Here is a 53,201-nt window from a genome sequence, read left to right on the forward strand (position 1 = left end):
TGGTCATGCGGCACCTGCCCCAGTCGTGTCGCCAGATGCTGGTCCTGCAGGCGCGGGGGCCGGAGTGGTAGCAGATGCTGGCGTGGTCTTGATGACCCAGCTATTCGGGTCGTAGCCCAGGCGCTTGGCGTATTCGGTGAGCTGCGGGTTGTAGGTGGCAGCGAGGTCGGAGATAGCGCGGTCTGCCTTCTCGGGCGACATGTCGCTGGTGTTGATCTGGAACACCTTGGTTGCGTAGTCAGAGCGCAGATTTGTCAGGGTGCTGCGGTCGTCGGCAGCGGTCTGCCGGTCGGCCCTGCGGTCGTCGGCGTCCAGCTGCGCATTGAGGCGCGCCATGCTGGTGTCGGGCTGGAAGTTGGCCGCCTGCGATGCCGCGTTGAGCTGCGCAATGGACATCTGGTTCTCAGCCGCGAACTTGTCCCGCGCGGTCTGGTAGCCGTTCTGGATGGCGTCGCGCTCAAGTTGCAGCTGCTGCTGGCGGTCCAGCGTCTTGTAGTCGCGGTCCCACTGCTGCTGCGCGGCCCACTCGTTCGCCTGCACGTTGAAGTCGGCCATGTAGGCGTCGCGCACGAACTGGTTGTTGTCGCGCGAGAACGTGTTCGCCTGGCCGGCATTGAACTCGCCTGCGCGGGCGTAGGTGCTGGCGTCCTGCTGGGCAATGGGCATCGCCGCGTCGTACAGCGCCGACTCGCCGGCCGTGGCAGCCATGCTGCTGTTGAGCAGGCCCCTGGTGTTCGACTGCTGCATGGCGCGGGCGCGGGCCTGCTGCATCAGCGGGCTGTCGTCGGCAATGATCTGCTGCAGCTGGCTGCGCACCGTCTCGTTGGGCGACACCTCCCATTTCGTCATGCCCTGGAGCTGCGACAGGTTGATGCCGGTCTTGGGCGGTGCCTTCGAGTCGTAGTCCCACCCGCTGCCCGAGAATGTCCACTTGGCGGCTTCTTTCTGGAACCCATCCCACTGGTCGGTCCCGTACTTGGACGCATCCATGACCTGCTGGCCGGATCCGCCGTGCTGTCCGAAGATCTTGCCGACCTCGGCCGCTGTCAGTCCCAGCTCGCTGGCCTTGGCCCCGATCTGGTCGAAGCTCTTTCCCGTGGCCCAGCCGCGAGCTTCGTCGTACTGGGCTTGGGTGAAGCGGTCGGCCGGCGCTGCGGCAGGGGCGCTTGCCACCGGTGCTGCCGCAGTGGTGGGAGTGGAGGCCCAGTTGTAGGAGCTTTGATCGGGCGTGGTGCCCCATGCCTGGCTGGCCAGGTTGAACTGGTCGGCCGTGACACCATACTTTTCAGCCCCCACGCGCGCCAAGTCGGCATCGCTGGCGCCGTTGGCCTTCTCGCTGGCATAGGCTGCGTTGATCTGGTCTTGGGTGTATGCCATGGTCAGTAGCCTTTCGTGCGGTCGGTGGTGCCGCGCTGCTGCGCCTGCAGAGCGATGCGGCCTGGCAGCGCCAGCAGTGCCTGCAGCTCCTGGATGGAGGCCTGCGCGGCGCGGATCTCGGCGTCGGTGGAACGCACCGTGGTGCACACGGTGGTCAGCTCGGCGATGCGCTCGGCGGCATAGGCCTCCACGCCGCGCCACACGGCGGTGGCTGGGTTGATCTGCGTCTCCCAGGTCATACGCCCCTCCCGGTCTGGGCCGCGAACTCCATCTCGGCGTTGAGCATCTGGGCCTTGTTGTCGCGATCGGCTTGCTTGTCAGCCAGGATGGCCTGGGTTTTCTCGCGCTCGTAGCCGAAGCGGCGCATGGCCTCTTCCTGGGTGATGTTCAGCCGAGCCGCTGTGTCGGCGACCTCCAGCTGCATGCGCCGATCCATGATGTTGGCATTGGCCGCCATCTCCTCGCGGCGCAACGCCTGGTCTTCCTTGTGGATCTGCATGGTCTGGTCCAGCCTGGCCTTGTCGAGCTCCATGCGCATCGCCACGTCGGATTTCTGCGGTCCCTGCTGCTGCTCGGCCTGCTGCATCTTGGCAATCTCCTGCTCGGTGGGCAGCACGCGGTCGGGGTCGAGCTTGAAGGCGCGCGCAAACTCGCGCATCAACCGCATCTGGTTGCTCGGCGGCAGGCCCATGGCCGAGCTGGTCTGCATGAAGGCCTGCAGCCTCTGGGCCTGGCCTTCCAGCTCCACGAGCGCGGCGATGCCCATGGCCCGCACCCGGCTGTCGCCCTTGATCTCTTTCTTTTCGCTGTACTGCATGTTCCAGTCGAAGAAGCGAGTGATCAGCGGCGTGACGATGTCATCGTCCCAGTTGCGCACGGCGCGGCGCACCCAGAGGTTGGCAGCCGTGTAGGCGATGCTGGCCCCGGTGGCGCTCTGCATGTAGTTGGGCGCCTCGGTGCCTTGGAGGAATGCGGGCAGCGTGCCCACCTCCTCGATCAGCTGCTTGGACATCCCGAAGATCTCCTGCAGTTCCTTGAGGCGCGCATCGATGGCGATGAACTGGATGCCTTGGCGCGCATCCGCCCCCGGGCGCTTGTTGCGCCAGAACTTGCCCGGCGCCATGCGCCACGAGCCATCCACCGGCTCGNATCCACCACCACCTGGGGCAGCACGCACAGGCCCATGTTGTCGTGCATGGCGCGGAAGGAACTGTTGGCGCTCTCCTGGTTGTCCCGCACCTCGTAGGGCATGCCGAAGCCGAAGATGCTGGCCTCGTCCATCTGCCAGGTGAACACGCTGTAGGGGTGCTCATTGCTGTCCAGCGGGTTCAGCGCGGCTTTCAACACCTCGCCCTGGCTGCCGAACCAGACCACGCCGGTGTAGGTCTTGAGCGGGTCGTCCTCTACCGCGCAGCCGCAGTCGATCAGCTCCTGGGCCGTGATGGGGCCGTGGTACTCCCAGACCTCGTAGCGCCGATCCTTGGCGCCGCTGCTGCCGCTGATGGCGCGCAGGCGCTCGCGGTAGTTGTTGGTGGGGGTAGTGGGATCTGTCCCCAGCATGCGGCGCAGAGCATCGGCGTCCACGTCGGGCATGTCCTGCAGGTCGGCCGCTTCCTGCTTGGTCAGGTAGTGGCGCTCGAAGACGAACTCCGCCTCGCGGATGTGAGTGCTGCTCATGTCGGGGAAGAAGTTCCACAGGTCCACCCGGCTGGCCTGGGGCAGCGGCTTACGGGTCAGGCTCATGACATAGGCGCCATCGCCCTGCTGTGTCCAGCGCTTCGTGGTGCGGAACAGTGGCACGGGGCCCTTGAGCACGCCGGTGCCGTACAGCACCGCGTCATGGATCACGTCCCGGGCGTGGCGCGGGTAGCTGCACTCCGCGAGCTGGTCATCGATCTCGCGCTGCATGGCGTCGCAGGCCTTCTTGGCCTCGTCCATCAGGGTGCCGATGGCGGCCTTGATGGAACCGGCTGTCAGCATGGGCCCCTCGGGCGACTGCATGGGCGTCTCCGGCGGCAGCTGGTCGGCCAGGCCCAGAGCCTCGTCCAGGTCCGGCACCGGCGTGGGCTCGATCACATAGCTACGTTCGTCGCTAGGGAACAGCATGTCGAAGAGCCGCGCCTCCACCAGCCCGCACAGCCGGCGCGTCAGCGGCACGAAGATGCGGCTGCCGTACTCGCCCTCGTCGCCGAACATGCCCGGGTCGTACTGCCCGTTGAACTGGCGCACGTCCTTGTACCAGCGCTCCTCGATCACCTGGCGCTGCTGCACCTGCTCTTGCGCCAGTGTCAGCAGGCGACGGCCCAGGGCGCTGACCCGCACGGCACGGGCTTCGGCGTCGCGGCGGTCCTGGTCTTGCTGCTGGCGCTGTGCCTCCGGATCGACCTGCTGCTCGAGCAGCGCCACCACCTCGTCGGCCGTGATCTCGCCAGCCGCAACCAGGGCGGCAAGCTCTTCTTCAGACAGGCCGGCAAGGGTCGGAGGTTGGGCGGTGGCAGCGTTCATGCCGCGCATGGTCACGCGCGCGGCCCGAATCCCCCACCGGTGGCATTAATGCCGTTTGGTCAGTAGCCGCCGCGCCGGTTGGCCATGTTGGAGCCGCCGCCCAGGGTGGAGGCCTTGGGCTGGGTGATGGCGAAGCGCTTCATCATGTTCCCGTAGCGGCTGGCGCTGATCAGGTCGTCCTGCAGCTTGACGATGATCCCGTCCTTGCGGTGGTACATGCGCCACTCTTCAAGCCAGTCCACGCAGGTGGTGAAGACCTTCCATCGGCCGGTCATCATCCGGTCCAGCATGTCCGACACCCCCGCCTCCACCCCGTTGCCGCCCTCCCCTTCTTTCTGCCCTTCCACGGGGTCGTGGGTCGCGCGATCGCGCAGCATGCTCACGCCCAGCGCCCTGTACTGGCCCGCAAGCTGCTCGCCGCTGCCCTTGTCGTGCTGCAGGCCGTCGTGCGGCCAGGCCACCGGGATCCACTTACCCCGGGCCGCCAGCAGAGGGGCCTGCATGGCCACGCTGGTCTCTCGCACGCGGAACGTGTCGTACACGTAGACCGTGTCGGTGTCCCGGTCCCACGCCAGCCAGGCGGCCGCGGCCGGGTGGTCCCAGCCGAAGTCCAGGCCCACGATGCGCGGCCAGTGCGCCGGCAATGCGAACGGCGGGACGGTGATGCTGCTCTCTTCGACTGGAAACACTTTGCCGCTCCCCATGGATGGAACGCCCAGCGTGCGCGCTTCGCGTTCGTGTGCGGGATACCCCGCGATGATCTGAGCTTTGCGCTCAGGCGTGTAGTGGTCGACGTCGTGGATGGTCATGTTGACCATGCCGGCGTCCGGGTACTTGGCCAGCTCCAGCCAGAACCGCATGGCGATCGCGGTCATGCCCTTGAGCAGGGTGCAGGTCACGATGACGGGCCCGAACGCCGTATTGGTGCGGGTCAGGCCCTCCATGTAGATGTCCTCGGGCGGCTCCTCGTCGAACCACACGCCCTCCACGGTGTCGGCCTGCCACTTGCCGCGGCCCTGGTCGTAGGACTTCAAGCTGATGGTGCTGATCGACTGCACGCCGTTGGCGTCGGTGAAGCGGATCTTGGCCGTGTCGATGAACTCGTTCACGTGCCGGCTCCACGTGAGGTCGACGATGCAGTCCTTGGGGATGCTGCCCGTGCCCGGGTCGGTCTTGGGATCCCGGCCGAAGAGGTAGCGCTGCACGCCGCGCCTGGTCAGCTCCCCCGATTCGGACCCGGCCAGCCAGTTGTTGCCCCTGGTGAAACGCTTGCCCGCCCACCACGCCGGGTATCGGCCGGTCAAGTGCATGGCCACTTCGTTGGCAGCGCTCAGCGTCTTGCCCAGCTGGTTGCCGGCCGAGAGCATGCGCTCGCGCTTGTCCAGGCCCATAGCATGGAACAGCGCCTGCTTCGGATACGGGCAGTACAGCTCCAGCTGGTTCTCCATCACCACCCGGCGCAGTCGCAGCTCGAGCGCCGCCAGCTCCGCGTCGCTCAGCGATTCCAGGACGTCATGCACCGGCGGCCGACTCCCGCCGTCGGCGCAGCTCCTCAAGGGCCTGCAGCGCGCTGGCCGCCCGGGCTGGAGTGAACTCGGCAACCGCCAGGGCCAGAGGGTCGGTGCCAGGAGCCTTGTCCTTGGCGTCCATGCCGAAGGCCGTGCGCTCCATGTCGACCAGCTTCTGCAGGCTCTCGGCCAGCGTCTTCATGGTCTTGGCGCGCTCGGGCAGGGCGATCACCGCGTGGTACAGCTCGTTCAGCCGATCGCGGCCGGTCTTCTCGTCGGGCTTGCACATCAGCTCGCCCAAGTCACTCAGCAGCGCCAGAGTGTCTGGGTCGGTCTGCTGGGCCAGCTCGTCCAGCAAGGCATTCGTGAGCACGCGCGCCCGCAGGATGTCCTTGCGGTGCGCCAGCCTCACGTCGGCGATGGCCTGGGCGTTGGCCTCGACCACGACCTTTTCCGACGCGGCCTGGTTCGCGCGTACCTCACTGCGTACCGCATCCTTGCGTACCAGCTCCTCCGCCTTGGCCTGGATCTTCCCGGCCAGATCGCGCACCCACTCCTCGCCTGGCTTCTTGGCCCTCTTGCGGATAGCGCCCTCGGTGATACCGTGCTCCGATGCGATCTCGCGCAGGCTCTTCACCCCGGCACGGTAGTCCAGCTCGATGCGCTCCCAATCGGCTGGCGCCTTGCCCTTCGCCTTCTCTGTCACGTCCGTGCCCCCCGCACCATGGCTTCCATGTTGGCAATCACCCGCAGCCGGTCCATGTCGTGTGCGCACTCCCCCCGCAGCCAGTCCGCTGGGAACAACACGTTCACCGCGCTGACCGCCGCATAGGGCACGTGCTCCCGCGCCGCCTTGATCAGTGCCGTGGCTGCGCCCAGCGGGTGAAGGTCCCCACGCAGGTAGACCATGCCCGGGCCGGTCACGCCGGCGTGAAGGGTGGGCGCCCCAGGTGCCAGCAGCTCGATGAAATGCAGGTCTTCAGTCTCGTCGGTGTCGTAGTCCATGGTCTCTCCTATCGAATCAATGCCAGTTCGCGGCGCATGTCCACCTCGCGCACCACGATGGGCGCAGGCTTGGGCACGATGCGATAGCGCTTGGTGTAGCGGCGGCCCAGGCTGCCCACGGCAGGGCCCATGACGCTGCGCACGGGCAACTTGCACAGGGCCGAGCAGATCTGCGAGTTCTCGGTCTTGGGCACGCCAAGGGCGGCGCCGATCTCGTGCACGCTGTAGTCCCGCGTCTGGTTCTCGGTCAGCAGGCGCTCGATGCGGGCCTTGAGGCCGTTGCGCCGGGCGCTGGTGATGGTCTTCTTCACGTCGCTCATGCAGATGCGGCCCTTTCCATGCCCAGTAGATCCAGCACCACGGCGCCGGTGTCCACGTCGTACCAGTCCGAATCGGTCAGGTTGTTGATCAGGAAGCGCTCGAAGTCCGCCCGGGGCGTGCTGGCCATGATCCGCTGCAGCTTCTTGGGCGCGCCGCGCCATGTCGGCTCCACGCCCACCTGCCGGGCGGCCGCCAGGTTGTGGTGGCCGTCCACCAGTACGCGGTAGGGCTTGCCGCGCAGCGTCACCTCGATGACGTTGACCACGAACACCTGGAACGTCGCGGCCTTGCGCAGCACGATCGTGCGGTCCAGGTGGCGCTGGGATGAAACGAGGGGGGCGGACATGCTCAGTACCCTCCCCGCGCCAAGACGTGCCGGTGGTACGGCGCCCGGATGCGGTCGTTGAAGAGCTGGCGCGCCAGCGGATCGGTGTCCAGGTCCTTGCGCGAGCCCACCCTGCAGGTGGTCAGGATGAACTGGCGGGCACGGTCCTCGGTCATCTGCTCGGGCGCGCAGCCGCTGCGCATGGCCAGCCAGGCCTGGAAGCCTGCGTCGCGGCACCAGTGCACGGCGCGGAAGCACAGGTCGCCCAGCTTCTCACGCGGAGCCTTGCTCTCGCCCGGCGGCACCGGCTCCTCATCGTCGCCGACCTGCACCAGCACCGCCATGAACCGCTTGCCGTCCATGCCTTTGAAACGATCGAGGTCGGCCGAATCGGCCAGCGCGAAGGTGACCTGCACGCCCTGGGTGCTGCTCTCGGACCAGCGGCGCAGCTGCACCTCGCCGGCGAATGTGGGTTGGATGTCAGACATTGCGGGTCCTCCGGTATGGCCACGCCACCATGGCGGCGTCGCGCTCGTGCTGGTTGCACCGGCCCTTCCAGCCGGTGGTGATGGCGAAGCTCTCGGCGTCGCGCTTGGCGCCCTTCGCGGTGGGGCTGATGCCGTGGGCGGGGATGCCCAGCTCGGCACACAGGTCGGTGATCAGCCGGCACCAGGCGTCCACCTGGCCAAGGCTGCGCGCAGTGGCCAGCGCGGCACCGTAGGCCGCCTTCTGCCGGGCGTTCCAAGCGCGCGTCTCCAGGCGGCTGTCTTCGAACACGATGCGCGCCGGCATGCGGCCACGGATCAGGCGCTCGATCTGGTGCGGGCCGACCGTCTCCAGGTCGGACAGCTCGCCATCCACGAACGTGGCCACACCTGTGCTGGCGCCTGGGTCAATGCCGAGGATCAGGCTCATGCGCGCCCCCCAGCGATCAGGCCCGAGAACATGCCGCCGGCGGGGGGCACGGTCGGCACCTGGCCGCGGCGATATCGGCTCAGCGTGGCGGGGCTGACACCCAGCTCGGCGGCCAGCGCCAGCCCGGTCTTGTCGCTGGACATCACGTACGCCACCTGCAGCGGCGACAGCGCGGCGCGCCTGCGCCCCGTAGCCCGGCTGGCCAGGATCCGCTTCGTCTGGCCCCGGTAGCGCTTCGTCTCGCGCAGCCACTGGCCAAACTCCACCTCGCTGGTGCACTTCACGTGCGCGGGGTTGCAGCAGGTCCACTCGTCGCAGGAGCCATACACGCGCCAGCCCTCCGGCACGGCCTTGCCGTTGGCGGTGTGCCAGACCGCGCGCATGCCGCACTGCGTGACCAGGCGGCCGTCGTGGCGCGTGAAGTCCGGCGCATAGATGCAGGGTCGGCCGTCAGGGCGCAGCGCGCCCCGCCACAGCCAGTGCCCATCCTTGACGACACAGCGCCCCTTGATCTCTTCGAGCGTCTTCATGCGCCCCCTTCCTTTCGTGGGAATCGCAACTTGCCCACGGCGTTGCGCTCCAGGTAGCCGAGGCGGAGCAGACCATCGATGTGGAACTGCGCGCCGTTGGGCGATGCCCAGCCAAAATGCTTGGCTACCAGCGGAACGGGCGGCAGCTGGTCTTCGGTGGCGAAGAACTCGCGCATGTAAGCCAGCACCAGCAGCTGGGTGGCGGTTGGCACGGAACCGTGCGGGCGGCTCATGACTGACCTTTCGAGTGCAGACCCAAGGCCTCGCGCGCCACGCGCAGCGAGTTCGGCGTCACGCGCTCGCCGGACATGGCCCGGTTCACGATGACGTGCGCCCAGTCCTTGCCACCCCTGGTGCTGGTGCCCTGCAGGATGGGGCCCAGGCGCTGCAGCGCTTCGGCGACACGCTGTGGATCCGCGCGGGGCGCCTCCAGGCGCGGCACCGGTGGTGGCGGGGCCAGCCGGGCGATCGCGCGGAACTCCAGCACGGTCGGCGGCTTGATCGGCAGGTGGGCCAGGGCGTAGGCAATCGCCTCCGGATGCGCCTCGAAGCCGGACAGCTCGTGCGACCAGTCGGCGTGCACTTCGACCAGGTCGATGCCCTCCCAGCGCCCGAGGAAGTCCCGGCCGTAGGCCAGCGTCAGTTTGGAGAAGATCCTTTGGACCCATTCAATGGGCAGGCTCATGGCAGTACCTCGATGGCTGGTTGGGTGTGGGGCACCACGCGGGCGGTGGTGTCGACGGTGCGGAAGAAATCGGTGGCGTCTTGGTGGGCGGCGGCGGGCGCGCGGCGGGCGATGCTGGGGGCGGCCTCCTGCACACGTTCGCGCATGGATCGCTGGTAAGCGGTTTCGGCAGGCGCAGCCCCCGGGCCTGGCCCGCGCTCGTCGGGCCGCAGCCAGTCGGCTTGCAGCCCCTGTGAGCCGCGCATGCACCACACCTGCAGGAAGCGCTCGAGGGACAGGCCGGCCTTCGCGCATTCGCGGCGGGCTTCGTCCAGCACGGTCTGCGTGACGGGGGCGCGCTTCTTGGCCCTCAGGTCCGTCCAGTCATTCCAAGCCTGCTCGGCCACGTCATCGGGCCGGGGCGGCGGAGGGGCTGCGCGCTTGCGCGCCTTATCACCGATAGGTGATTTATCTTCTCTACTCTTCTCTTCTCTGGGCGTTCTCGTGCGTTCGGCTGCGTTCGCTGTGTGGTCAGTCGCGTTCGCGGGCGTTTGCTCGCGTTCTTTCTTGGCCTTTTGCTCCTCACGCCATGCTTTGGAACGCTCCGCAGACCCATCCTCCCGGGCCGGCTGGCGCTTTTCCCATGCGGACACGGCCGGGCCCTCCATCACGCGGCCCTGCATAGCCGCGAGGATGGCGTCCACCTGCAGCGTCTCCAGGTCGAGTGCGCTCGCGATGTCTTCCGGATTAAGGTTTTCCGTTCGCCCGCGTTCGGTTGCGTTCGATGCGTTGTCGAGCACGTGCAGAAATACCGAGATGACATCGCCGATGCGCTGCTGCGACAGGCGCGCGATGGTTCGCCACTTCGGATCGTTTTGCATGCCGCTCCAGAGGCGGTACCAGGGGGTAGTGGCCATTCGCGTTCAGCCCTCCCCCGCCGCCGGCGGCAAATCCGGAAGGTCTGGATTGCCGCGCACGACGCGAGTGGTCACAGTAGCGGCATGGAGTTCAAGCCGTGCCCAATCACCCAGTACTTTCTGCGCCACGCTCGCGCGGCTACCGCCCCGGACCTGCCAGTGCGCATCGATGACAGCCACGAGCCATTTCGGCGCGGAGAAGCGCAGCTCGGTGAAGTCGTTCTCGTCGTTGCGGGCCTTGGCGAACTGCAGCCCGCCTTCGGATTCATTGTTGTGCATGCCACCCCCGTGGAAATTGATCAGGAACCCGCCGGCCAGCAGCACAGCGGTGGCGCCCGCTCCATTGAGGAGACAGGGCGAGAAATGGAGAGCGGGCCCATTGGTGGCCCGGTGAGCGGTGCCGCCCGGGCCGTGATGGCCAGGCGCTGGCGCGGTGTTCGCGCGGCGGTCATGCCGGGGCGCGCCTCCGAGCGAGGACGGCCGCCAATACCAGCAAGCGAAGCGCAGTAGTGCTGGGTGTGCGTGTGGGTTCAGCCATGAGCTGCGGCCTCCAACTTTGCAAAGTCCATCACAGGCCGCCCGTCGAGATGTGGCCATGCAGCGTCCGGCAAACGCACCCAGCGTTCATCAGGCCGAAGTTCTTCAACCGTCACGACGCCACCCGTCGCACGCTCGATGGCTACGCAGTTCTCGAAGCTGGGCTTTCGGTCTGCGTAGCCGTGCTGCCACTGGCGGATCTGAGCATCGCTGCCAGCGCCGATGCGCGAGCGCAGCTCGGTGACGGACAGCGCGCCCTGGCTTGAGAGGTATTCGTGCAGGTTCATGCCTCAGAGAATATAGCATTTGCTACTGCATTTCAAGTAGCAAACGCTCTTGTAGCGCATGCTACTGTGCGCCGCATGGACGAAGACCTGATGGAATGGCGCCGAGGGCGCTTGGGGGCCCTTGCTGAAAAGCACGGCGGCAACGCTGCGCTGGGCCGGTTGTTGGGCTACAAGGACGGTGCCATGGTCGGCCAGATGCTCCGCGGGGAGCGGCCGATCACGGAAAAGACGGTCGCCAAGGCTGAAGAATTACCAGGCTCGGCCGATTGGTTTAGCCGTCCAGCTTCGACGGCTCTGGCGTCCACGGTAACCAGCCTCACGCCAGCGCCCAAGCCAGGCGAGAACGCTGTGCATGTCCCCCTGCTGGCCAACGCCGGCAGTATGGGAGACGGTCAGGACGAGATGCACGACGACGTGCTTATAGGATCCATCGCGCTATCGCCGGACTGGATCACGCGCAGGCTGCGAATCACACGCTTCCAGGACCTGCGGTTTATCCATGCATACGGCGACAGCATGTCCGACACCTTCGAAGATGGCGATATTTTGCTGGTCGACACCGGCGCGAAAGATCCCTCGGGGGCCGATGGTGTCTACGTCCTTGAAGCGGCCCACAGAGTCTTTATCAAGCGGGTTACTGAGCGCTTTGGGGGCAGCTTTGAGGTGACCAGCGACAACCAAAAAGTGAAGGCCGTGGACATCCTGGATGGCAATAGCCAGATCCAGGTTCGTGGCCGCGTAGTCTGGTGCTGGAACGGCAAAAAAATCTGATCGCTGCTGCGAAGTGATCAGGCTTCTGCTGTGCCTTGCGGTCCTCGGTCTCGGCTTCAGTGACGTCGAGGCCCGTATCCCCCGTGACCAGGCGCAGGTCCGGGCATTCCGCTCCGAACACCCCTGCCCCGCCACCGGCCGCGCGCGCGGCGCATGCCCGGGCTGGCAGGTGGACCACATCGTGCCGCTGTGCGCGGGCGGCGCGGACCATCCCAGCAACATGCAGTGGATCAGCCGCGAGGACCATGCGTGGAAGACCTTCATTGACACGCGCGAGTGCCGCAAAGCCCGCCGAGCGCTATCCAGCGTGATGCCATAGGCCTATCATGGAGCGGCCAGACACTCCAAGCTGGCACTCTCCCTTTTCAGCCCGCTTCGCGCGGGCTCTTTTACTGGCGCGGGATATCGGCGTCCAGCACCTCAAGGCTGAACCCGTGCTGCTGGACCACGCCACAAACTGCCCGCGCGGCGTCCTGGGCATCCCACCAGGCGGCCATGATCCGGCCGTCGACATCGAAGGTCTCCGGCGCGTCCTGCTCGTCCTCCATCTCGGCAAGGGCCTCTAGGCAGTCCTCCAGCCGCACTCCGACCTGCGTGAGCACCAATAGGGCCGCATTGATGGCCCGATCACGCAAATCCGGCGGCAGCGCCAGGGCGGGGGCATGGATAGCGAGGTAGAGCCTCATGCCGCTGGCCCGGCAGCGAACAATTCCACGGGCGCCAGGCGCAGGAGGCCCTGTGCCTGCTCCATCGTGCCGGCGAGCCAAGCGTCCACGTCCACGGCCTCGATAGGGATCACGCTGCGCTTGTCCTGCTCGGCTGGGCCCACCTTGGGGTCAGGCTTGTGCATCCTGTTCATGAGCGGGTGTGCATCGGCGTTGATGGTCAACATGGTGTAGCTCTCGTGCACCTCGCCAGTGGCCTTGTCGGTCCAGGTGTTCCACAGGCCGGCCAGGCCCCAGGGGTGGCCATCGGCCCGGGCGAAGCGCCACCACACGTTCTTGCTGCTCTCCCAGTTCGGCTCATCGAAGTTCGCGGCGGGGATGATGCAGCGCTGCCCGCGCGCCCATGGCAGCTTGTAGCTGGCCTTGTCCGCCAGTTCCTCGCTGCGGGCGTTGTTGGTCGGGTACTTCAACTTCGGTTCCTTGGCAAACCAGGGGATCAGGCCCCACTGGCCGACGACGAGCTCGCGGCTGTACCCGGCGTCGTCGCGCGCGCGGCGGATGAAGGGGCCCTGGCCGCGCGGGAATAGCACCTTGTCGAACAGCGCTGGCTGGTTGCGAGCGCCGATTGACCACTCGCGCTCGATGTCTCGCTCCTCGGGGGACACGTACCTGTTGCACATGGAATCGCTCCGATTGGTTGACCAAACCTGCAGGCCTTTCGCCACTCCTGAAAGGTGAGCGCCCATGGTAGACGCTGTGTGGCCGCAGCGCAGTAGAACGTCGGCCATGCAGCGAATGTTACCCGAAATCCATCAAAACACTGTAAATTTATACAGTACTATTTTTGGAGAAGGATCATGCATGCCGTTGACGCCATTTGCACCGTAACCCTTCGGGACTACCCTGAAGGCCTGCCCGCCCAGGCCCGCCATGCGGCCGAGGCCATCTACGTGAAAGAACTGGGGCGCACCCTCGGCGCCGTGAGCCGCATCGGTCCAGCACTCGACGCGGTGGTGGCGCTGGAATTCACCAATGCACCCATTTCCGATGAAGAACTTGCTCTGATCCGGCAATGGGACTATGCGGCGATGGCGGCCCGCCAGGCGGCCCTTCAGTACCTCGGCGAGGCACGGGGCTGCCACTTCGACGTGCAGCGCCTGCATTTCTGAATGCCTGCCATGTGGTGTACGGTGTACCGGTTGATGCAGAACAACAAGCTGCTCCCTGTCGACGCGGCCAAGGCGACGGCTATGCAGGGGTGGCTCATCTATCGGACGAAATCTGAGATAGGCGCGCCGTTTCAGCACGCGCTGCTGCTTCCTGAGCGGGAGGCCAAGGGCCCCGACCCGCTATTGTTGTTGCACCACGCCCACCTCACGCTATGCGACGGTGGCCTGCGCCTGCGTGGCTTTGAATGGGTGGCCACCGGCTCGGCTCCCCACCAGCAGTGGTGGGTGGTACCCACGCCGGGGCCTGCGCGGTGAGCACGCCCCACCCCACCCTATTGCGCGTGCCTCCACTGCCCAGTGCCCGCCCCCGCGGCCGCATGTGGTGGCCAGGCGAGCACCTGCTGCCGCTGCCGGTGGACGCCTATGCCCTGGAGCCCGGCGATCCCATCTGGCGCGTGCGCGAGCTGGGCAGCGGCCGCACGGTCTACTTGGGCCCGGGGCCGTTGCATCTGATGGCTTCGCTGGCGCCGTTCTGAGTCCTGGTCAAAATTTCCTTGGACCTCAGCCGCCACCCTGCGACGATGAATCTTCGGGGTCGGTCCAGGCGATCTTGTGAGCCACTGGGCCCAGGAGCACCGCCGACCGCTTGATGCTGTCCAGTTTCTGCGCTGCGTCGGCATCATCGACCGCGAAAAAGTTGATACCCCACCTGCTCCCAGCATGGGTGTATTCCCCGGCGTATTCGGTCTGGGCATTCCAGCCCGCAATCTGCGCGTTCAAGATGAAGGACCCCTATGCAATTTGAAATCTACCAAGTACCGAACAAGAACGCAGTGGGGCTGCTTGCCATGGTTAGTGGCGAATGGCGCTGGCGTCTGAAGTCGGCAAACCACGAAATCATTGCCAGTGGCGAGGGCTACAAAAATAAAGCCGATGCACTGCACTGCATAGACCTGATTAAGAGCACAACGGCAAAAACCCCGGTGAATGAAGTAGTCGCCTGATCCCTCTGCCAGCACAACAACCAAGCCACCTTCGGGTGGCTTTTTCATGCCCGCCCGGGATGGGCGTCGCTCGACTGTAGCAAAAATATTTCGATTGAGTAGCTTTTGCTATTGACCAACAAGGTAGCAATTGCTACAGTTCAACCCATCGCAGCACACAGCAGCGGTGGGCACCAAGGATCGACTCGGCCGCCCAGGCTCTTTAACAACCAACACACGGGCCGGCGCAAGTCGGTCAACAGGATGGGCGCCCGTTGAACTACCGGACCACGCCCGGCCTGCTGGAGCCCGAGCCATCGGGGAGATGCCAGCGAACCTGCCAAGGGGCAGCGTGATATCAAAGTGCATTCGCCGAGTGCACTTCGACATCACCAGGAGATCGAGATGCCCGATGGAATGAAGTTTGTCCGCCGCGGCCCAAGCAACTACCGCTGGGTCCACGAGCTGGAGATGCTGTACACCGACGCCGACTGCAGCGCCATGTCGGATGATGAGTTCGAACAATTCGTGATCGCTCAAGGCGACGCCTGACGCAGGCCCACCATGCTGAATCAAAACGACATTCAAGCATTCGCCCACAAGCTGCGCAGCCTGGGCATCCCCTGCGAGCACCTGCAGGTCTTCGGCGCGCTGCGCCTGAACGTGCATGTCACATGCCGCAGCCGGAACACTGCAGACAGGTGGACGCAGGTCCTGGCCACCATCGAGCCCGGCCGCACGATCACCTGCACGAAGACGCGCATCGAGCGCAAGCGGTTCAAGGCAGACGCCACCCAGCAGTCGCACATCGGCGGCTGGCTGATCGCGCTCTGAACAGTTTTCGGGGCGGCGACTGCGGTCGCTGCGCGTTGGTCGGGGTCAGCACCTCGTAAGGCACAGCACACACCAACGGCAGCGTTTCCAGGGCCTCATAGCGGCCCGCCGCCCCACCCCTTTCCAACCGCGCGCCCCTCTCCGTCCCTCCCTCCATTTCTTGGGCGCACCAGCGGTTTTTTCTTCGCCCGCCAGGGCACACACCGGAGCTTTCATGGAAATCAAAATCGCACTGGACCTGCCGTCCATCATCGCCTCGGCCGTGACTGCCGAGAAGCTGCAGCCGCTGGTGGACAAGGCTATCTCGGACACCATCAAGGAGGCGATCCGCGAGGCGACCGACTACAGCAGCGAGTTCCGCAAGGAAGTGAAGAAGCAACTCGCCAGCGCACTCCCTCATGGCTTGGCCATCGACGACATGGCCAAGTTCCAACAGGTGCTGAACCAGGCTCTCAGCGAGGCGGTGCATGGTGAGAACGCCGCCGCTATGCGAACGGCGCTGCAGAAGGCGGTCAAGTCCGTGCTGCCCGATGCGCCCGACGTCCTGAAGCTCTCCGAACTGATGGTGGCGGCCCGCGAGGGGTTCCACAAGGACGATGACCGCAGCGAGTTCTATGGGCACTTCGAGGAAAGCGAGTACGGCGGTGGTTGCATCTACCTGGACAGCGACCCATCCCCGGGCTACCTCAGCAGCAGGGCGAAGGCGCACTATGACGCCAGGCATCACATCAGCTTCAACAAGGAAGGCGTGGTGTACGCGCTCAAGCTGAACAACACGCAGCTCACGCCCGCCGCGCAGCCCACCGTGATCACCCGCTTCGAATCGATCCTGATGGCGATGTACGTGGGGCGCACGCGCTTGGACGTCGACCTGGACCCCGACGAGGTCAAAAGCGCAGCCGAAGCGCAGTACGACTGACCCACAGCCCCGAACCCTCCCAGCCCGCACCCCGCGGGCTTTTTTACGCCCTCTGGAGAACACCATGCAGAACGTGCACAGCACCATGCAGCGTGCCATCGCGCCGCACTCCCCGCCCCCGATCACGCCCACCGAGTTGCTGGAGCTGCGCGCCAAGGCCTGGGCCGAGGTGGAGCGGATCGAGGCCAGCGACGCCAACTGCCGCCGCGCGCTGCGCGCCCAGCAGCGCCAGCAGCACCACGAGTGGGTCGGAGCATCGCAATGAACGGCGTCCGTCCCAACCTCACCACGGCCGTGGCCATCGTCGCGCTGCTGGGCGCATTCTTCTTCGCCCAGGCCGACGACACCCAGGCACGCCAGGCCCATTACCAGCGCGAGAAGCGCGAACTGGCCGAAGCCCAGCACTCGCGAGACTGGGCGCTGCAGCAGTTCCAGAAGAACGCCTGCCGCCCCGGCGAAACCGCCATGTGGGTTGAGGACCAAGTGGCCGAGTGCCTGCGCGACATCACCACCACGGCGGCCCGGCCATGACCGAGCACGACCAGCCTGAACCCACCGCCCTGGAAGAGCTGCAGCAGATCCTCCTGATCGCAGGCCTGGGCTTCTTCATCTGCCTTACCACCGGCCTGCTGGCCGGGCTTTTTTACACGCCCACACCATGACCACCACCGAACTGGCCGACACGCCCACGCAGGCGCAAACCGTCGCCCCCGAGGCCCTGCCCGCCCCAACCACGATGGGAGCGATCGCCACCACCTCCCCCGCCGGCCTGATGCTGCATCTGCTGCGCGAGCACGGCAACCTGGACCAGTTCGAACGCATGATGGACATGCAGGAGCGCTGGGAGCGCCGCGAGGCAGAGAAGGCATTCAACGATGCCCTGACCGCCTTCAAGGCCCTGAACATCAAGATCCCGAAGCGCAAGCTGGTGGACTTCGAGACACGCGGCGGCGGGCGCACCCAGTACAAGCACGCCGAGCTGGACGACGTGACCGACCTGCTTGGCCCCGCGCTGTCGGCGCACGGCCTGTCCTGGTCCTGGCGTCCTAAGCAGGAGAACGGGATGATCACCATCACCTGCGTGCTGCGCCATCGCCTGGGGCACTGCGAAGAGGTGTCGCTGTCGAGCCCACCGGACGCCAGCGGCGGCAAGAACGCCATCCAGGCGGTGATCTCCACAACCACCTACCTGGAGCGCCACACGCTGAAGGCCATCACCGGCACCGCGGAGAGCGGCGAGGATGACGACGGCCAGGGCGCGCCGGACGGCACTGGGGCAGAGAGTCTGGCCACGGTGTGGTGCAACAAGGTGATCGCCACGAAGACCCGCGCCGAGCTCACCCAGGTGATGAAGGAAGGCCGCGTGGTGTTCAAGGATGCCAAGGACCGCGATGGATATGCGGCGTTCGCCCACGCCATCGAGACGCACGGCGCCGCGCTGCCGGCGGAAGGCTGACATGCGCGACGTGCTGTTCCGCTGCTCCAGCCTGGGCCACCTGATGACCGAACCCAAGACACGGGCCGAGGGCGACCTGTCGATCGGTGCGCGCACCTACTTGCGCAACCTGGTCAAACAGGAGATCTTCTCCGTCGATTTCGAGGCCGGTGGCCGTGAGATCGAGAAGGGCCTGCGCATGGAGGCCGAGGGCATCGCGCTCCTGAACAAGGTGCGCGGCTTGAACCTGGCCAAGAACACCGAGCGCCGCACGCTGGGGCTGCTGACCGGCGAGTGCGACCTGTTCAACCCACCGCGCCGCCGGGGGCACGACATCAAGGCCTCGTGGTCGATCCGCACCTTTCCTGGCTGGGTGGCCGACTGCATCAACCCGCTGTACGAGTGGCAGATGCGCGGCTACATGCGGCTGTGGGACGCCGACGCCTGGGAGGTGAACTACGTCCTCGTGGACACCCCCGACGACCTGATCCGCGACGAGCCGCTGGAGCTGCACGTCGTGGACCACATCCCACCGCACCTGCGGGTCACCACCTGGGAGCTGGAGCGCGACTACCAAAAGGAATCGCTGATCCAGCTGCGCCTGGAAGCGGCCCGCGCGCACTACGACGAGCTGGTGCACGAGTTCGCCGACCTGCACCGCAAGGACGTGATCGACGTCCAGGCGCGCACCGCCGCGCCGCCCCCAGCACCACGGCGCAATGCCGTGCAACTGCCCACCCTCTTTTCCTGAAAGCCATCCATGACCGACCAAACCAACGCAGTCGCGGCAGCGCCAACCGCTGGCGCCATCTTGTCCAAGCCCATGTCCATCAAGGACACCGTGCTGGCGCAGTTCAAGGAAGCCGAGGCCGGCCTGCTGGCCATGGCCGAGCGCTACCGGGATGTCGTGTACGACGTCACCACCACCAAGGGCATGGCCGAGGCCAAGGCCGCGCGCGCCGACCTGCGCGACAACGGCCGCCGCCTGCTCACGCGCACCGAAGCCAGTGTGAAGGCCGACGTGAACGAGCTCAAGCAGGTGATGGGCGCCGAGGTTGAGCGCCTGGTGGACATCGTGAAGCCCGTCGAGGATGCCATCGACGCCCAGATCAAGGTCGAGGAGAAGCGCAAGGCCGACGAGAAGGCAGAGCGCGATCGCGTGGAAGCCGAACGCGTGGCCGCGCACCGCGCCAACATCACCCAGCTGCGCGCCTACGCTGACCAAGCGGCAGGCCAGTCGCTGGAGTCCTTGGCCAGCGCCATCACCGCGCTGGAAGCGATGGAGTTCGGCCCCGAGTGGGAGGAGTTCGCCCCCGAGGCCGACACCGCCCGCAACACTACGGTGGCCAGGCTGCGCGAAATCGCGGAGAGCACGCGGCAGCGCCAGGAGAACGAGCGGCTGCAGCAGGAGCTGGCCGCTGCACGGGCAGCGCTGGGCGCTCAGGCGCCCGCGCCGGCACCTGCCGCCACGCCGGCACCACACCGCGCGGCCTATGCGCATGCCCCCACCCTGGCCGCCCAGCCGCAGCCCGCCGCCCAATTTGCTGCCATGGCGTTCGATGACGACGACCAGGCACCCGACAGCACGGCGCCCGCCGAACCGCGCGACCCCAGCGCCGCCTCGCTGACCATCGGACAGATCAACGAACGGCTGGCGCACATCAGCGTGACGGCAGAAGGCCTGCGCGGCCTGGGCTTCCAGCCCGCCGGTCGACGCGGCAGCGCCATGCTGTACCACGAGGAAGACTTCTCGGCCATCTGCGCAGCGATCGCGCGCCACGCCGGCACCGTGGCCAGCAGCTACCGCCTCGAACTGGCGGCGGCCTGACCCTTTCCGGGGCGGCACGCCGCGCGGATCGCACCTGCAGCCCCTTGCGAGACGCCTCGGGGCCCGTTGGCAGCGCCGACTACAGGAACCACCGTGCGCCGGGCTGCGAAGGCCAGGCCGCCCCACCCATCACCACATCCGGAGGCCCATTGGAAAACGCTCCCCCACCCCAGCGCCCGCCTTTCAAGCTCGAAGGGCCGGCCGCCATCCGGCACCTGAATGTCCGCAAGGAAGGTCCAGAGGACGAGAAGGTCCTGGCGGTCGACGTGAAGCTGTCGTTCAGCAAGGTCGATCGCCGGCTGTGCGCCTACTTCGATGACGCGCTCGAGGCCTTTCTCTGGCGCGGCGAAACCCACGCGCTGATCGTGCGCAACCAGTTCCTCGCGCCGGTCACCTACGCCAACCAGATCAGCAGCGCCACCGTGCAGATCGGCGTGCGCACCTTCCACGGTTGCGACGTGAAGAAATTCAGCATCGAGCCCGCCGATGGCGGCGTCATCACGCTGGGCTGCAGCGTGTCGCTCTACCCCAATGCGGGCGACGTGTCCGACCTGGCCAAGCTGGTGCAGGACGAAGACCGCGTGTCCATCGAAGGGCCGCCCGACCTCTTCACCGAGGCAGGGCTGGCGGTCGATACCGCGGGCAACGTCACCCCGGTGGGTGATCGCGCCGGCCGCAACCTGGAGATCGTGCTGTGAAGGACACCCCACTCATGTTCTGTCCGCAGCTGGTGCCCATGGTGCTCGACGGCCGCAAGCCGTTGACGCGGCGCGGGGTGCAGATCACGCTGCGCACGCCCGGGCTGGCCGCCTGTCTGTTGCCGCCGGTCGGCAAGCCCCGCCCGCATGTGGCCGCCGAGCTGTGCCCCTACGGCCACCCCGGCGACCGCCTCTGGATGCGCGAGACCTTCTACGCCTGGGGCCGCTGGGAAACCAGGTTCAGCAGCAAGAAGGGCCGCGACGAATGGCACTTCGTGGACCTGACGCAGGAATGCGGCATGGCCTACCGCTACCACGCCGACGAAACACTGCTGGTGCCACCTCGCGGCATGGGCGGCGCCGTGCGTTGGTGGAAGCGCCCGGCGATCTTCATGCCCCTCGTGGCCAGCCGCTGCAACATGGAGCTGCAGGCCGTGCGCGTCGAGCGCCTGCAGGACATCACCGAAGCGGACGCTCTGCGCGAAGGCATAGTGCGCCAGCCTGACGGTGGCTACGGCCTTCCGGACACGACCCACTACCACGCAGCGGACCCGCGCATGAGCTTCTGGTCGCTGTGGGAGTCCATCAACGGCACCGGCTCGGTCGATGCCAACCCCTGGGTGTGGGTGCTGAGCTTCAACCGGCTGCCCTGATCTCCCCCGCCACCAACAAGCGTAATTTCCACCTTAGTTGCACCAATGGAATAACGCCAGTACAATACGGGCTTGAGTCGATTTACGGGAACTGTCCCGGCTAACGACCCAACCGTTCAGACCGAGAAGGTCTGTTTTGTCGCCCGGAAACCGCGGACCCCGTCTCAACACATCAACAAGACCACAGTGGTCAAGTACAACTTTGACGGAGGTATCAGCATGGACCCTAAGACCAAACAGTGGAGCATCACCAAGCTCATCGCCAGCCTCACCGTGGCCGGCACTCTCACCCTGAGCCCGTTGCCGTAAATCGACTCACCCAAAGCCCGCTCCCCGCGGGCTTTTCCATTTTCAGAGCCCGCCGTGTGCGGGCTTTTTTGCGCCCAACTCACCTCCACCAACTCCTGCCGCGCGAGGCGGCAGGCAACCCGAGAGCACCATGGCATCAGTCAACAAAGTCATCATCGTGGGCAACCTGGGGCGCGACCCCGAGATGCGCACCTTCCCCAGTGGCGACCAGGTGGCGAACGTCACCATCGCGACCACGGACAAATGGAAGGACAAGCAGAGCGGGGAAATGAAGGAGGCCACCGAGTGGCATCGCGTCATCTTCAACGGCCGTCTGGCCGAGATCGCCGGGCAGTACCTCCGCAAGGGCTCCCAGGTCTACGTGGAGGGCAGCCTGCGCACGCGCAAGTGGACTGACCAGGCGGGCGTGGAGAAGTACTCCACCGAGATCAGGGCCGACAGCATGCAGATGCTGGGCGGGCCGCGCGACGACGCGCAGCAGGGGTATGCCCCGGCGCCGGCCCCGCGCCAGCAGCAGCGTCAGGCCTCGCCACCTGCGCGTTCAGCAGCGCCACCGCCGCGCGCGGCATCGGGGTTCGACGATATGGATGACGACATCCCATTCTGAATTTGATGCGCGTGAAGTTTGCGCCCTCGGCGAGAGCAACTACCCCAACGAAAGGAACAACAATTTAAAGCAAGCTGGTGGTTAATCGAAACACCATCGTAGCCTCTGCTGCTATAGCTATAGCGATCGGGGGCAACCATTCAAAGAATTTTTCCGTTCGCATCATCGAATTTAAAGTTCTAAGGTGTGAGTACGCCCTACGATACAAAGGCATTGCATAATTGAATTTAATATTTTTAAATCGATCACCATCCATGGTCCTATTCACCGAATAGTTCATTGTGACTTCATTTTCATCAAAATCATAACCTCGATTTATAGTGGATCGAAAAACCGCACCCAGTCCAATACTTTCCAGATATTTAGCATATAAATCTTTCGCCTCTTCAAAGGCGTCCGACTGAGGTCTAATCCAAGTAGGCAATTTTACTGGATTTTTACTGACAATTTTCTCCAAATCTACCAATAGAGATTGACTGTTCACTGCACCCCAACTCTTGCGGATATCGGCCACAAGCCCACCATACAATTCGGAGGTAAACCAACGAAAGGCAAGATAAAACCAGATAATTAGGACTAGTATCTGCACTTTGCTTGAACTAAGCTTAGTTGCTACAGAAGAAAAGCTGGAAGCATTTAATGCATCCACGACACTCAACTCCAGAAATGCAGACGCCAAGTAGCCAAAGGAAAATACAATAAGATTTCGGCGCAATTTTTCCGATGAATCCTCAAAACTCATAATAACTCTCACTTCAAATTAAACACAGCGCGACCAAAGACAAATTCCCTGTGAAACCCAAGATATTCAACTTGGCAATTATTGAAATTCCAAGTCGGCATACTAGTTGTCGAGATATTCCAAGCGGCGAGAATTGATTGCACCTCGCTTTTACCAAGCAATAGTGATCCGTTATCCGCGAAAGAGATCCACCCGCGATCAAACAACAGGTCGACGTGAGGCGACAGCATCAGCCCGTTGTTCCCGTCCAGGCGCTCAGCATTCGAGCATACGGCCCAGGGCTTGATGTGGCTGGCCACCAGGAACTGCTCCGATAACACGCCGGTAAGGCGGCACTGCTTTTCAATGGCCAGCACATTGAGGCGGAATCGGCCTTGGCCACGCCTGGCGCGCACGATCTGCTCCACCTCGGTGACTGCCAGCTCTGTTTGCTGCCGCACGGCAGCCTCTGCCCTGTCCTCGGCCGCGATGGTCGAGCGCACGGCCGCCACCTCAAGCGCATCTCCGTCTGCGTTGCCGATGATGCCCTGCAGCACACCGCCGAGCTCGTTGCTGATCGCGGCCAGGTAGCAGCCCTGGTTCCCGTCGCCCGTCTCTGCCCGAATGGGGGAGTGCCGGGCAGGTAGTAGCGGGGCGATCAGGGCCAGATGCTGTTTCGGAGAGACAGGGGCTTGGAGCAATTGCCATTCGATCGGCACGAGCCACCCGGCCGTGCCCCAGGTGGCGCCAGTGCTGCCGAACTCCGCAGGCTTGTTCACGTCCTGGGCTGCCGCGGTCGCAATGCCCACCGCCTGGATGGCCCCATTCGCATACGAGAACACCACGTCGCCTGGCACCACGCGGGGCAGGTTCAGGTAGGTCTCGTTTGCGCCCCCGTTTGCCTTTGTCTTAGGACTCCAGATGTAGCCGCCCTCGATCTCCGCGCGGTGCGTCTGCTTGTGGTTCACCCACCAGTAATTCATGCCCATCCCTCTCAATTTGTTACAGCGTACCGCAACAGGAAGCACATGACCACAAAGATCTATCCCGTCATCCATCACCGCGACGACGACACCACCTTCGACCAGGCGGCGACCGCACATGAGGCCGGCGCCGATGGCGTGTTCCTCATCAGCCACGACGACCGGGACGATGAAGTAGCCGACATACTGCAGCGCTGGACCGCCGAGAGCGGCCTGCCGCCGAAGTTCCGGGTGGGCGTGAACTTCCTCGGCTGGGGCAACCTGCATGCGCTGGAGATCGCCGTCAAGGTCGGCGCCCAAATGATCTGGTACGACGCCCCAGGCTGCAGTTCGCAAGGGTTGTCCACCGAGGGCGCCCAGCTCGTGGAGCACCTGCGGCGCCTCAAGGCCGCCGGCCAGCTGGCGCCCGAGGTCTTCGCCTCGGTCGCGTTCAAGCACCAGCCGGTGGACCAGGTGCCATCCGCTGCGGCAGCCCTCGCGCGCCTGCAGGGCTGGATTCCCACCACCAGTGGCCCGGCAACCGGCGAGCCGCCCCCGCTGCAAAAGGTGGTGGACATGGCCGGCAACGGCGTGCTGGCCATCGCCAGCGGCATGTCGCCGGAGAACGTGGCCCCGTTCGTGTCGCACCTGTCGCACATCCTGGTGGCCACCGGCGTCTCGCGCGACTTCCACCACTTCGACTTCGAGCGACTGCGCGCCTTCGTGGGCGCGGTGCGCACTGCCGATGCGGCGGAAGGGGCCTCCGTATGAAGATGGCCAAACCCACCGAGCGCGACATCGACACCGCCGGCGAGCTGCTGCAGGTACTGGACGTGATCGACAAGCACCACCGCTGGGGCGGGCCCCAGCTCGCCGATGGCCCCAAGGACTTGTTCAAGGCCTTGGGCGACGACGAGTTCGACGAGGACGATCCCGAACACCTGCAGGCCCTCTACAACCACTTGGCCAAGCTGCTGCGCCGCTCTTCGAACTTCCATGGCCGGGTCATCGGCGGCATGTGCTACGTCGTCTGCTGGGACCACAACCGGATCCTCGACCCCGCCCAGGACGTACTGGACCTGCACCCGGACCTGCGCGCCGGGCTGGTGATGCTTGAGCGGCACCGTGCCGACTTCCTCCCCCGGCTGGAGCGCGAGGCGCGCGCGGCCGTGGCCAGCACCATCGACGCCGCGGCCGCTCGGCACAAGCTGGAGATGGGGCTGCCGCCTTTCTAGGCGTCCAGCGCCTCAGGGCCAATGCGCAACTCGCGAATGGTCACGTTGTTCCCCTGCCAGCTTTCGAACTTGGCAGACAGCACGTTGCAGGTGTGGTTGCCCACGAGCGCCGCGATCGCATCGCCGTCCGGCCCCTCTACTTGTTTCACCACTTCCGGGTCAAAGCGCAGGTGCGCGAACTTCTCGCGGGCCATCTGCTCGATTTTCGGCATCGTGACAGTGACCGTAGTGCCGTCGTCAAACGCATAGCGCGACCCCTCGGGGAAGACCTGCTCCAGAAACGGCTGGATGGCAGCAAGAAATTTAGACATCTCTCGACTCCTTTTAAGGGCGACCAGTATGAGCGATCGGGTCACCACCTGGCCAGCCGCCCGCCAGGCGTACTACTCCCACCACGCCGCGTGCGGCCAATGCCAAGCCGCCCGCGCGGCCTCCACCACCCAGCAGCGCTGCCCCGAGGGGCTGGCGCTGTGGGACACCTACAACCAGGCCGGCGACCCGCCCCACTTCCTGTGGGCGGCGCGGGCCCAACGACTCAAGAAACCATGACCGAAAGACAACCTGACGCGCGCCTGCGCATCCTTTCCGCTGCCGCCGCACTGGTGGCCGAAGCCGGCCAGGCCGGCCTGGTGGTGACCATCGAAACCACACCCCAGCAGCCCCTGGCCATGGGCAACTACAAGATGGCGCTCAACGTGCGCGACAAGCGCGGGGCTTCAGCACCGGCCGCCGAGGTAGGCCAGGGGGTTGATGCAGCGCCGGCCGCTTTCGATACCCGCGACCAGCGCATTCAAGTACTGGAAGCTGCGCTGCGCTTCTACGCCGATGGATGCCACTTCAACCTCTCCGACAAGGATGCCTGGGACACGGTGAGCGGCGAGCCGCAGAACTTCTGGTGCGATGAAGAGGGCACAGCCACCATGGAGGATGGCACGGTTGCAGCGATGGCGCTCAAGGGCACACCGCTGCTCGATGAAGAAGAGCAGGCCCTGCCTGCCATGGGCGCAGAGGCCCTTGTGCGGCAGATGTTCAAAGCCCTGGACGATGCCACCGGCAAAGACACCTCAGGCTTCCAGGCGATGGCAGCGGCCAGCGCCTGGCTTGCAGGCCAGCCGGTACCGATCAGCCGCCAGGATTGGCGCACGCAGGCAGAGCAGATCTATCTCGCGGTCGGCGACACGGCTGAGGTCGCACGCGAGTGCGCCCTGTACCTCTGCGACCAGCAGGACTGGCTTGGCCAAGAGGTTGACGATCCTGGCATGGCGGCCCAGGCAGACCTGCAGGAGCGCCCACACGCCTGTCGCGGCACGCTCACCCACGCCCAGCGCCTGGACCTGTCCACCGCCGCCTTCACCATCGCCTCACGCAATGACCCTACCTGCGTGCTCAAGGAGCCTGATGCCGAGCGCATCCTGGGCTTGCTGAGCAACCTGGCAGGGATGGACCTTGACGCCATTGAAGGGACACCCCATGGCCAGCCGACGTAGCCGCACGCGCCGCGACAAGCGCGCACCCATGCCCGATTTCGATGAACCACAGCCCGCCGCCGCGGGCATTCTTTTTGGAGGGTCGGATGCCTGAAGATCCATTCCTGAACGATACCCACCTGCACCGCCTCACAGGCTTTGCCTTCAAATCCAAGCAGATCGCTTGGCTGCGCAAGGAGGGGATACCATTCCGAGTCAGTGCCACCGGGCACCCTGTGGTGACCTGGGAAGCGGTGCAGGGCCGGGAAACCACGGCCCCTGCGGCACCCCAGCGCTGGACGCCGCGCGTTGTTGGAGCACATTGATGGGCCGCAAACCGTCTCGATGGCCGAATCTGCCACGCGGCATGCGGGCCAGGCCGCGTGGCAAGCTGATCCACTACTACCTGGACAGCGGCGGCACGCCGCGCAAGGAAATTCCGCTTGGGTCGGACTACATCGCCGCGGTGAAGAAATGGGCCGAGCTCACTTCGCAGCAAAACACCTTCGCCGTGTTCACGTTCCCCGACCTGGTGACGCGCTACACAGAGCAGGCGCTGAGCCAGAAATCATCCCGCAGCCAGCTCGACAACACGAAGCAGTTCGTGAACCTGCTGAAGTTCTTTGGCGACCCGCCAGCGCCGCTGGACAGTATCGAGCCGGTGCACATCCGCCAGTACATGGATTGGCGCGTCCAGGAAGCGCGCAAGGCCGCTGCAGAACGGTTCGCCAAGGCCGGCAAGCCCGTGCCTCAGAACCACGGCGGAGTGCAAGCCAACCGGGAGAAGGCCCTGATCTCCCACATGTGGAACTTCGCGCGCGAGCGTGGCATGACCGCCAAGCCCAACCCGTGCACGGGCGTGAAGGGCTACAAGGAGAAGGGCCGCGACGTGGTGGTGGGCGACGACTACATGGCCCGCGTTTTGGCTGTTGCCGGCAAGCCTTTGGAATTCGCGCTGCGCCTGGCTGGCCTCACTGGGCAGCGGCCAGCCGACGTCTTCTACATGAGCGAGAGCCACATCGCAGATGGCATGCTCCATATCCGCCAGGGCAAGACGGCCGCCAAGCTGCGGATCGAGATCACGGGGTCGCTCGCTGACCTGCTGGCCGAGATCACCCACTACAAGGCTCAGTTCAAGGTGCGCGCGCTGGCGCTGCTGGTGAACGAGGATGGCCAGCCGCTGACCAAGTACATGTTCCGCACCAGGTTCGACGCGGCCCGTGATGCGGCCGGAATCCCCAAGGAGGAATTCCAGTTCAGGGACATGCGCGCCACGGCCGCCACGGGGGTCGACGAGGCCACGGGAATCAAGCACGCGCAGGCACTTTTGGGCCACACCACGGAGGCGATGACGGCCGACTACATCCGGCACAAGGTGGGGAAAAAAGCGAAGCCCGCGAAGTGAATTGCGGAACAGTGACGAAAATTGCGGAACAGCCAGCTATAGATTTAATAGCTGATAACCGTTACTGGTGCCCCGAGCCGGGGTCGAACCGGCACGCCCCTTTTCAGGAAAGCGGCGGATTTTAAGTNGCAGTGTCTACCAATTTCACCATCGGGGCGCCGGCTGACCACGGCGGCCGTGCAAGGCACGGACCTGTGTTGCAGCGTAGCGTGGGCCGTGCGGGTGTGCAATGCCCTGTCGCATCCGGTCACACAATGGCGCCATCTAAAGCTGCCATTGCACAACGCCAAGAAAAAAGGGAAGCCTAAGCTTCCCTTTTTGAATCTGGAGCGGGAAAAGAGTCTCGAACTCTCGACCTCAACCTTGGCAAGGTTGCGCTCTACCAACTGAGCTATTCCCGCATTTCACTGTGCTGCTGTCGTTACCGTCAGTCTGCATCAGCAAGACTCAAATTATAGCGCCATTTTTTGGGCTTGCAAACCTCAGCGCCAAAAAATTTGCGTCTGCCTTGCGCGGCACAGGGCGAGCGCACTGCAGATCGACCTGGAGCCGCCCATGCTCCACCCGGAAAAAAGCCCGTATGGAGGCGGGCTTGAACTCGTGATGGTCACGAGGGGAGGAAGCCGCTGGTGCTGCGGCGGTTCCATGCTACTACGGAACCAGCGTGCAGTGTGCAGGATCGAGGGCCTCGGTCGTGCGGGAGATGCTCACTGGCCTGCTGCGCAGCGCGGCCGTGTCGAAGGTCCGCCATCAGAACACCGACAGCCCCGTCCTGGTGGTGAACAGTTCCAGCGCGTGCATGCCCAGCAGCGAGTTCCCGGTTGCATCGAGCGCAGGCGACCACACGCACAGGCTCAGGCGGTCAGGAACCACCGCCACGATGCCACCGCCCACGCCGCTCTTGCAGGGCAGACCGATGCGGAACGCGAACTCTCCGGCCGCGTCGTAGGTGCCGCAGGTCAGCATCAGCGAATTGATGCGGCGCGTCTGCCGCTCGGTCAGCAGTTGCTCGCCACTGAACGGGTGGCGGCCATCGCGGCACAGGTAACCGGTGGCGCGCGCAAGCTGCAGGCAGCTCATGCCCACCGCGCAGTGGTGGAAGTAGGCATCCAGCACGGCTGCGACATCATTGTCGATCTTGCCGAAGCTCTTCATGAAGTTGCCCAGCGCCATGTTGCGAAAACCGGTGGCAGCCTCTGAGGCAGCCACTTCCTCGTCAAAATGCACCGGCTCGTTGCACAGGCTGGACAGCAGCTCCAGCAGGGCGGCCTTGGCGTCGCCCTGGCTGACCAGACGATCGGTGACGGCAATCGCTCCGGCATTGATGAAGGGGTTGCGCGGCGTCCCCTGCTCAGCTTCGAGCTGCACCAGAGAATTGAACGGGTTGCCCGAGGGTTCGCGGCCGATGCGGTCCCACAGGGCATCGCCCAAGGCCCCCATCCCCAGGGTCAGGGCAAAGAGCTTGGAGATGCTCTGGATCGAGAAACGTGTACCGCTGTCGCCGGCCTGCGCCTCCTGGCCATCGCAGGTGCGCAGCGCGCTGCCGAACTGGGCCGCTGGCACCCGCGCCAACGCCGGGATGTAGTTGGCCACGTGACCTTGTGCGCCCAGCAGAGGGCGCACTGTCTCGACGATTTCTTCAAGGATGGGCTGGAATTGCATGGCGTGATTGTCGATCAGCCATCCATCGGCCGCAGCAGCCCGACGGGCCTTTCACCTACAGCGCAGCGCGAAAGCCCCTGGGAAGATAGCTCGCTTGCATTTCCTAACCTCTTTTTCGCGCGACAGATGTACGCTTTCTGCGGATCGGGTGGTGTCCGCATCCAGGGCTCCAAACTGCAGGGGGCGCCATGGTCGCCTGGCCTGCTCACTGTCAGGCCATTTCTGCACCTTTGATCGGGATCGGAAGCTTTCGTGACAGCGTTCATGCCTTCGAGCTACAACCTCTTCCTGGTGGCGGTGTCGCTGGCCATGGCCATGTTCGCCTCCTACGTGAGCTTCGACATGGCCCGCAGGGTGCGCACCTCGCAACGCGACATCGGCCTGGCCTGGTGGGCTGCGGGTTCGCTGGTCATGGGAACCGGCATCTGGTCCATGCATTTCCTGGGCATGCAGGCGCTGGAGCTGCCCATTCCCATCGGCTACTCGCAGGGGCTGACCTTCGCGTCCTGGCTGGCGGCGATGGCGGCATCCGGCATAGCCCTGGAACTGGCCAGCCGAAAGCGGCTCGACAACCTGCGCATCCTGCTTGGCGCCATGGCGATGGGCGGCGGCATCACCGCCATGCACTACCTGGGCATGGCCGCCATGCGCATGTCGCCCGGCGTCACCTGGGACATGCCGCTGGTGGCGCTGTCGGTGCTGGTGTCCTTCCTCGCGTCCACGCTGGCACTGCTCATCTTCAAGTTGCTGCGCCGGGTGGAGCGGCCCCGGCGCATGGGCTACCAGTTGGCGGCGGCGTTCGTGTTCGCCATGGCGATCTGCGGCACGCACTACCTGGGCATGGCGGCCGCCAGCTTCGCGGCGGGCTCGGTCTGCCTGACGGCCGGTGAGCTGGGCGGGCCCGGCCTGCAGACGGCTGTGGCCATGATTGCGGGTGCACTGCTGGTGGTCACCTTGCTCACTTCCATCCTGGATTCCCGGCTGCAGCGCGCCGCGCGCGGCGCATCGCATTCCATGCACGAGAGCAACGCGCGCCTGCAGGCCGCCAACGAAGAGCTCCAGCAGCGCGCCTTTGCCGACCCGTTGACGGGGCTGCCCAACCGCCTGCTGTTCGAGGACCGCCTGGCCCAGGCCACCCGCCGGCTGGAGCGCAGCAACCACGACGGGGTGGTCGAACGCATGGCCGTGCTGTTCGTGGACCTGGACGGGTTCAAGCCCATCAACGACTCTTTCGGGCATGCGGTGGGCGATGTCGTGATCCGCAAGGCGGCATCGCGCCTGCGCGACGAGGCCCGCGACTGCGACACCGTGGCCCGGGTGGGTGGCGACGAGTTCCTGATCCTGCTCAACGACGTGGCCGACGAACAAGCCTGCATTTCTGTGGCCCAGAGGGTGCTGGCGTCGCTGTCGCAGCCCTTCGAGGCATCGGGGCGGCGCATCGAGATCTCCTGCTCCATCGGCATCGTGGTGCATCCGGGCCACAGCGAGAGCAACAAGATCGTGGCCAATGCCGACGCAGCGATGTACGCCGCCAAGCGCGCAGGCGGAAGCTGCTATGCATTGTTCGAGCCCCACATGGTGTCCGACGTGTCGGAGCAGCTGGCGCTGCAGAGCGATCTGCGCCATGCGCTGGAGCGGGGACAACTGTCCCTGCACTACCAGCCCAAGATCGACGGGCGGCGGGGCCAGATCAGCGGTGTCGAGGCCCTGCTGCGCTGGAATCACCCGCTCCACGGCATGGTCAGCCCGCTCGTGTTCATTCCTCTGGCGGAGCGGATAGGCCTCATCGGCCGTCTCGGCCATTGGGTCATCGACGAGGCCTGCCGCCAGACCGCCGAGTGGGGCCACGACGGCCTGCGCATGCGCGTGGCGGTGAACCTGTCCGTACACCAGTTGCGCGACAAAGGCCTGGTCGACCGCATCGGGCAGACCCTGAAGGACCATGGCCTGGACGCATCGCAGCTGCTGTGCGAGATCACAGAGACCGTGGCGATGGAGGACATCAAGGCTGTGCAGCACACCTTCGAGGGGCTCGGCGACATCGGCGTGTACCTGTCCATCGACGACTTTGGCACCGGCTACTCCAGCCTGCGCTACCTGAGCCAGTTGCCCGCCCGGCAGCTCAAGATCGACCGCAGTTTCGTGGGAGACCTTGAACACAGCACCAACGCACGCGCCGTGGTGGCCGCCGTGGTGGGCCTGGCCCACGCCCTGGGCCTGCGTGTTGTGGCCGAGGGGGTGGAGACCGAGAGACAGCGCGACATCCTCCTGGCCATGGACTGCGACGAACTGCAGGGCTTTCTGTTCGCGCGCCCCATGCCACCCGCCGCCCTGCTGGCATGGGCCCGTGGGGCCAAGCCCGAAGGCGGTGCCGACTTCACGCCCTCGCTGGTGGGTGCACTCGCGCCCCTGTGAGCGCAGCGGGCACGGGCTTGCCATGCGAACCCCCAACGAAGCGACCCCGTCCATCCAGCCCGGTGGGAGGATTGCCGAGAAACGGCCATAACAAAAAAGCCCGCTATCGATGCGATAGCGGGCTTTTCAATACTGGCTTCAAGAATTCTGGAGGCGCGAACCAGAGTCGAACTGGTCTAACCGGATTTGCAATCCGGGGCATAACCGATTTGCTATCGCGCCGCTAGCCTCAGATTCTAACCGAATTTGCAGGCACCGTTGCCAACCGCCGGCTACTGCAGCGCAAAATCTACCGCCGCCTGGGCATGCAGGGCCGTGGTGTCCAGCAGTGGCAGCGGGCTGTGGCCTTGCTGCACCAGCAGCGATATCTCGGTGCAACCCAGCACGATGGCGTCGCAGCCCTGGGCCTGCAGTTGTGCAATGGCTTGCTGGTAGAAGAGGCGCGACGCATCGCGCACGATGCCCTGGCACAGCTCCTCGTAGATCACGCGGTGCACTTCGGCGCGGGTGGGCCCGTCAGGCGTGGCGATTTCAAGGCCGTAGTCCTGCACCAGCTTGTCCTTGAGAAATGCCTGCTCCATGGTGAACGCCGTGGCCAGCAGGCCCAGCTTGCGCAAGCCCTGTGACTGCGCCGCCTCGCCCACAGGTGCCGCGATGTGCAGAAACGGCAGCGGCGTGGCGGCGGCAATGGTGCCGGCCAGCTTGTGCATGGTGTTCGTGCACAGCACGATGGCGTCGGCGCCCGCAGCGTGCAGCCTGCGCGCGCTATCGGCCAGCAAGGCGCCGACGTCGTCCCAGCGGCCTTCGTGCTGGGCCTGGGCGATGGGGCCGAAGTCCACGCTGTGGATGAGCAACTGCGCTGAGCGCAGCGGCCCCAGGCGCTTGCGCACTTCCTGGTTCATCAGGCGGTAGTACTCGGCGGTCGATTCCCAGCTCATGCCGCCGATCAGGCCTATGGTCTTCACATGGATCTCCTGGTTGAAAGCTGCCATCATCCCCAGCGTGCATTCCATCGTCTATCACGGAATTTCAGCCGCTCCAGGAGCTGCCGCCTTCACGGTGGAACTGCTCGCGCGCGCGCCCTACAGTGCGCGGGACGATGCAGGTCAGGCCTCCTTCGGCATCGCACTGGAGCGCCAGCGCGGCGTGCACGCCATAGGCACCGACCGGCGCGAGGACTTCGACACCTGGGTGGGCACCATGTCGTTTACGCCGCCGGGCCTGGACGTGTTCTCTGAGTCCGCCACGGGCGGCGAGTACCTGGCGGTCCGCTGGGATGCATCCCGTGCGGATGCTGGGCAGCCCGCAACCCGCCCGCAGCGCACCGCACCCCCTGCCCTGCTGCAGCAGGCCCTGGCACTGCGCGGGCTGCTGGTGCAGCAGGCACCGCCCGGGCAGGTAGAGGCCTTGGTGCAGGCTTTGCTGGCCGGGCTCGATGCCGTCCATGCGGCACCGGCCAGGCCCCAGGCCCTGGCAGCGCTGCGACCGCTGTATGCGCGCGTGCTGGAGCGCATCGATGACGAGATCGGCCACCCCGATGAAGACCTGTCGCTTGCGGCGTTGAGCGCCCAGGTGCAGCACACGCCGCTGGCCTTTCTGCGCCACTTCAAACAGCTGACCGCCATGACGCCGCACGCCTACGTGAACGAGCGCCGCCTGCAGCGCGTGCGCCGCGCGCTCGAAGACCCGCGCAACGCGCTGGCAGATGCAGCAGCGTTGGCGGGCTATGCCAGCCAGTCGCACATGGGCACGGCGGTGCAGCGCGCGTTTCGCCTCACGCCTGTGGGCTATCAGGCGCGGGCCCACGCGGGCAGCTGCGCACCGGGATGATCGGCGGCATGCGCACAGCGCACGCAACGGTGCGGGCCATAACTGCCCGTTAATCCGGAGTTGCCCTGCAGGCCATGCCGCCATGGCGAAGCCGTGCCTAGACTTTGCCCACCGCAATGGCGGCACCCTCCCCCACCTGAAGGCACATCGATGAACCACCGCTTCCGTCTCCTTCGCACCCTGGCGCTTGCAAGCCTGATGGGCGCTGCACTGCCCGTGTTTGCACAAGCCGACCCCAGGTCAACGCCCGCGTCCGCAGACCACTATCCCACCCGCCCGATCCGCCTCTTCATTGGCCAGGCCCCCGGTGGCGCGGTGGACACCATCGCACGCCTGGCGGCCGAGAGGTTGGCCACCCGCCTGGGCCAGCCGGTGGTGGTGGACAACCGGCCCGGTGCAGGCGGCATGCTGGCCGCCGAGGCCATCGCACGCGCCGCGCCCGATGGCTACAGCATCGGCCTGCTGGACGTGGGGCCGCTGGCGGTCAACCCGGTGCTCCAACCCAAGGTGTCCTACGACGTCACCAAGGACTTCCGGTACATCGGCACGGTCGCAAAGATCCCGCTGGTGATGGTCGCCAAGCCCGATCTGGCATCTTCACGGCCTGCCGATCTGGTCGCACATGCCAAAGCCAATCCGGCGAAGCTGACGTACGGGTCCGCAGGGGTCGGCAGCCCGCCGCACCTGGCCTTCGAAACCTTCAAGGCGCGGTCGGGTGTCTTCATCACCCACATCCCCTACCGGGGCGGCGCACCGGCGCTGGCCGACGTGGTGGCCCGCCATGTGGACCTGACGTTCATCGATACCAACCTGGCAAGCCAGTACCAAAAGAGCGGCAAGGTGAAAGCGATTGCCGCGGCCATGCTGGAGCGCAGCCCGCTGATGCCGGAGGTCCCGACCTTCCACGAATCCGGGCTGAAAGGCTTCGAGTTTGCCCCCTGGGTCGGCGTCGTGGGCCCGGCCGCCATGCCCGCAGAAGCGGCCACGCGCCTGGCCGCCGCGCTGGACACGGTGGTCGCAAGCCCTGAATTCATCTCCCGCTTGCAGTCGCTGGGGTTTGCTCCGTTCGCCAACAGCCCCGCCAGCTTCAGCGCACTGGTGCGCTCGGAGCTGCAGTCGTACCGCACGCTCATCAAGGAGCGCGGCATCACCCTGGAGAACTGACCCATGGAAAAGACACTCCACCTCGATCCGGTCGCAGGCAGCGGCGCGCGGGACACCAGCCCCCGGCAGGTCTTTCTCGATGCCTGCCATATCCTCGCGCACCAGGGCCATGCCACCGGTCTGGCCGGCCAGGTGACCGTGCGCGACGGCGATTCCTCACGCTTGCTCACGCTGGCACTGGGCACGGGCCTGGAAGAGGCCGACGACGCGTCGATGCTGCTGGTCGACGAGCACCTCACCACCCTGCAGGGCACCGGCAAGGCCAACCCCGGGGTGCGCTTTCACAGCTGGATCTACCGCCACCACCCCGGGGTGCGCGCCATCATCCACACCCACCCGCAGGCGCTCTCGGCGCTGTCGATGCTGGGCATCGGCATGCCCGTTGCCCACATGGATGCGGCAATGTTCCATGACGACTGCGGGTTTCTGGCGCACTGGCCCGGCGTGCCCACCGGGGATGACGAAGGCGCGTTGATCTCGGGCGCCCTGGCGGGCAAGCGCTCGGCATTTCTGGTCAACCATGGCATGGTCTGCACGGGGGCAACGCTGCAGGAGGCCGTCTACCTCAACGTGTTTGCCGAGCGCAATGCGCGCATGTGCCTGGACGCCTTGGCGATAGGCCCACTGCAGCCTGTGGAGCCTGCGGCCGCGAAGGAAGCCCATGACTTCCTGCTGCAGCCGGCCATCGTCAACGGCACCTTCGCCTACTGGGCGCGGCAGGCGGCGCGGGCCGCAAAGTCCTCTATCACCTGAAGCGTGGCGGCCAGCGCCTTGGGCGGCGTGGCCGCCAGCCGATGGATCGCAACCACCTGCCTGCCCAGGTCGGCATCGGCGATGCGCAGCCGGGCCAGGCCGCGCGGAACCACGGCCAGGTCGGGCAGCGCGCTGGGCAGCAGCACCAGGCCCACGCCTGCGGCCGCCAGGTCCAGCGATACGCTGACCGAGCTGCATTCGGCAGCAATCACCAGGGGCCCTGGCAGTTCACGCTCAATAACGCGCCGCAAGGCATAGGGGCGGGGTGGCACGATCAGCGGGCGCCGGGCCAGTTCTGCGACGCTCAGCGAGGAAGGCTCCGAGTCCCCACCAGCCTCACCGCCGCGCAAGCCATATGCGCTGACCTCCTCGTGGTACAGGCGCAGCACCTGCACCGCGTCGGTGTTCACCGCGAGGTCGTACACCAGGCCAATGTCCGCATGGCCACGCACGACCTGGTCCACGACGTCGGGTGAGCTGGCGTTGTCCACCCGCACGACCAGCCCGGGGTGCGTCCGCTTGAGCTCGGCCACCACCGGGGGCAGCAGATAGGCCGCCAGGGTGTTGACGCAGGCGATGCGCACGTAGCGCGCGGCATCGGCCGCAGAGCGTGCCGTGTCCAGGGCCACATCGAGCATCGCGAAATGCTCGGCCGCGCTGCCAGCCAGGCGCTGGCCCACCGGGGTCAGCGCCATGCCACGCCCGTGGCGCGTGAACAGAACGCACTCCAGAAACGCTTCCAGCGCACTGATCTGCTTGCTCACCGCGGGCTGGCTGAGCCCGAGCCTGTCCGCTGCCTTCTGCAGCGACCCGCCCTGCGCCACCAGCAGGAAGGTTCTGAGCAGCCGATCTTTGTCATGCATGGGCTATTCTATGCACCGCCCTGCTCTGCGCACGCTCCTCGGGGCACGCGCGCTGGCGCGCAACCCCAGCCGCCGAGCGATGCCCACTGCCGCAACCACAGCCACCACCCCATGAGGACAGCACCGCCATGTGGCAGCCATCCACCAACAAGCCACGACCACCATCCCGCACGGGCATTGCCGCACGCATCGCCCACCGGTTGCTCGCGCCATGCGTGCTGGCGCTCAGCCTGGGCACCAGCATGAGCAGCCATGGCGCAGGCCCCGCCGCAGCACCCGAGCGCCCGCCCGCAGGCACCGACGTGGACGAAACCCGCACCGTGGCCCAGCGCACGCGCGCGCCTGCAGACTGCCTGTCGGTGGTGCTGGAGGGCGTCACGGTGCTGCTGGACCGCAGTGAGCTCAGCCGCCAGGCCCACGCCAAACCCACGCAGTGGAAGACCGAGGCCGAGCGCATGGCCCTGATCGAAGGGCGGCGCGCGGCGGCGCTGCTGCAGGCCGCCGCCCCCGCCCAGGGCGGCAGCCCGGCTTGCCACCCGGTCACGCAGACGCTGGACGGTGACGACCAGTTCGTGGTGCTTGCCCACCTGGAGCGCGGCGCGGCGGCCGTACTGCCCGCAGGCGCCACGCAGCCCGTGCCTTCCGTGGCCATCCGCTACCTGGGCCAGCGCTGCGGCCCGCTGTGCGGGCGCGGGAGCATCATGGTGTCCATCCCCGGGCAGCCGCAGCCTTTCATGGTCACGCACTGGTGGGCTTCCTGAAGGCCTCCTTAAAAAAGCAGCTTGTGCTGGCCGTGGCGCTTGCCGCCGCGACCGGCGCGCCCATGCTCTGGTGGCTGCTGCACCAGCAGCACCGGCCCGCAACGGCCATTGCCGCCGCACAGGCCTTTGTGCGCGACGTGGAGCGGCGCGACTATACGGCTGCATTCGGGCGCACGCTGGCGGGCCCCGCCACCGGCACGACGCCCGCCGAGCTGCAGGCCAACGCGCAACGCCAGCTGTGCCCGCCGGCCCGTGTGGAATACACCACCCCGTTCCAATCGCATGGCAACCGGTTGCGCCGCTGGGCCGCAGGCCGCACGCTCGACGAGCCGCTGGTGCGCGTGGAATTCGCGGGCAGCCCGTGCCTGTTCGGCATCACGCTGCGGCGCACCGCAAAGGGCCCATGGCGGGTGGTGGGTTTTGCCAGCCATGCAGGGTAAGAGCGCAGCTATGCTCGCCCACCAGCGGCCAGCCTGCGGTCATGGGCCCGGGGCACCGTCCATGAACGCCATACCGAGGAACCGTCTCCATGCTCCGTTTTCTGAAGATACTCGCCTGGTGCACTGCATTGCTTGCCGGCAGTGCCATGTCCCAACCCGCCGACCACTGCAGTGGCAAGGCAGCGCAGGCCAACGCATCCTGGCAACTGGTCCCGCGCCAGGGCATCAACTGCGGCACGTTGCGGGTCAACCTGGGCCAGAATCGCGAAGCGCTGCGCAAGGCGATGAGCGCAGCGGGCTTTGTGCCTCCCAAGCCCGGCCGCTACCCGGATGAGGACGACTTCCTCACCGCCGACAAATCCACCTTCATCCGCGTGCGCTACGATGGCAGCAAGGTGCAGGACATCGAATTCCTCGCCGGCTCACTGAAGTACCAGGGGGTGGACCTGCACCGCAACACCAGCTTCACCAAGCTCAAACGCCAGTTCAAGGCGATGAAGCTCAGTTTTCGACACACGAAATGGCTGGGAGACGGCCAGGACTGCCCCAAGCTCGCGATCAACATTGCCAGGCATGAAGACGTGGGCGGCGATGGCGATGGAATCGAGTGGGTGATTCTGAGCAGCACATTCAAGTAGCGTACTCCGCCATCCTGGCCAGCGAGCTTTTTCAAAGGTTGCCTGCCATGACCGCATGCGGGCGCTGGCAAGAGCGCCAACAGCGGGTGACTGACAGTGGACACTGCGCCCACCCGGCGGCTGCAGGCGGGGAGATAGAGAAGCACAGATGGGAGCGAAAAACAAAAAAGGATCCCGAAGGATCCTTTTTGTTTGCCTGCTGCATGAGCAGCCTGCGATGTGTGGAGCGGGAAAAGAGTCTCGAACTCTCGACCTCAACCTTGGCAAGGTTGCGCTCTACCAACTGAGCTATTCCCGCATTTTACCGAAGCCTTACATTGTACATCGTTTAGTACGTTGTGTGCTGCGATGGAGTGAATTGTAGCGCATTTTTTGGGGGTCTCTGAAAGTCCCCTCAAAAAATTTGCGATGCCTTCACTCCATCGACTTTTTACCCAGCGGCTTCGCTACCAGGTATCAGTGCTTGAGACCATCTGCCGCAGGCGCAGCAGCCTTGTCGGTCGAAGGCGCAGGCGCCACGGCCACCTCTTCGTCCGTCAGGGGCACGGGCATGGTTTCAAGCGCTATCTCCAGCACCTTGTCGATCCAGCGCACGGGCACGATCTCCAGGCCGCTCTTGACGTTGTCCGGGATCTCGGCCAAGTCCTTCACGTTCTCTTCGGGGATCAGCACCGTCTTGATACCGCCGCGCAGGGCCGCCAGCAGCTTTTCCTTGAGGCCGCCGATGGCGGTGACTTCGCCGCGCAAGGTGATCTCGCCGGTCATGGCCACGTCGGCGCGCACGGGGATGCCCGTGAGCGCGGAGACGAAGGCCGTGGTCATGGCGGCACCCGCGCTCGGGCCGTCCTTGGGGGTGGCGCCGTCGGGCACGTGGATGTGGATGTCGCGCTTCTCGAAGGCTTCATCCTTGATGCCCAGGATGCGCGAGCGGCTGCGCACCACGGTGCGGGCCGCCTCCACGGATTCCTTCATCACGTCGCCCAGCGAGCCGGTGCGCGTGATCACGCCCTTACCGGGCATGGCAGCGGCTTCTATGGTGAGCAGGTCGCCGCCCACCTCGGTCCACGCCAGGCCGACCACCTGGCCCACCTGGTTCTGCGCCTCGGCACGGCCGTAGGTGTACTTGCGCACACCCAGGAAGTCGGGCAGGTTGTCGGCGGTGACGACGACTTGCGGCTCGTACTTCTTGAGCTGCAGACCCTTGACCACCTTGCGGCAGATCTTGGACAGCTCGCGCTCCAGCGAGCGCACGCCAGCTTCGCGGGTGTAGTAGCGCACCATGTCGCGCACGGCGGGCTCGGTGATCTCGAGCTCCTCGTCCTTCACGCCATTGTTCTTGAGCTGCTTGGGCAGCAGGTACTTCATGGCGATGCTGGTCTTCTCGTCCTCGGTGTAACCCGACAAGCGGATCACTTCCATGCGGTCGAGCAGGGCCGGCGGGATGTTCATCGAGTTCGAAGTGGCGACGAACATCACGTCGGAGAGGTCGAAGTCCACCTCGACGTAGTGGTCGCCGAAGGTGTGGTTCTGCTCGGGGTCCAGCACCTCCAGCAGCGCACTCGACGGGTCGCCACGGAAGTCGGTACCGAGCTTGTCGATCTCGTCGAGCAGGAACAGCGGATTGCGCGTGCCCACCTTCGAGAGGCTCTGCAGCACCTTGCCCGGCAGAGCGCCGATGTAGGTGCGGCGGTGCCCGCGGATCTCGGCCTCGTCGCGCATGCCGCCCAGGGCCATGCGAACATACTTGCGCCCGGTGGCCTTGGCGATCGACTGGCCCAGCGAGGTCTTGCCCACGCCAGGAGGGCCCACCAGGCACAGGATGGGCGCCTTCACCTTGTCCACGCGCTGCTGCACTGCAAGGTACTCAAGGATGCGGTCCTTGACCTTGTCCAGACCGAAGTGGTCTTCGTTGAGCACGCCCTCGGCATTCACCAGGTCGTGCTTGATCTTGGTCTTCTTGGCCCATGGCAGTGCCGTGAGCACGTCGATGTAGTTGCGCACCACGGTGGCCTCGGCCGACATGGGCGACATGAGCTTGAGCTTCTTGAACTCGGCATCGGCCTTCTTGCGCGCCTCGGCGGGCATCTTGGCGAGCTTGATCTTCTTTTCGATCTCCTCGATGTCCGCGCCCTCTTCGCCCTCGCCCAGTTCCTTCTGGATGGCCTTGACCTGCTCGTTGAGGTAGAAGTCGCGCTGGTTCTTCTCCATCTGGCGCTTTACGCGGCCACGGATCTTCTTGTCGACGTTGAGGATGTCGACCTCGCGGTCGAGCTGCTCGAACAGGTTTTCCAGGCGCGCCTTCACGTCCGACAGGTCGAGCACGATCTGCTTGTTCTCGAGCTTGAGCGGCAGGTGTGCGGCAATCGTGTCGGCCAGGCGACCCGGATCGTCGATGCTGGAGATGCTGGTCAGGATCTCGGGCGGGATCTTCTTGTTGAGCTTGACGTACTGGTCAAACTGCTGCATCACCGCGCGGCGCAGGGCCTCGATTTCGCTGGGCTTGGTGGCCTCGGCGGACTGCTCCACGGGCGTCACGGTGGCGTTGAAGTGCGTCTCGGCATCTTCGATGGACGACACCAGTGCGCGCTGCTGGCCTTCGACCAACACCTTCACGGTGCCATCGGGCAGCTTGAGCATCTGCAGGATGGTGGAGACGCAGCCGACGTCGAACATGTCGGCCACCGAGGGCTCGTCCTTGGCGGCGGCCTTCTGGGCCACCAGCATGATGCGGCGGTCGGCCTCCATGGCCAGCTCCAGCGCCTTGATGCTCTTGGGGCGGCCCACGAAGAGCGGTATCACCATGTGGGGGAACACCACCACGTCGCGCAGGGGCAACAGCGGCAGGTCGATGGGGGTGGCTGGCAGGGGGGTATGTCCGGACATGGAAATCCTCAGTTAACTCTGTGGAATATGGTCCACATGTGGGGATTTTCAACCCCCGTGACCAGCCGTGCTGGCACAAGGGTTGAATGGCGGCGTAGCCAGGCGCGGTGCATGCAAGAGGGGCTTGCATGGCACCGCGGGGACATGTCAGGCCTTCTTCGCTGCTTCTCGGTACACGAGGAGCGGCGGCTTGCTTTCGTCGATGGTGGATTCGTCCACCACGACCTTCTCGACATTGCTCTGGTTGGGCAGGTCGAACATGGTGCCGATCAGGGACTGCTCCAGGATCGAACGCAGGCCCCGGGCACCGGTCTTGCGCGCCAGCGCCTTGCGGGCGATGGCCTTGAGCGCGGCAGGACGGATCTCCAGGTCCACGCCTTCCATGGCCAGGAGCTTGCTGTACTGCTTGACCAGCGCGTTCTTGGGCGCGGTCAGGATCTCGACCAGCGCGTCTTCGCTGAGCTCGGCCAGGGCCGTCACCACGGGCATGCGGCCGACGAGTTCGGGGATGAGGCCGAACTTGATCAGGTCCTCGGGCTCGATCTCGGTGAACACCTCGGTCAGCGAACGCTGCTTCTTGCTCTTGACCGAAGCGCCAAAACCGATGCCCGACGCCTCGGTGCGGTTCTCGATAACCTTCTCCAGGCCCGCGAACGCACCGCCGCAGATGAACAAAATGTTGGTCGTGTCGATCTGCAAAAAGTCCTGGTTCGGGTGCTTGCGCCCGCCCTGGGGCGGCACGCTGGCCATGGTGCCTTCGATCAGCTTGAGCAGCGCCTGCTGCACGCCCTCGCCCGACACATCGCGGGTGATGGAGGGGTTGTCCGACTTGCGCGAGATCTTGTCGATCTCGTCGATGTAAACGATACCGCGCTGGGCCCGCTCGACCTCGTAGTTGCAGCTTTGCAGCAGCTTCTGGACGATGTTCTCCACGTCCTCGCCCACGTAGCCGGCTTCCGTCAGCGTGGTGGCATCGGCCATCACGAAGGGCACGTCCAGCATGCGCGCCAGCGTCTGGGCCAGCAGCGTCTTGCCCGAACCCGTAGGCCCGATCAAGAGGATGTTGCTCTTGGACAGCTCGATGTCGTCCTTGTGCGCCTTGTCCTTGTGGCGCAGGCGCTTGTAGTGGTTGTACACCGCGACAGCCAGCGTGCGCTTGGCCACGTCCTGGCCGATGACGTAGTTGTCCAGGTTGGACTTGATCTCCAGGGGCGTGGGCAGGTCGCTCTTCGCGTCCTTGGCCAGGTCGCCGGAGGGCAGCTCGTCACGGATGATTTCGTTGCACAGGTCAATGCACTCGTCGCAGATAAAGACGGACGGTCCGGCGATCAGCTTCTTCACTTCGTGCTGGCTTTTGCCGCAAAAAGAGCAGTAGAGGGTTTTTTCGCTGGAGGAGCCTTTTTTCTCGGCCATGGGGGCAATGCCTTGTTACGGAAAGTTGTCGGGAGATGATAACCAAATAAAAAGCGGCGCTGTTTCCCCGGGAAACTGCCTGCTTTCCAGGGCGGGAATGCACTGCACTCCACCCAAGACTACAGGAAAGAGGCACCAGGCAAGCCGGGTACCGCCGTTTTCAGGGAAACGAACGCCGCTGACCGATCACACCGCCGTATCAGGGGCGCTTTGCGATCACCTGGTCCACCAGGCCGTAGTCCTTGGCCTCGTCGGCCGTGAGGAAGTAATCGCGCTCGGTGTCGTGCTTGACCTTTTCCAGCGGCTGGCCCGTGCGCTCGGCCAGGATGCGGTTCATCTGGTCCTTGGTGCGCAGGATGTCGCGCGCATGGATCTCGATGTCGGTGGCCTGGCCGCGTGCGCCGCCCAGCACCTGGTGGATCATGACCTTGGAGTTGGGCAGCGAAAAACGCTTGCCCTTGGCGCCGGCCGCCAGCAGGAAGGCGCCCATGCTGGCCGCAAAGCCCACGCACATGGTCGACACATCGGGCTTGATGAACTGCATGGTGTCGTAGATGGCCATGCCGGCCGTCACGCTGCCACCCGGCGAGTTGATGTAGAACGAAATGTCCTTGTCGGGGTTTTCGCTCTCCAAAAAGAGCAGCTGCGCCACCACCAGGTTGGCGGTCTGGTCGTTGACCTCGCCCACCAGGAAGATGATGCGCTCCTTGAGCAGGCGCGAATAGATGTCGTAGGAGCGCTCGCCGCGTCCCGACTGCTCGATGACCATGGGGACCATGCCCAAGGCTTGTGTATCCAGTGAACTCATGTTTTCTCCAGTGCAAGCAGGTACTGTACCCAGAAATGAATTGGGGCTTGTGCATGAAAGCACAAGCCCCTGCGGCAAGCTATCGCCGGGCCATCCGCAAAGGATGGCTGGCGAACACCGGCTTTAGCCTTGTTGGCCCATCAGTTCGTCGAACGACACGGCCTTGTCAACGACCTTGGCCTTGCCCAGCACGAAGTCGGTCACGTTGTTCTCGATGACCACGGCTTCCACTTCGGCCAGGCGTTGGCGGTCGCCGAAGTACCAGCGCACCACGTCTTCGGGCTTCTCGTAGCTGGCAGCCAGCTCGTCGATGTGGGCCTTGAGCTGCTCGGGCTTGGCCTGCAGTTCGTTGGCACGCACCAGCTCGGCCACCACCAGGCCCAGGCGCACGCGGCGCTCGGCCTGGGGACGGAACACGTCTTCAGGGATCTCGGCCTTGTCGGCGTCCTTCAGGCCGCGTTGCTTGAGGTCAGCGCGGGCGCCTTCCAGCAGGCGGCCGATTTCGGCCTGCACGCTCGAATTGGGCAGGTCGAGTTCAGCCTTGGCCACCAGGGCGTCCATCACGGCTTGCTTGTTGCGGGCCAGCAGGCGGAACTTGACTTCGCGCTCCAGGTTCTTCTTGATGTCGGCGCGCAGGCCTTCCACCGAGCCGTCGGCGATGCCCAGCGACTTGGCCAGGGCGTCGTTCACTTCGGGCAGGTTGGCAGCTTCAATCTTCTTGACCGTGACCAGGAAGTCAGCCGTCTTGCCGGCCACGTCCTTGCCGTGGTAGTCGGCAGGGAAAGCCAGCGGGAAGGTCTTGCTTTCGCCGGTCTTCATGCCGCGCACGGCTTCTTCGAATTCCTTGAGCATCTGGCCTTCGCCGACCAGGAACTGGAAGTCCTCGGCCTTGCCGCCTTCGAACGGCTCGCCGTCGATCTTGCCTTCGAAGTCCACGGACACGCGGTCACCGTCTTCGGCAGCGGCGCCCTGGGCGCGCTGGGCGAAGGTGCGGCGCTGCTTGCGCAGGATGTCGATGGTCTTGTCGATGGCCGAATCGGTCACATCGGCCGACAGCTTCTCGACTTCGGCGTCCGACAGGTCACCGATCTTGACTTCAGGGAACACTTCGAAGATGGCGTCGAAGGTCACCTGGCCTTCGGGGGCACCGTCTTTTTCGGTGATGCGGGGCTGGCCGGCCACGCGCAGCTTGGCTTCGTTGGCGGCCACGGCAAAGGCTTCACCGACCTTGTCGTTGAGCACTTCGTACTGCACGGAATAGCCGTAACGCTGGGCGACCACGTTCATGGGCACCTTGCCGGGACGGAAGCCGTCCATCTTCACGGTGCGCGCAAGGCGCTTCAGACGCGTGTCGACTTCGGTCTGGATCACGGTCAGGGGCACGCTCAGCGTGATCTTGCGCTCGAGCTTCTCAAGGGTTTCAACAGTAACGGACATGGCTATTCCTCTTATGGATGTGATCGTGCTGTCTGCAGCGCAGTGTTCCGCAAAGTCTCACATGGATGGTGCGCGGGGCGGGACTCGAACCCGCACAGTATTGCTACCGTCAGGACCTAAACCTGGTGCGTCTACCAATTTCGCCACCCGCGCGGTTCTACAACTAACAAACAAACAGGCGGCAAGCTATGCCCGCCGCCTGTGTGAAATCGGTCAACCTTAGATTTTAACCTGAGAAGCGGCGCACACCGATTTCCGCATGCACATTGCGTACAAGGGTTCACCCTGCCCCGAGGCCCCTGCCAGCAGCAGGGGGATGGCCATCGGCGGGTACTCAGAGGCTGGGATTCACAGCCTCTCAGGCCAGGGCGGCGCGCTCGTCCTCGGGCCGCTTCACGCGGAACCAGGCGGCGTACATGGCCGGCAGGGCCAGCAAGGTGAGCACCGTGGCCACGATCAGCCCGCCCATGATGGCCACGGCCATCGGGCCCCAGAACACGCTGCGCGACAACGGGATCATGGCCAGAACCGCAGCAGCGGCCGTGAGCACGATGGGGCGCAGCCGGCGCACGGCGGATTCCACAATCGCGTCCCACGCGGGGATGCCCTTGGCGCGGTCCTGCTCGATCTGGTCGATCAGGATCACCGAGTTGCGCTGGATCATGCCCATCAGCGCGATCACGCCAAGCAGCGCCACAAAGCCGAAGGGGCGGTTGAGCAGAATCAGCGCACCTGCCACGCCGGCCAGACCCAGCGGCCCGGTCAGGAACACCAGCATCGCGCGGCTGAAGCTGTGCAGTTGCAGCATCAGCAGCGTGAAGGTGACGAACAGCATGATCGGGATGCCCGCCGCAATGGAGGCCGAGCCCTTGGAGCTTTCCTCCACGGCACCTGCCACCTCGATGCGATAGCCGCCCTGCCCGGCCTCACGCCACTTGGCCTCGATGGCGCGCAGGCCCGGCAGCAACTGCGCGGTGACAGTGGCGCCCTGCACGCCTTCGGTCACGTCGCCCTGCACGGTGATGGCGTAGTCGCGGTTCTCGCGCCACATCACGCCCGGCTCCCAGGTGAACACGGGCTTGGCGATCTGCGTGAGCGGGATCGACTTGCCGGATGCCGTGGGCAGGTAGGCGTTGGCGATGTCGGTGATGGCGTTGCGCTCATCGAGCGGCTGGCGCAGCATGATGTCGATGAGCTTGTCGCCCTCGCGGAACTGGCCCACCTGCGTGCCCGAGAGAATGGTCTTGCTGGCCTGGGCGATGGACTGGCTGGTCACGCCCAGGGCGCGCGCCTTGGCCTGGTCCACTTCCAGGCGCAACACCTTCACGGACTCGTTCCAGTTGTCGTTCACGCCGCGCATCTGGGGGTTCTCGCGCAGGGCGGCCTTGACCTCGTCGGCGCGCTCGCGCAGCACCAGCGGGTCCAGCCCGACCACGCGGAACTGCACCGGGTAAGGCACAGGCGGCCCGTTGGGCAGCAGCTTCACGCGGCCACGCACTTCAGGGAACTCCTGCGCCAGCAGGCCAGGGAGCTTGATGCGCAGGCTCTCGCGCACCTTCAGGTCCTGCGGCACCACGATGAACTGCGACACGTTGCTCTGCGGGAACACCTGGTCCAGCGGCAGGTAGAAGCGCGGCACGCCCGAGCCCACCCAGGTGCTCACGGTGTTCACGCCCGGCTCGGCCAGCAGGCGCGCTTCCACGCGCTTGGTGACCTCTTCGTTGCCCGCGAAGGACGTGCCCTCAGGGAACCACACGTCGACGATGATCTCGGGCCGGCTCGAATCAGGGAAGAACTGCTGCTGCACCTGGCCCATGCCGAAGATGCCCAGGGCAAAGGTACCCACGGTGAGGGCGATGGTGATCCAGCGGTGGCGCACGCACCAGGTCACCAGGCGGCGAAAGAAGTTGTAGAACGGGCTGTCGAACACTTCGTGCCCGCCCGCCTCCACGCCGTGGTGCTCCTGCGCATGGGCCACATGGGCCGGCACCTTGAGCAGCAGGGTGCCCAGGTACGGCACGAAGTAGACCGACACGATCCAGCTCAAGACCAGCGCGAGCACCGTCACCGCGAAGATCGCGAAGGTGTACTCGCCCGTGGTCGACTTGGCGATGCCGATGGGCAGAAAGCCCACCGCCGTGATCAGCGTGCCCGTGAGCATAGGCATGGCCGTGAGCTCATAGGCGAAGGTGGCGGCGCGCACCTTGTCGTAGCCCTCTTCGAGCTTGAGCACCATCATCTCCACGGCGATGATGGCATCGTCCACCAAGAGGCCCAGGGCGATGATGAGCGAACCCAGCGAGATCTTGTGCAGCCCGATGTTCCAGTACCACATGCCCAGGAAGGTCACGGCCAGCACCATGGGGATGGTGATGCCCACCACCAGGCCCGGGCGCGGGTCGATGTACCAGCGCTTCCACAGTGGCTGCTTGCCAGGGCGGCGGTGGAAACCCAGGGCGACGAAGCTCACGGCCAGCACGATGACCACGGCCTCGATCAGCACCTTCACGAATTCGTTGACCGAGGTGGCCACGGCCTTGGGCTGGTCCTGCACGTTCACCAGCTTCACGCCGGCGGGCAGCGCGGCGCCGATGCGGTCGGTGGCCACATGCAGCGCCTTGCCCAGGGCGATGATGTCGCCGCCCTTGGTCATGGAGACACCCAGGGCGATCACTTCCTTGCCCTGGTGGCGCACCTTCACGGCGGTGGGTTCCACGTAGCCGCGCTTGATCTCGGCGATGTCACCCAGGCGAAGCTGCGCGCCGGAGGGACCGCGGATCGGCATGGCCGCGAGGTCTTCCACCGCATTGAACTGGCCGGCCACGCGCACCTGCACCTGGTCCAGCGGCGTCTGCACGGCACCCGCGCCTTCCACGGCGTTCTGCTGGCCCAGCTGGGCCAGCACCTGGTTCATGTCCAGGCCCAGCTGCGACAGGCGCTTTTGCGAAATCTCGATGAAGAGCTTTTCGTCCTGCACACCGAAGAGCTCGACCTTGGCCACGTCGGGCACGCGCAGCAGCTGCTGGCGTGCGTCGTCGGCAAAGTTCTTGAGCTCGGCGTAGCTGAAGCCTTCGGATTCGAGCGCGTAGATCACGCCATACACGTCACCGAAGTCGTCGTTGAAAAACGGCCCCTGGATGCCCGTGGGCAGCGTGTAGCGCATGTCCCCGATCTTCTTGCGCACGGTGTACCAGACGTTGGCCACCTCACTGCCCTTGGACGAGTCCTTGATCTGGAAGATGATCTGCGACTCGCCGGGCTTGGAGTAGCTGCGGATCTTGTCGGCGTAGGGCACCTCCTGCAGCGTGCGCTCGAGCTTGTCGGTGACCTGCTCGGCCACTTGCTGCGCCGTGGCGCCGGGCCAGTAGGTGCGCACCACCATGGCGCGAAAGGTGAAGGGCGGGTCTTCGTCCTGCCCCAGCTGGAAGTAGGCGGCAAAGCCCAGCAGCATCAGTACCACCATCAGGTAGCGCGTGAGCGCCGGGTGGTCGAGCGCCCATTTGGAGAGGTTGAACCCCTCTTTTGGTTGGATCTGGCTCATGGCGGGCCCTTACTTGGAAGCAGGGGCCGCAGACACGGGCGTCGCCGCTGGCGCGGGGGCCGCTGCAGCAGCAGGCAGCGCCACATTGCCGGCAGCCGTCTGCGCCTTGGCCGCAGGGGCACCGTTCGATTTGGGCTGGTAGATCATGACCTTCTGCCCGGGCGAAAGCACGTGCACGCCCGTGGCCACCACCTGCATGCCAGGGGTCAGGCCTGCGGCCACCACGGCATCGTTGCCGTCGGCCGTGGCGATCTGCACCACCTGTGATTTGACGGTGCTGGTGGCCGCGTCGTACACCCACACGGCCGTGGCCTGGCCCTCCTGGCGCAGCGCGCTGGTGGGCAGCTTGATGGCAACCACGCCGGCATGGCCCAGCGCCTTGGGCTGGGCGTACACCGTGGCGCCCAGCGCCGGTGCATCCTTGCCCTCGATGGCCACCTTGACCTGGAAGGTGCGCGTGGCCGCATCGGCACTGGCCGCCACCTCGCGCACCTTGCCGGCCAGCTCGGCACCGCCCGACCAGCCGCGCACGGCCACATCGGAGCCTACGGCGATCTGGGCCACCTTGTCCTCGGGCACGGCAAACACCACGTCGCGCGGGCCGTCCTGGGCAATGCGCACCACCGGCGTGCCGGCCGAGACGACCTGGCCCGGCTCAGCCTCGATGCCCGTGACCACGCCCGACACGTCGGACACCAGGCGCGTGTAGGCGGCCTGGTTGCCCTGCGACGACAGCTGCGCACGCGCCTGGTCCAGCGTAGCCTGCGCGGCCTTCAAGGTCGCGTCGCGGCGCTCCAGCTCGGCGCCGCTGATGAAGTTCTGGTCCTTCAGGGTCTGGTAGCGCTTGTAGTCGGCTGCCGCCAGGTCGCGCTGGGTGGTGGCCGAGGCCAGTTGCGCACGCGCCGAATCGGCCGCCAGCTGGTAGTCGCGCGGGTCCAGCTGGGCCAGCACGTCGCCCGCCTTCACGCGCTGGCCGAGCTCGGCCTGGCGCTGAACGATCTTGCCCGCCACGCGAAAGCCCAGGCGCGATTCCACGCGGGCACGCACCTCACCGGCGTATTCCACCTGCGACTGCAATGCTCCCACGCCCACCGTCATCAGCTTGACGGAACGCACCGGCTCCTCGGGCGGGGCCGGCCGCGAGCAGGCGGCCAGCACCAGGGCCGAGGCCGCCAGCAACAAAAACCTGGAGGGCCGGTGAATGGGCCGCGAAGCGGAGGGTGTGCGCATGGAAAATCCGGTGAATAAAAAGGGCAACACGAAGTTCGGCCAGCGCCTCCCCCACGACCGCCAGGGCGTTCAGGGTTAACACTGACAAAACAAGTTACTGACTGACTGGTTAGTAATCTATGAGAACGCCTGCGCCTTGTCAAGCGACAATCCACGCCGTGAATCCATCTCCCAACCCCCAGCCCGCCGCAGCCCCTGGTGCCGCCCCCTCGGCCGTCCCGGCCGTAGCCCCGCCGGTCACGCATTACGAAAATTTCCCCGTCGCATCGCTGCTGTGCCCGCCGCACCTGCGCCCGGTGATCGCCGCCATCTACGCTTTCGCACGCACGGCCGACGACATCGCCGACGAGGGCGATGCCCCACCCGCCGAGCGCTTGGCCGACCTGACGGCATTCAACGCCGACCTGCAGGCCATTGCCGAAGGCCGCGCGCCTTCGCACCGCTGGGCCGATGTGTTCGCGCCGCTGCAGGCCGTGCTGGTGAGCCACCACTTGCCCGTGCCCCTGCTGGCCGACCTGCTCAGCGCCTTTGCCCAGGACGTGGAAAAGACCCGCGACGCCGACGGCTACGCCGACCGCACCGAGCTGCTCGATTACTGCCGCCGCTCGGCCAACCCCGTGGGCCGGCTGCTGCTGCACCTGTACGGCGTGGACGGGAACGAGGCCCTGTCGCAGAGCGACGACATCTGCACCGCGCTGCAGCTGGCCAACTTCTGGCAGGACTTGAGCGTGGACATACCGCGCGGGCGCCACTACCTGCCGCGCGAGGACTGCGCCGCCCACGGCGCCTGCCAGGCCGAGCTGCTGGAGCTGCGCAGCACGCCGGAGAACGCGCGCCTCATCCTGGGCGTGGCCGCCTGGGCCCGCGCCAGCATGCTGCGCGGCGCGCCGCTGGTGCACCGCCTGCCCGGCCGCGCAGGCTGGGAGCTGCGTCTGGTGGTACAAGGCGGCCTGCGCATCCTGGACAAGGTGCAGGCCCTCAGGGGCGCCAGCCTGCACACGCGCCCCAAGCTCAATCCCTGGGACTGGTGCGTGATGCTGGGGCGGGCGCTGGTGATGTAAGCGGTCAATGCCCGGCGGGCGGCTCAGGCCACCGCCAGCCAGTCGCAGAACGCCACCGACGCCGCATCCTGCGCGGCGCGTGGCGAGAGCATCCAGTAATACTTCTTGTCGCCCGAGAGCAGCTGCGGGAAAGGCATGGCCAGCAACCCGCTGGCCAGCGCCTCGCCCAGGAAACGCGGGTTGCCCAGCGCCACGCCCAGGCCCTGGATGGCGGCCTGCACGCTCAGGTGGGCATGGTCGAACACCAGGTCGCCGGCGGGCTGGATGTCCTGCGTGCCCGCCTCCTGCAGCCACTGCTGCCACACCAGCGGGGTCGAGCGGCTGTGCAGCAGCGTGTGCCGCGCCAGATCGCGTGGCGCCTGGATGGCCTTGGCGCCCGCCAGCAGCGCGGGGCTGCACACGGGGGTGAGCACATCGGGAAGAAACGCACCCGCACGGATGCCGCGCCAGGGTGTGCGCTGCTGCAGCAGCGCCAGTTCGCCATCGGCAAAGCAGCGGATCGAGACGTCATAGTCCGCCGGCTCGAAGTCCAGATGCCCCACCGTCGTGACGAGCTGCACATCCAGCCCCGGCATCTGCGCGCAGAACGCCGCCAGGCGCGGGATCAGCCACTGCGTGGCGAAGGTGGAGGTGGCATTCACCGCCAGCGTGTTGCGTCGCGTGGGCCGCTTGATGCCGGCGGTGGACCGGGCCATCAGGTCCAGCGCGCTGGTCAGCCCCGGCAGGTAGGCAGCGCCCGGCGGCGTGAGCGCCAGGCCCCGCCCCTCGCGCTGCACCAGGGCCACGCCCAGCCATTCCTCCAGCGCCTTGATTTGGTGGCTGACGGCGCTTTGCGTCACCGACAGTTCGTGCGCGGCCTGCGTCACGCTGAGCAGCCGGCCTGCCGCCTCGAAGGCGCGCAGCATGTTCAGCGGCGGCAGGCGGCGGGGCGAGCCCGGGACGGCGTGACCATTTTTGGCATGAGCTGGTTTCATGAGTTTGCGAATTATTGTCGATAGTCTTCCGTAGCGCCACTGCGTAGCATCGGCCCCATGCAAGGACACAACTGGTTAGATTTGCTCATCATGTGCCGGGCCTGCGACATGCCTGCGCAACGGCCCGCCCGGCCACCACCGGTGCAAAGCCCTCCCGCCAGCCCAGGGCATGGTCGCAGCGTCATCGCCCCGCCATCCAACGGCGCCACACTGGCTATCCCCCTGCCCACCATGACGGCTTCCAGCGCAAGCACAACCGCACCGATCTCTGCCACGGCCCCGGCACGCCCTTTGGCCTCCAGCCGGGCAGCGGCGCACGCCACGCGCGTGGCCTTCTTCATCAGCGGCTTTGCCATGGCGGCCTGGGCGCCGCTGGTGCCCTTCACCAAGGCACAGCTGTCCCTCCACGAGGCCACACTCGGCCTGCTGTTGCTGTGCATGGGCGCAGGCTCCATCGTCTCCATGCCGCTGGCCGGTGCGCTCAGCGCGCGCTGGGGCTGCCGGCGGGTGCTGGTGGCGTCCGCGCTGCTGGTCTGCGCCAGCCTGCCGCTGCTGGCCCTGGCGCCCACGGCGCCCTGGCTGGGCGTGGCGCTGTTCCTGTTCGGCGCGGGCATCGGCGGGCTGGGCTGCGCGGGCAACATCCAGGCCATCCTCGTCGAGCGGGCCAGTGGCCGGCCCATGATGTCGGGCTTTCACGGGCTGTTCAGCCTGGGCGGTGTGGCAGGGGCCGGCGGCATGATCGTGCTGCTGGGTGTGCTGGGTACCTCGCTGGGTCAGGCCACCGCCGCCGTGGCGGCCGTGGTGCTGGCACTGCTGGCGCTGGCGGCACCACATTTCCTGGCCGGCGGCGGCGCGCAGAGCGGCCCGGCCTTCGCCCGCCCCACGGGCGTGGTCTTGTTCATCGGCACGCTGTGCTTCATCCTCTTCCTGGCCGAGGGCGCCATGCTGGACTGGAGCGCCGTGTTCCTCACCCAGGTGCAGGGCATGCCCGCCGAGCGCGCGGGCCTGGGCTATGCCGCCTTCGCCACGGCCATGACGGTGGGCCGCCTCACCGGGGACCGCTGGGTCCGCCGCATAGGCCCGCAGCGCACGGTGCTCACAGGCGCCCTGCTGGCCGCTGCCGGCCTGGGGCTGGCCACGCTGGCGCCCACCTGGCCTCTGGCCCTGCCCGGTTTTGCGCTGGTGGGCCTGGGCTGCTCGAACATCGTGCCGGTGCTGTTTTCACTCGCTGGCAGGCAGCACGCCATGCCGGAGAGCCTGGCGGTTCCCGCGATTGCCACCATGGGTTATGCCGGCGTGCTCATGGGCCCGGCGCTGATCGGCTTCGTGGCGCACGGCACCAGCCTGGTGGCCGCCTTGCTGCTGCTGGCGGGTCTGCTGGGGGCCGTGGCCGCCAGCGCCCGCCGTCTGGGCACGCTGGACTGACGGAACGAACACAACGCGACCCGAATCACAACACCATGGCCATCGATTGCAGCACCGCCCCGCCCGCCGCCAGCCTGACCGCGACAGCACCGCGCGTGGTGGCCCGGTTGCGTGTGGGCGTGCGCCACGCGCCCACCTCGCTGTGCGTGCGCATCACCTGCCTGAACACCGCTGCAACACCCTCGCCCGCACAGGATCTGGAGCACAGCCTGGCCCAGGTGCTGGCCGCCGCCGACCGCCTGCTGCGCGAGGCCGGCAGCCACAGGCACCGCACCCTCTCGTGCGAGCTGTTCGTGCGCGAACCCGCCCGCATAGCGGACGCCAGGCGCATGGTGTGCAGCTGGATGGCCGG

At 65.9% G+C, this 53,201-nt stretch carries 65 protein-coding genes and 5 tRNA genes (1 of these 70 running past the window's edge); 34 read left to right on the forward strand and 36 right to left on the reverse strand.

Annotated elements, in window-relative coordinates:
- Positions 1-3 precede the first annotated feature (3 nt).
- The 15 genes from ASE28_RS01540 to ASE28_RS01615 all read right to left on the reverse strand — a co-directional run bounded on the left by ASE28_RS01540 (position 4) and on the right by ASE28_RS01615 (position 10,891).
- On the reverse strand, positions 4-1,377 hold the full coding sequence (locus ASE28_RS01540; protein WP_057264053.1) for a hypothetical protein: 1,374 nt from the start codon (positions 1,375-1,377) through the stop codon (positions 4-6).
- A gap of 2 nt (positions 1,378-1,379) precedes the next feature.
- Positions 1,380-1,616 carry a hypothetical protein gene (locus tag ASE28_RS01545; protein WP_057264055.1) on the reverse strand — a complete coding sequence of 79 codons (237 nt, stop codon included), beginning with the start codon at positions 1,614-1,616 and terminating at the stop codon, positions 1,380-1,382.
- Positions 1,617-3,941: 2,325 nt separating this feature from the next.
- A complete protein-coding gene (locus ASE28_RS01555) occupies positions 3,942-5,402 on the reverse strand; it encodes a terminase large subunit domain-containing protein (protein WP_057264059.1) in 1,461 nt (486 codons plus the stop codon).
- Positions 5,395-6,096 (reverse strand): hypothetical protein, encoded by a 702-nt coding sequence (locus tag ASE28_RS01560; protein WP_235516012.1) that lies wholly within the window; start codon positions 6,094-6,096, stop codon positions 5,395-5,397. Before ASE28_RS01560 ends, ASE28_RS01555 begins: the two co-directional genes overlap by 8 nt.
- The gene (locus ASE28_RS01565) at positions 6,093-6,395 is read right to left on the reverse strand and encodes a hypothetical protein (protein ID WP_057264061.1); all 303 of its coding nucleotides are present in this window, start codon (positions 6,393-6,395) and stop codon (positions 6,093-6,095) included. The genes ASE28_RS01560 and ASE28_RS01565 overlap by 4 nt, the downstream gene beginning before the upstream one ends.
- Positions 6,396-6,403: 8 nt before the next feature.
- On the reverse strand, positions 6,404-6,715 hold the full coding sequence (locus ASE28_RS01570; RefSeq protein ID WP_057264063.1) for a hypothetical protein: 312 nt from the start codon (positions 6,713-6,715) through the stop codon (positions 6,404-6,406).
- Positions 6,712-7,062, reverse strand: a complete 351-nt coding sequence (locus ASE28_RS01575) for a hypothetical protein (RefSeq protein ID WP_057264065.1) — start codon at positions 7,060-7,062, stop codon at positions 6,712-6,714. The genes ASE28_RS01570 and ASE28_RS01575 overlap by 4 nt, the downstream gene beginning before the upstream one ends.
- Before the next feature lie 2 nt (positions 7,063-7,064).
- The gene (locus ASE28_RS01580; protein ID WP_057264066.1) at positions 7,065-7,529 is read right to left on the reverse strand and encodes a hypothetical protein; all 465 of its coding nucleotides are present in this window, start codon (positions 7,527-7,529) and stop codon (positions 7,065-7,067) included.
- Positions 7,522-7,956: a hypothetical protein gene (locus ASE28_RS01585; RefSeq protein WP_057264068.1), complete on the reverse strand. Its 435-nt coding sequence runs from the start codon at positions 7,954-7,956 to the stop codon at positions 7,522-7,524. Before ASE28_RS01585 ends, ASE28_RS01580 begins: the two co-directional genes overlap by 8 nt.
- Complete coding sequence (locus ASE28_RS01590) at positions 7,953-8,486, reverse strand: hypothetical protein (protein ID WP_057264070.1); 534 nt, start codon at positions 8,484-8,486, stop codon at positions 7,953-7,955. The genes ASE28_RS01585 and ASE28_RS01590 overlap by 4 nt, the downstream gene beginning before the upstream one ends.
- Positions 8,483-8,719: a hypothetical protein gene (locus ASE28_RS01595; RefSeq protein ID WP_057264072.1), complete on the reverse strand. Its 237-nt coding sequence runs from the start codon at positions 8,717-8,719 to the stop codon at positions 8,483-8,485. The genes ASE28_RS01590 and ASE28_RS01595 overlap by 4 nt, the downstream gene beginning before the upstream one ends.
- Complete coding sequence (locus ASE28_RS01600) at positions 8,716-9,171, reverse strand: hypothetical protein (protein ID WP_057264074.1); 456 nt, start codon at positions 9,169-9,171, stop codon at positions 8,716-8,718. Before ASE28_RS01600 ends, ASE28_RS01595 begins: the two co-directional genes overlap by 4 nt.
- On the reverse strand, positions 9,168-10,031 hold the full coding sequence (locus ASE28_RS01605) for a hypothetical protein (protein WP_157421805.1): 864 nt from the start codon (positions 10,029-10,031) through the stop codon (positions 9,168-9,170). The genes ASE28_RS01600 and ASE28_RS01605 overlap by 4 nt, the downstream gene beginning before the upstream one ends.
- Before the next feature lie 42 nt (positions 10,032-10,073).
- Positions 10,074-10,391 carry a hypothetical protein gene (locus ASE28_RS01610; protein WP_057264078.1) on the reverse strand — a complete coding sequence of 106 codons (318 nt, stop codon included), beginning with the start codon at positions 10,389-10,391 and terminating at the stop codon, positions 10,074-10,076.
- 206 nt (positions 10,392-10,597) lie between these two features.
- Positions 10,598-10,891: a YdaS family helix-turn-helix protein gene (locus ASE28_RS01615; protein ID WP_082607811.1), complete on the reverse strand. Its 294-nt coding sequence runs from the start codon at positions 10,889-10,891 to the stop codon at positions 10,598-10,600.
- Between the two features lie 75 nt (positions 10,892-10,966).
- Between ASE28_RS01615 and ASE28_RS01620 the strand changes: the two genes are divergently transcribed.
- Positions 10,967-11,662 carry a S24 family peptidase gene (locus tag ASE28_RS01620; RefSeq protein ID WP_235516013.1) on the forward strand — a complete coding sequence of 232 codons (696 nt, stop codon included), beginning with the start codon at positions 10,967-10,969 and terminating at the stop codon, positions 11,660-11,662.
- A 13-nt stretch (positions 11,663-11,675) separates the two neighbouring features.
- On the forward strand, positions 11,676-11,981 hold the full coding sequence (locus tag ASE28_RS01625) for an HNH endonuclease signature motif containing protein (RefSeq protein ID WP_235516014.1): 306 nt from the start codon (positions 11,676-11,678) through the stop codon (positions 11,979-11,981).
- Between the two features lie 70 nt (positions 11,982-12,051).
- On the opposite strand, the gene ASE28_RS01630 is transcribed toward ASE28_RS01625, so the two are convergent.
- Positions 12,052-12,348 carry a hypothetical protein gene (locus tag ASE28_RS01630; protein WP_057264080.1) on the reverse strand — a complete coding sequence of 99 codons (297 nt, stop codon included), beginning with the start codon at positions 12,346-12,348 and terminating at the stop codon, positions 12,052-12,054.
- Positions 12,345-13,007 (reverse strand): SOS response-associated peptidase, encoded by a 663-nt coding sequence (locus ASE28_RS01635; protein ID WP_057264082.1) that lies wholly within the window; start codon positions 13,005-13,007, stop codon positions 12,345-12,347. The genes ASE28_RS01630 and ASE28_RS01635 overlap by 4 nt, the downstream gene beginning before the upstream one ends.
- 177 nt (positions 13,008-13,184) lie before the next feature.
- Here ASE28_RS01635 and ASE28_RS01640 point away from each other — a divergent pair, with 177 nt between their 5' ends.
- From ASE28_RS01640 to ASE28_RS31765, 3 genes are read left to right on the forward strand one after another with little or no spacing between them, the layout of a single operon-like run.
- A complete protein-coding gene (locus tag ASE28_RS01640; protein WP_057264084.1) occupies positions 13,185-13,496 on the forward strand; it encodes a hypothetical protein in 312 nt (103 codons plus the stop codon).
- Between the two features lie 33 nt (positions 13,497-13,529).
- The gene (locus ASE28_RS01645) at positions 13,530-13,811 is read left to right on the forward strand and encodes a hypothetical protein (RefSeq protein WP_157421806.1); all 282 of its coding nucleotides are present in this window, start codon (positions 13,530-13,532) and stop codon (positions 13,809-13,811) included.
- A 26-nt stretch (positions 13,812-13,837) separates the two neighbouring features.
- On the forward strand, positions 13,838-14,032 hold the full coding sequence (locus ASE28_RS31765; protein ID WP_157421807.1) for a hypothetical protein: 195 nt from the start codon (positions 13,838-13,840) through the stop codon (positions 14,030-14,032).
- Between the two features lie 25 nt (positions 14,033-14,057).
- Here the strand turns inward: ASE28_RS31765 and ASE28_RS01650 are convergent, their stop codons facing one another.
- Complete coding sequence (locus ASE28_RS01650) at positions 14,058-14,276, reverse strand: hypothetical protein (protein WP_057264088.1); 219 nt, start codon at positions 14,274-14,276, stop codon at positions 14,058-14,060.
- 14 nt (positions 14,277-14,290) lie between these two features.
- Here ASE28_RS01650 and ASE28_RS31090 point away from each other — a divergent pair, with 14 nt between their 5' ends.
- From ASE28_RS31090 to ssb, 13 genes are all read left to right on the forward strand, one after another.
- Positions 14,291-14,500, forward strand: a complete 210-nt coding sequence (locus ASE28_RS31090) for a DUF1508 domain-containing protein (protein ID WP_082607813.1) — start codon at positions 14,291-14,293, stop codon at positions 14,498-14,500.
- 396 nt (positions 14,501-14,896) lie between these two features.
- Positions 14,897-15,031: a hypothetical protein gene (locus ASE28_RS33350; protein ID WP_255361016.1), complete on the forward strand. Its 135-nt coding sequence runs from the start codon at positions 14,897-14,899 to the stop codon at positions 15,029-15,031.
- Positions 15,032-15,043: 12 nt separating this feature from the next.
- Positions 15,044-15,313: a hypothetical protein gene (locus ASE28_RS01655; RefSeq protein WP_057264089.1), complete on the forward strand. Its 270-nt coding sequence runs from the start codon at positions 15,044-15,046 to the stop codon at positions 15,311-15,313.
- Positions 15,314-15,527: 214 nt separating this feature from the next.
- Positions 15,528-16,232, forward strand: coding sequence for a hypothetical protein (locus ASE28_RS01660; protein ID WP_057264091.1), 705 nt, complete (start codon positions 15,528-15,530; stop codon positions 16,230-16,232).
- Between the two features lie 64 nt (positions 16,233-16,296).
- Complete coding sequence (locus ASE28_RS01665) at positions 16,297-16,497, forward strand: hypothetical protein (RefSeq protein ID WP_057264093.1); 201 nt, start codon at positions 16,297-16,299, stop codon at positions 16,495-16,497.
- Positions 16,494-16,763, forward strand: a complete 270-nt coding sequence (locus ASE28_RS01670; RefSeq protein WP_057264094.1) for a hypothetical protein — start codon at positions 16,494-16,496, stop codon at positions 16,761-16,763. The genes ASE28_RS01665 and ASE28_RS01670 overlap by 4 nt, the downstream gene beginning before the upstream one ends.
- Positions 16,760-16,894, forward strand: a complete 135-nt coding sequence (locus ASE28_RS33355) for a hypothetical protein (RefSeq protein WP_255361019.1) — start codon at positions 16,760-16,762, stop codon at positions 16,892-16,894. The genes ASE28_RS01670 and ASE28_RS33355 overlap by 4 nt, the downstream gene beginning before the upstream one ends.
- Positions 16,891-17,688: an ERF family protein gene (locus ASE28_RS01675; RefSeq protein WP_057264096.1), complete on the forward strand. Its 798-nt coding sequence runs from the start codon at positions 16,891-16,893 to the stop codon at positions 17,686-17,688. The genes ASE28_RS33355 and ASE28_RS01675 overlap by 4 nt, the downstream gene beginning before the upstream one ends.
- Before the next feature lies 1 nt (position 17,689).
- The gene (locus tag ASE28_RS01680) at positions 17,690-18,418 is read left to right on the forward strand and encodes a hypothetical protein (RefSeq protein WP_057264098.1); all 729 of its coding nucleotides are present in this window, start codon (positions 17,690-17,692) and stop codon (positions 18,416-18,418) included.
- Positions 18,419-18,427: 9 nt separating this feature from the next.
- Positions 18,428-19,495 (forward strand): hypothetical protein, encoded by a 1,068-nt coding sequence (locus ASE28_RS01685; protein ID WP_057264100.1) that lies wholly within the window; start codon positions 18,428-18,430, stop codon positions 19,493-19,495.
- 149 nt (positions 19,496-19,644) lie between these two features.
- Entirely contained in the window at positions 19,645-20,193 is a 549-nt protein-coding gene (locus ASE28_RS01690; RefSeq protein WP_057264102.1) for a hypothetical protein, read from the forward strand.
- A gap of 14 nt (positions 20,194-20,207) precedes the next feature.
- Entirely contained in the window at positions 20,208-20,846 is a 639-nt protein-coding gene (locus tag ASE28_RS01695; RefSeq protein WP_157421808.1) for a hypothetical protein, read from the forward strand.
- A gap of 439 nt (positions 20,847-21,285) precedes the next feature.
- Positions 21,286-21,762 (forward strand): single-stranded DNA-binding protein, encoded by a 477-nt coding sequence (ssb, locus tag ASE28_RS01700; protein WP_057264106.1) that lies wholly within the window; start codon positions 21,286-21,288, stop codon positions 21,760-21,762.
- Positions 21,763-21,826: 64 nt separating this feature from the next.
- Here the strand turns inward: ssb and ASE28_RS31770 are convergent, their stop codons facing one another.
- Complete coding sequence (locus ASE28_RS31770; protein ID WP_157421809.1) at positions 21,827-22,504, reverse strand: hypothetical protein; 678 nt, start codon at positions 22,502-22,504, stop codon at positions 21,827-21,829.
- Positions 22,505-22,512: 8 nt separating this feature from the next.
- The gene (locus tag ASE28_RS32425; RefSeq protein WP_082607841.1) at positions 22,513-23,466 is read right to left on the reverse strand and encodes an HNH endonuclease; all 954 of its coding nucleotides are present in this window, start codon (positions 23,464-23,466) and stop codon (positions 22,513-22,515) included.
- Positions 23,467-23,511: 45 nt separating this feature from the next.
- Between ASE28_RS32425 and ASE28_RS32430 the strand changes: the two genes are divergently transcribed.
- Both ASE28_RS32430 and ASE28_RS01715 read left to right on the forward strand, forming a co-directional pair.
- Positions 23,512-24,216: a BtpA/SgcQ family protein gene (locus ASE28_RS32430; protein ID WP_057264109.1), complete on the forward strand. Its 705-nt coding sequence runs from the start codon at positions 23,512-23,514 to the stop codon at positions 24,214-24,216.
- On the forward strand, positions 24,213-24,680 hold the full coding sequence (locus tag ASE28_RS01715; RefSeq protein ID WP_057264111.1) for a hypothetical protein: 468 nt from the start codon (positions 24,213-24,215) through the stop codon (positions 24,678-24,680). Before ASE28_RS32430 ends, ASE28_RS01715 begins: the two co-directional genes overlap by 4 nt.
- Here ASE28_RS01715 and ASE28_RS01720 read toward each other — a convergent pair.
- Positions 24,677-24,991 carry a hypothetical protein gene (locus ASE28_RS01720; protein WP_057264113.1) on the reverse strand — a complete coding sequence of 105 codons (315 nt, stop codon included), beginning with the start codon at positions 24,989-24,991 and terminating at the stop codon, positions 24,677-24,679. The genes ASE28_RS01715 and ASE28_RS01720 overlap by 4 nt on opposite strands.
- A 28-nt stretch (positions 24,992-25,019) precedes the next feature.
- Here ASE28_RS01720 and ASE28_RS01725 point away from each other — a divergent pair, with 28 nt between their 5' ends.
- The 4 genes from ASE28_RS01725 (at position 25,020) to ASE28_RS01735 (ending at position 27,551) form a co-directional block, all read left to right on the forward strand.
- Complete coding sequence (locus ASE28_RS01725; RefSeq protein WP_057264115.1) at positions 25,020-25,229, forward strand: hypothetical protein; 210 nt, start codon at positions 25,020-25,022, stop codon at positions 25,227-25,229.
- The gene (locus ASE28_RS01730; protein WP_057264117.1) at positions 25,226-26,167 is read left to right on the forward strand and encodes a hypothetical protein; all 942 of its coding nucleotides are present in this window, start codon (positions 25,226-25,228) and stop codon (positions 26,165-26,167) included. Before ASE28_RS01725 ends, ASE28_RS01730 begins: the two co-directional genes overlap by 4 nt.
- Positions 26,168-26,253: 86 nt before the next feature.
- Complete coding sequence (locus ASE28_RS31095; protein WP_157421829.1) at positions 26,254-26,472, forward strand: DUF4224 domain-containing protein; 219 nt, start codon at positions 26,254-26,256, stop codon at positions 26,470-26,472.
- Positions 26,472-27,551: a tyrosine-type recombinase/integrase gene (locus ASE28_RS01735; protein WP_082607816.1), complete on the forward strand. Its 1,080-nt coding sequence runs from the start codon at positions 26,472-26,474 to the stop codon at positions 27,549-27,551. The genes ASE28_RS31095 and ASE28_RS01735 overlap by 1 nt, the downstream gene beginning before the upstream one ends.
- 65 nt (positions 27,552-27,616) lie before the next feature.
- Here ASE28_RS01735 and ASE28_RS01740 read toward each other — a convergent pair.
- From ASE28_RS01740 to ASE28_RS01750, 3 genes are all read right to left on the reverse strand, one after another.
- Positions 27,617-27,708, reverse strand: a tRNA-Leu gene (locus tag ASE28_RS01740).
- A gap of 168 nt (positions 27,709-27,876) precedes the next feature.
- Positions 27,877-27,952, reverse strand: a tRNA-Gly gene (locus ASE28_RS01745).
- Positions 27,953-28,301: 349 nt separating this feature from the next.
- Positions 28,302-29,213: a glutaminase gene (locus ASE28_RS01750; protein ID WP_057264120.1), complete on the reverse strand. Its 912-nt coding sequence runs from the start codon at positions 29,211-29,213 to the stop codon at positions 28,302-28,304.
- Positions 29,214-29,477: 264 nt separating this feature from the next.
- Between ASE28_RS01750 and ASE28_RS01755 the strand changes: the two genes are divergently transcribed.
- A complete protein-coding gene (locus ASE28_RS01755; RefSeq protein ID WP_057264122.1) occupies positions 29,478-31,628 on the forward strand; it encodes a bifunctional diguanylate cyclase/phosphodiesterase in 2,151 nt (716 codons plus the stop codon).
- A gap of 148 nt (positions 31,629-31,776) precedes the next feature.
- Here the strand turns inward: ASE28_RS01755 and ASE28_RS01760 are convergent.
- Together ASE28_RS01760 and ASE28_RS01765 are read right to left on the reverse strand one after the other, a co-directional pair.
- Positions 31,777-31,850, reverse strand: a tRNA-Cys gene (locus ASE28_RS01760).
- Positions 31,851-31,900: 50 nt separating this feature from the next.
- Positions 31,901-32,620: an aspartate/glutamate racemase family protein gene (locus ASE28_RS01765; protein WP_057264358.1), complete on the reverse strand. Its 720-nt coding sequence runs from the start codon at positions 32,618-32,620 to the stop codon at positions 31,901-31,903.
- Between ASE28_RS01765 and ASE28_RS01770 the strand changes: the two genes are divergently transcribed.
- The 3 genes from ASE28_RS01770 to ASE28_RS01780 all read left to right on the forward strand — a co-directional run bounded on the left by ASE28_RS01770 (position 32,607) and on the right by ASE28_RS01780 (position 35,375).
- Positions 32,607-33,458 carry a helix-turn-helix domain-containing protein gene (locus ASE28_RS01770; RefSeq protein ID WP_235516015.1) on the forward strand — a complete coding sequence of 284 codons (852 nt, stop codon included), beginning with the start codon at positions 32,607-32,609 and terminating at the stop codon, positions 33,456-33,458. The genes ASE28_RS01765 and ASE28_RS01770 overlap by 14 nt on opposite strands.
- A gap of 150 nt (positions 33,459-33,608) precedes the next feature.
- Complete coding sequence (locus ASE28_RS01775; protein WP_057264127.1) at positions 33,609-34,622, forward strand: tripartite tricarboxylate transporter substrate binding protein; 1,014 nt, start codon at positions 33,609-33,611, stop codon at positions 34,620-34,622.
- Positions 34,623-34,625: 3 nt separating this feature from the next.
- Positions 34,626-35,375: an aldolase gene (locus ASE28_RS01780; RefSeq protein ID WP_057264129.1), complete on the forward strand. Its 750-nt coding sequence runs from the start codon at positions 34,626-34,628 to the stop codon at positions 35,373-35,375.
- Here ASE28_RS01780 and ASE28_RS01785 read toward each other — a convergent pair.
- The gene (locus ASE28_RS01785; RefSeq protein ID WP_057264131.1) at positions 35,327-36,238 is read right to left on the reverse strand and encodes a LysR family transcriptional regulator; all 912 of its coding nucleotides are present in this window, start codon (positions 36,236-36,238) and stop codon (positions 35,327-35,329) included. The genes ASE28_RS01780 and ASE28_RS01785 overlap by 49 nt on opposite strands.
- A gap of 128 nt (positions 36,239-36,366) precedes the next feature.
- On the opposite strand from ASE28_RS01785, the gene ASE28_RS01790 reads away from it, so the two are divergent.
- The 3 genes from ASE28_RS01790 to ASE28_RS01800 all read left to right on the forward strand — a co-directional run bounded on the left by ASE28_RS01790 (position 36,367) and on the right by ASE28_RS01800 (position 38,077).
- On the forward strand, positions 36,367-36,999 hold the full coding sequence (locus tag ASE28_RS01790) for a hypothetical protein (RefSeq protein ID WP_057264133.1): 633 nt from the start codon (positions 36,367-36,369) through the stop codon (positions 36,997-36,999).
- Positions 36,987-37,439: a hypothetical protein gene (locus ASE28_RS01795; RefSeq protein WP_157421811.1), complete on the forward strand. Its 453-nt coding sequence runs from the start codon at positions 36,987-36,989 to the stop codon at positions 37,437-37,439. Before ASE28_RS01790 ends, ASE28_RS01795 begins: the two co-directional genes overlap by 13 nt.
- An 89-nt stretch (positions 37,440-37,528) precedes the next feature.
- A complete protein-coding gene (locus ASE28_RS01800; RefSeq protein ID WP_057264137.1) occupies positions 37,529-38,077 on the forward strand; it encodes a hypothetical protein in 549 nt (182 codons plus the stop codon).
- A gap of 222 nt (positions 38,078-38,299) precedes the next feature.
- Here the strand turns inward: ASE28_RS01800 and ASE28_RS01805 are convergent.
- The 8 genes from ASE28_RS01805 to ASE28_RS01840 all read right to left on the reverse strand — a co-directional run bounded on the left by ASE28_RS01805 (position 38,300) and on the right by ASE28_RS01840 (position 49,389).
- A tRNA-Gly gene (locus ASE28_RS01805) sits at positions 38,300-38,375 on the reverse strand.
- Between the two features lie 158 nt (positions 38,376-38,533).
- Complete coding sequence (gene lon, locus ASE28_RS01810; RefSeq protein WP_057200958.1) at positions 38,534-40,960, reverse strand: endopeptidase La; 2,427 nt, start codon at positions 40,958-40,960, stop codon at positions 38,534-38,536.
- Positions 40,961-41,107: 147 nt separating this feature from the next.
- The gene (gene clpX / locus ASE28_RS01815; protein WP_057200959.1) at positions 41,108-42,373 is read right to left on the reverse strand and encodes an ATP-dependent Clp protease ATP-binding subunit ClpX; all 1,266 of its coding nucleotides are present in this window, start codon (positions 42,371-42,373) and stop codon (positions 41,108-41,110) included.
- Positions 42,374-42,572: 199 nt separating this feature from the next.
- The gene (gene clpP / locus ASE28_RS01820; RefSeq protein ID WP_057200960.1) at positions 42,573-43,181 is read right to left on the reverse strand and encodes an ATP-dependent Clp endopeptidase proteolytic subunit ClpP; all 609 of its coding nucleotides are present in this window, start codon (positions 43,179-43,181) and stop codon (positions 42,573-42,575) included.
- Positions 43,182-43,304: 123 nt separating this feature from the next.
- Positions 43,305-44,618, reverse strand: a complete 1,314-nt coding sequence (gene tig, locus ASE28_RS01825; RefSeq protein ID WP_057264139.1) for a trigger factor — start codon at positions 44,616-44,618, stop codon at positions 43,305-43,307.
- Between the two features lie 66 nt (positions 44,619-44,684).
- A tRNA-Leu gene (locus ASE28_RS01830) sits at positions 44,685-44,771 on the reverse strand.
- Positions 44,772-44,976: 205 nt separating this feature from the next.
- Positions 44,977-48,159, reverse strand: coding sequence for an efflux RND transporter permease subunit (locus ASE28_RS01835; protein ID WP_057264141.1), 3,183 nt, complete (start codon positions 48,157-48,159; stop codon positions 44,977-44,979).
- A gap of 9 nt (positions 48,160-48,168) precedes the next feature.
- Positions 48,169-49,389 carry an efflux RND transporter periplasmic adaptor subunit gene (locus ASE28_RS01840; protein WP_057264143.1) on the reverse strand — a complete coding sequence of 407 codons (1,221 nt, stop codon included), beginning with the start codon at positions 49,387-49,389 and terminating at the stop codon, positions 48,169-48,171.
- A 158-nt stretch (positions 49,390-49,547) separates the two neighbouring features.
- Here ASE28_RS01840 and hpnC point away from each other — a divergent pair, with 158 nt between their 5' ends.
- Positions 49,548-50,450: a squalene synthase HpnC gene (gene hpnC / locus ASE28_RS01845; RefSeq protein ID WP_057264145.1), complete on the forward strand. Its 903-nt coding sequence runs from the start codon at positions 49,548-49,550 to the stop codon at positions 50,448-50,450.
- 23 nt (positions 50,451-50,473) lie between these two features.
- On the opposite strand, the gene ASE28_RS01850 is transcribed toward hpnC, so the two are convergent.
- Positions 50,474-51,424 (reverse strand): LysR substrate-binding domain-containing protein, encoded by a 951-nt coding sequence (locus ASE28_RS01850; RefSeq protein ID WP_235514336.1) that lies wholly within the window; start codon positions 51,422-51,424, stop codon positions 50,474-50,476.
- 231 nt (positions 51,425-51,655) lie between these two features.
- On the opposite strand from ASE28_RS01850, the gene ASE28_RS01855 reads away from it, so the two are divergent.
- Complete coding sequence (locus tag ASE28_RS01855) at positions 51,656-52,849, forward strand: MFS transporter (protein WP_157421812.1); 1,194 nt, start codon at positions 51,656-51,658, stop codon at positions 52,847-52,849.
- A gap of 35 nt (positions 52,850-52,884) precedes the next feature.
- Positions 52,885-53,201 carry the 5' portion of a hypothetical protein gene (locus tag ASE28_RS31780; RefSeq protein ID WP_057264147.1) on the forward strand. The gene runs 160 nt beyond the window's last position, so the window shows 317 of its 477 coding nt (coding positions 1-317); it begins with the start codon at positions 52,885-52,887; its stop codon lies beyond the right edge, outside the window.

The organism is Acidovorax sp. Root219 (assembly GCF_001428665.1).
Lineage (GTDB): Bacteria > Pseudomonadota > Gammaproteobacteria > Burkholderiales > Burkholderiaceae_C > Acidovorax.

Bases quoted from the DNA above. Each gene is read 5' to 3' on its own strand.
- ASE28_RS01715 (WP_057264111.1), top strand. From the start codon at position 24,213: ATGAAGATGGCCAAACCCACCGAGCGCGACATCGACACCGCCGGCGAG.
- ASE28_RS01735 (WP_082607816.1), top strand. From the start codon at position 26,472: ATGGGCCGCAAACCGTCTCGATGGCCGAATCTGCCACGCGGCATGCGG.
- ASE28_RS01730 (WP_057264117.1), top strand. From the start codon at position 25,226: ATGACCGAAAGACAACCTGACGCGCGCCTGCGCATCCTTTCCGCTGCC.
- ASE28_RS01725 (WP_057264115.1), top strand. From the start codon at position 25,020: ATGAGCGATCGGGTCACCACCTGGCCAGCCGCCCGCCAGGCGTACTAC.
- ASE28_RS01660 (WP_057264091.1), top strand. From the start codon at position 15,528: ATGGAAATCAAAATCGCACTGGACCTGCCGTCCATCATCGCCTCGGCC.
- ASE28_RS01775 (WP_057264127.1), top strand. From the start codon at position 33,609: ATGAACCACCGCTTCCGTCTCCTTCGCACCCTGGCGCTTGCAAGCCTG.
- ASE28_RS31770 (WP_157421809.1), bottom strand. From the start codon at position 22,504: ATGAGTTTTGAGGATTCATCGGAAAAATTGCGCCGAAATCTTATTGTA.
- clpX (WP_057200959.1), bottom strand. From the start codon at position 42,373: ATGGCCGAGAAAAAAGGCTCCTCCAGCGAAAAAACCCTCTACTGCTCT.
- ASE28_RS33350 (WP_255361016.1), top strand. From the start codon at position 14,897: ATGAAGTTTGTCCGCCGCGGCCCAAGCAACTACCGCTGGGTCCACGAG.
- ASE28_RS01585 (WP_057264068.1), bottom strand. From the start codon at position 7,956: ATGAGCCTGATCCTCGGCATTGACCCAGGCGCCAGCACAGGTGTGGCC.
- ASE28_RS01635 (WP_057264082.1), bottom strand. From the start codon at position 13,007: ATGTGCAACAGGTACGTGTCCCCCGAGGAGCGAGACATCGAGCGCGAG.
- ASE28_RS01685 (WP_057264100.1), top strand. From the start codon at position 18,428: ATGACCGACCAAACCAACGCAGTCGCGGCAGCGCCAACCGCTGGCGCC.
- ASE28_RS31090 (WP_082607813.1), top strand. From the start codon at position 14,291: ATGCAATTTGAAATCTACCAAGTACCGAACAAGAACGCAGTGGGGCTG.
- ASE28_RS01605 (WP_157421805.1), bottom strand. From the start codon at position 10,031: ATGCAAAACGATCCGAAGTGGCGAACCATCGCGCGCCTGTCGCAGCAG.
- ASE28_RS01630 (WP_057264080.1), bottom strand. From the start codon at position 12,348: ATGAGGCTCTACCTCGCTATCCATGCCCCCGCCCTGGCGCTGCCGCCG.
- ASE28_RS01580 (WP_057264066.1), bottom strand. From the start codon at position 7,529: ATGTCTGACATCCAACCCACATTCGCCGGCGAGGTGCAGCTGCGCCGC.
- clpP (WP_057200960.1), bottom strand. From the start codon at position 43,181: ATGAGTTCACTGGATACACAAGCCTTGGGCATGGTCCCCATGGTCATC.
- ASE28_RS01850 (WP_235514336.1), bottom strand. From the start codon at position 51,424: ATGAAACCAGCTCATGCCAAAAATGGTCACGCCGTCCCGGGCTCGCCC.
- ASE28_RS01600 (WP_057264074.1), bottom strand. From the start codon at position 9,171: ATGAGCCTGCCCATTGAATGGGTCCAAAGGATCTTCTCCAAACTGACG.
- ASE28_RS01765 (WP_057264358.1), bottom strand. From the start codon at position 32,620: ATGGCAGCTTTCAACCAGGAGATCCATGTGAAGACCATAGGCCTGATC.
- ASE28_RS32425 (WP_082607841.1), bottom strand. From the start codon at position 23,466: ATGAATTACTGGTGGGTGAACCACAAGCAGACGCACCGCGCGGAGATC.
- ASE28_RS01590 (WP_057264070.1), bottom strand. From the start codon at position 8,486: ATGAAGACGCTCGAAGAGATCAAGGGGCGCTGTGTCGTCAAGGATGGG.
- ASE28_RS01540 (WP_057264053.1), bottom strand. From the start codon at position 1,377: ATGGCATACACCCAAGACCAGATCAACGCAGCCTATGCCAGCGAGAAG.
- ASE28_RS01695 (WP_157421808.1), top strand. From the start codon at position 20,208: ATGTTCTGTCCGCAGCTGGTGCCCATGGTGCTCGACGGCCGCAAGCCG.
- ASE28_RS32430 (WP_057264109.1), top strand. From the start codon at position 23,512: ATGACCACAAAGATCTATCCCGTCATCCATCACCGCGACGACGACACC.
- ASE28_RS01790 (WP_057264133.1), top strand. From the start codon at position 36,367: ATGTGGCAGCCATCCACCAACAAGCCACGACCACCATCCCGCACGGGC.
- ASE28_RS01750 (WP_057264120.1), bottom strand. From the start codon at position 29,213: ATGCAATTCCAGCCCATCCTTGAAGAAATCGTCGAGACAGTGCGCCCT.
- ASE28_RS01840 (WP_057264143.1), bottom strand. From the start codon at position 49,389: ATGCGCACACCCTCCGCTTCGCGGCCCATTCACCGGCCCTCCAGGTTT.
- ASE28_RS01855 (WP_157421812.1), top strand. From the start codon at position 51,656: ATGACGGCTTCCAGCGCAAGCACAACCGCACCGATCTCTGCCACGGCC.
- ASE28_RS01680 (WP_057264098.1), top strand. From the start codon at position 17,690: ATGCGCGACGTGCTGTTCCGCTGCTCCAGCCTGGGCCACCTGATGACC.
- ASE28_RS01800 (WP_057264137.1), top strand. From the start codon at position 37,529: ATGCTCCGTTTTCTGAAGATACTCGCCTGGTGCACTGCATTGCTTGCC.
- ASE28_RS01785 (WP_057264131.1), bottom strand. From the start codon at position 36,238: ATGCATGACAAAGATCGGCTGCTCAGAACCTTCCTGCTGGTGGCGCAG.
- ASE28_RS01675 (WP_057264096.1), top strand. From the start codon at position 16,891: ATGACCACCACCGAACTGGCCGACACGCCCACGCAGGCGCAAACCGTC.
- ASE28_RS33355 (WP_255361019.1), top strand. From the start codon at position 16,760: ATGACCGAGCACGACCAGCCTGAACCCACCGCCCTGGAAGAGCTGCAG.
- ssb (WP_057264106.1), top strand. From the start codon at position 21,286: ATGGCATCAGTCAACAAAGTCATCATCGTGGGCAACCTGGGGCGCGAC.
- ASE28_RS01575 (WP_057264065.1), bottom strand. From the start codon at position 7,062: ATGTCCGCCCCCCTCGTTTCATCCCAGCGCCACCTGGACCGCACGATC.
- ASE28_RS01640 (WP_057264084.1), top strand. From the start codon at position 13,185: ATGCATGCCGTTGACGCCATTTGCACCGTAACCCTTCGGGACTACCCT.
- ASE28_RS01665 (WP_057264093.1), top strand. From the start codon at position 16,297: ATGCAGAACGTGCACAGCACCATGCAGCGTGCCATCGCGCCGCACTCC.
- ASE28_RS01615 (WP_082607811.1), bottom strand. From the start codon at position 10,891: ATGAACCTGCACGAATACCTCTCAAGCCAGGGCGCGCTGTCCGTCACC.
- ASE28_RS01780 (WP_057264129.1), top strand. From the start codon at position 34,626: ATGGAAAAGACACTCCACCTCGATCCGGTCGCAGGCAGCGGCGCGCGG.
- ASE28_RS01645 (WP_157421806.1), top strand. From the start codon at position 13,530: ATGCAGAACAACAAGCTGCTCCCTGTCGACGCGGCCAAGGCGACGGCT.
- ASE28_RS01670 (WP_057264094.1), top strand. From the start codon at position 16,494: ATGAACGGCGTCCGTCCCAACCTCACCACGGCCGTGGCCATCGTCGCG.
- ASE28_RS01565 (WP_057264061.1), bottom strand. From the start codon at position 6,395: ATGGACTACGACACCGACGAGACTGAAGACCTGCATTTCATCGAGCTG.
- ASE28_RS01620 (WP_235516013.1), top strand. From the start codon at position 10,967: ATGGACGAAGACCTGATGGAATGGCGCCGAGGGCGCTTGGGGGCCCTT.
- ASE28_RS01835 (WP_057264141.1), bottom strand. From the start codon at position 48,159: ATGAGCCAGATCCAACCAAAAGAGGGGTTCAACCTCTCCAAATGGGCG.
- ASE28_RS31095 (WP_157421829.1), top strand. From the start codon at position 26,254: ATGCCTGAAGATCCATTCCTGAACGATACCCACCTGCACCGCCTCACA.
- ASE28_RS01570 (WP_057264063.1), bottom strand. From the start codon at position 6,715: ATGAGCGACGTGAAGAAGACCATCACCAGCGCCCGGCGCAACGGCCTC.
- ASE28_RS01595 (WP_057264072.1), bottom strand. From the start codon at position 8,719: ATGAGCCGCCCGCACGGTTCCGTGCCAACCGCCACCCAGCTGCTGGTG.
- ASE28_RS01655 (WP_057264089.1), top strand. From the start codon at position 15,044: ATGCTGAATCAAAACGACATTCAAGCATTCGCCCACAAGCTGCGCAGC.
- ASE28_RS01545 (WP_057264055.1), bottom strand. From the start codon at position 1,616: ATGACCTGGGAGACGCAGATCAACCCAGCCACCGCCGTGTGGCGCGGC.
- ASE28_RS01755 (WP_057264122.1), top strand. From the start codon at position 29,478: ATGCCTTCGAGCTACAACCTCTTCCTGGTGGCGGTGTCGCTGGCCATG.
- tig (WP_057264139.1), bottom strand. From the start codon at position 44,618: ATGTCCGTTACTGTTGAAACCCTTGAGAAGCTCGAGCGCAAGATCACG.
- ASE28_RS01720 (WP_057264113.1), bottom strand. From the start codon at position 24,991: ATGTCTAAATTTCTTGCTGCCATCCAGCCGTTTCTGGAGCAGGTCTTC.
- lon (WP_057200958.1), bottom strand. From the start codon at position 40,960: ATGTCCGGACATACCCCCCTGCCAGCCACCCCCATCGACCTGCCGCTG.